The sequence below is a fragment of the Bacillus sp. NMCN1 genome (assembly GCF_002998085.1).
Classification (GTDB): Bacteria; Bacillota; Bacilli; order Bacillales; family Bacillaceae; genus Bacillus.
The window spans coordinates 634,386-692,056 of the sequence record NZ_PVQL01000002.1 but is presented as its reverse complement, the minus strand read 5'-3'; the positions used below and the strand labels follow the sequence as shown (position 1 = coordinate 692,056).

The window sequence follows — 57,671 nt, the reverse complement described above, 5'->3', positions numbered from 1 at the left end:
TATACAGTAACGATCGTTTTCAATCATTTGCTGAATTCCACGCACTTGTCCTTCCACTCGTTTCAATCGATTGATCAATTGATCTTTATCCTTCTCGGCTCTTGGCGAAACCATATGTCTTTCTTCATGTTCTGTCATGTGATCACCTTTTTTCTAATAAGACTTGTCTTTATTTAAATTAAAGCATATCTTCACCGGAAAAGGCAAAGATATGCTGACCACACTCTATAATGTGTGCCTTAGTTTGTTAATTGTTCAACATCCTGTAAAAGATTGACGGACTGCTGAAGCTGCTTGATCAACCCCTGCTGATCCTCAAGCATAGCGGCAACGTCTATTTTGTCCGCTTTCAATTGCTGTAAAAACGTTTGAATTTCCTCTGACAGCACTTTATTTTTTTCAATGATTTGCGCATGCAGGTCTTCTGCTATTTTTGGTGCTGTGATTTCATTAAATTCTTGAATGTCTGCCTTCAATGTTTCTAGCTGCTGGGTTAATTCTGCTTTTTTGGCGGCGTTTTTCACAGCTTCTTCTGCGAGCTGTGGAAAGCTCTCCGTAAATTGCTGAATGTCCGTCACATACTCATTTGCCTCTGTAACATATGTCGTTGTATCGCTTACTTGGTCAAGCAAACCGGAGCATCCACTTAATACAAGCGTTCCAGAAAATAACAAAGAGATCACATATTTTTTCAAGATCGATCATCCTTTCATCTGTGGTATTGAAAGCATCATTTGTCCCGATCCCCTATCACACAGATGCAATAAGACCTTAAAAAAAGCCAGACCTTTGCCTCATGTGTGATAGGCAAAGGTCTGGCTAACATGTTCATGCCGGAATGGCCGAGAAGCAATCGCTGCTTCTGTAATGACGACCAAACCGTAAAAGCTACTCCCCTTTAGGAAACCGTTCAAATGTTATGTTTATCATATCGAATGTCAGGACAACAGTCAATGAGAAGCCGGCGGCTGATCATGCTCTTCATACAGCATATAGTCCGCTCCAGTGGACGCATAAATCCGGTTCCGTCCTTGGCGTTTTGACATATATAAGGCCTGGTCCGCTTCAAATAGAAGAGTTTCTAATACATTGGAATCATAAGCTGTATGAGCAATTCCAAAGCTCGCTGTCACTTGCACTTTTTCCTCATCAGTCTCAAAGAAACTCGTCTCAAACGAATGTCTCATTCGCTCCGCGATATGACATGCCTCTTCAAATGAATGATGCGGCAAACAAATAGCAAACTCTTCTCCGCCATATCGTCCGAATAAATTGTCCATCTGTAAATGCTGCTGACAAATGGTGACAACATGACGCAGCGCCTCGTCTCCAATATGATGTCCGTGTGTGTCATTGATATGTTTAAAGAAATCAATATCAAATAGCATAACAGCCGTATCCTGCGCATCCTCTTCCAGGATCATCTGCGTGCGTTCAATAAAAGAAGAACGATTGAAGATATTCGTCAATCCATCAATATACGCACGACGCTCGAGCTCTTCCTGCAGCAAGCGCTGCTCTGTCACATCACTGATCACAATTTGCCTGCCCTCGATCTCTCCTCTTCTATTAAATAACGATGAAGCGGTCAGGTGATAATAGCTGGACTGATCCTCTTCCTTTTTCCACATTAAATCATATTGCGAATGATTCTCCGGAGAACGCAGCCACTGAATGAACGCGGTATCTTTAATGAACCCTGAGAAAATATCGTCAATTTTATAGCCAATCCCCTTTTTATTAGAAAGTGCTGGAATGATCGATGCAGCAGCGGGGTTGTAATCTATAAGTGTCCGGTATCGATCTAAAATGAGAACCCCCTCAGACATATGCTCAAACACGCGCTCCATTGCAATGGGAGAGAGCTTAAAGAGCTGGAACGACATAATCGCCCATAAGTAGAGCGCATTGGTTAAAAACATCACCACAGGGACTGGGTCAATATGAAGAGGCGTAACGCCTAATAAATAGATAAAAGATGTCATGATTGGTAGTAGCATTCCCACTAGCAGAATGAGGATCTGCTTTAAATATTCTTTTTTTGTGACACGTAAAAACCAAACCAGCATAAAAATAGCGAGCATCGAACAGCCAAATGTATAAACGCCTTGAATGATATACCAATAGCCAATCGTAAAGTCAGCCAATAAAAAACCGTCTACTGGATTCATCATGATGCTTCGATAAAAGAGTGAATGAAAAGAGTTGGTGAACACCATAATGGTGGTGAGAGTTGGAATCAATAAGATGAGAAGCACGCGGCGCTTTGTGAAATATTGATGGAACCCCGTAAATTGCAGCACAATCATTAGACTGAGCGGTGCGATAAACGGAAGACCTATGTATTGAAAACAAACCCAGAACATGATTTCTTCAGGGGTACGAGCCAATAATTCAAACGTGTGCCCAAAGATATAAATCGCAGTTGCTCCAGACATGTACATAAACAATTGACAGCCAATATACCGGTGGCGGTTCGCATAAGCAATGATTGATAATATCACGGACAGAATGCCAGAAACACTCATGATCACAATAAAATGTAAAACAATCGAATCCATGTAAACGCCCCAATTTCAGTTATTTAGAACTAGTCTAATCTTACTATATATGAGGAAGTCATAAATGGGAAGATGTGATTTTGAATTGGTTGGAGGTTTTTTTAAAGTAACGGGCGTTTTCTGTTCGTGAGGCCTTATATTTCCGCTACTTTTTGCTTAATTTGAGGGAGAAATATGTTGCGCTCGGAGAAATATCTGTACAATGTGGGAATCGGGGATCAATGAAGAGGAGGCTTGCAAGGTATTTGACTTTTTTGATTATGATGGCGGGGCTATTTATGCTGGTTCTTTTAGAGAAGCCATTTGAGAAAAGAAGATCCGGATTGATATTTTTGGTCAGTTATTTACTGCTGATTGCAGTTTATGTGATTCAAACAACGTTTGTGGAGATAATGCCGGATGGGCTTTTGATGATGATGGCGGTGATTGTGGTTTGTCCTTTATTTGTTCGGTTGGTGACGTCTTCTTTGAGGAAACATTCTTGAAAACTATAAAAAAATTGGATCTAGATTAATATTTTATAAATTAAAAAATAAAGTTAAATAAACGGCAAACGGCTAAAGGTCAAAGCCAAGTGTAACTGGTCAATAGAGTTAGATTCTATGGAATAACATTACAAAAAATAAGCAAGCATGGAGCTTGCTTATTTTCATCATCACTTTTTAGTAAATAACTTATCAATAATGTTAATAGCAATAAGACAAATAGGAAATGCAATGATAATGTACAGAAAATTTTTAGGTACAAACATATTGTAATAATAGAAAAATACACTGATAAACAGAATCATAACAGCATACTTCATGAAACTCTTCACAAAATTCCTCCTAATAAATATCCACCCAACCATTATTAGGGCGTTTATCCCTTTTATCCAATTGCTTAGCAATTTGAGTTCCAATATCCAAATAATTCAGAGCAATTGCGACAGCAACACCAATAGACACCGCTAATTTTTTAGCCCCCCACGCCTTTAATCTACTTGTCACAGTTTTAGTGAATATTCTTTTAGCTTCTGCTTTGCCTTTTTTAATAATAAATGATTGTATAACACCTACACCACCCCCCACAGCAAAACCAATCACAGCATTGAAAACTGCCCCTGCAAACCTAACACTTACACCGACCTTTATACCCGACGATTTCTTCTTCTTAGCAGCTTGAATTTCTTTAACCCCAAAGGAAGAAACAAATAGATCTTTAGCAAATGCAAAATCCCCATTATTTACTAGAGCTGAATCATTTATTTCTTCCACTAACTCTTCTTGTGCTGCTGACAAATCATTATATGTATCAGACTCTTTATCGAAGAAATTTGTTAATTCTTTTTTAAATATTTCCTTCTCACTAACATTTGAAAGCTCTGTTTGTTCTTCTACTATTTTATCAAAAAGCTTTCTTTCATCTTTCGTCATTTCATCAATTGACGGCATATTTCTAACCTCTTCTTCAAGGTCGAATTCATCCGATAAAACTTCCTTACTCAGTTGAACATCATTTGAATTAAGACCCTCTACCGTTTCGTCTACTAAAACTCCCTCTAAAACAGGCTGTTTCTCATTATCTGACTCTGCAAAACTAGTTAGAGTCGATAATGAACTAATCGTAAAAATAATTACTGTCAAAATTGAAACCCTCTTAAAAAATGCATTCATCGTCACCTTTACAAATACCTCCTACAAAAGTTAATTTTAAACATTTAAATTTCATTTTAACATAAACGTTATAAAAAAACAGGATAATATTCTCTAGATAAGTATATCATTAAAAAAAGAGGAACGATTATTCAATTCTTAATACCTATAAAATTATACTATCATATAAAAAAGACGCTAAAAAATAGCGTCTTTTTTATGCTTAAAAATTATTAATAACATCCTTTTGTGCTAACCAATCGTTTAGAACACTCTTGTTGCTAATAAGTTGCCAGTCCCGCACCAAGGGCTTTCAAACCCTTGATACGACTGCATTCTAAAAGTTTTGATGGAGACGGTGGGAGTCGAACCCACGTCCAGAGACATCGATTACTTAAGCGTCTACGAGCGTAGTCAACATATTTCGTGTTCGCTCATCCGCATGCCTGCTGACGGGCGCTTGGAGAGCTAGTCTGATGGATCTCTTCTTACGTCCTCAGACGGAAACGTAAGCGTAGCCTACTTCATTGGGCTCCTCACAGACACATAGGCGATGTCAGGAAGAGCTCGCTGCACTTATTAGGCAGCTAGTGCTAAGTTTTGGTTAAAACTTTTAGTTTTGCCAGTTACATTTAGTGCGTGTTAACGAGATCGCCTCTCGGCTCGCAGCTCAAGCTCGAACCGCCCCTGTCGAATCCGTAACGTCCCCTTGTAAAAGGGATATACGGGATGGAAACGTTCAGCTTAACTGCTTCCGTATATAACTATTATAACAATCTCATCGCTTGAAACAACTGGTGGTTTCTGTAAAAAAAGCGATGATTGTTTACTGTATAACATATTGTAGCATAATGCTTCCGCTCTCAGCAAGCCATCTGCATCAGGCTAGAATTGCTTTTGACGATCACGGAAGGCACGGTCGATTTCACGCTTTGCATCTTTTTTCTTCAGATCTTCACGTTTATCGTATTTCTTTTTCCCTTTACCGATTCCGATCAATACTTTGGCAAAGCCATTTTTTAAATATAGTTTAAGGGGAACAAGTGAGTAGCCCTCTTCCTTTGTCGCACCAATCAATTTGCTGATTTGCTTGCGATGAAGCAGCAGCTTTCTCGTTCTCAGCGGATCATGGTTATAACGGTTCCCCTGCTCGTATGGGCTCACGTGCATGTTGTGAAGAAACACTTCTCCTCGCTCAATTTTGGCAAAGGAATCTTTTAAATTCACTTTTCCTGCACGAATCGATTTGATCTCAGTTCCTTGTAACACAAGGCCAGCTTCATACGTTTCTTCTATAAAATAGTCATGATTTGCTTTTTTGTTTTGGGAAACAACCTTTCCCTCTCCCTTTGGCATTGGCGTACACCCTCCTTTTGACACAAACACGGTCCAAATCGTACGGATTATTTTATCAAACAATCCAGCTTTAGACAACGCTGACGCTATGTGGTCAAAAAGCAAATAGAGCGTGATGCCCTATTTGCTTTTTTAGCACATTACTTTTTCTTTTTACGCTTTTGTTTTGGTGCGTTATCAAATACGCGTTTTTTCTTTTTCTTCTTCTTACGGCCTGTGAACCAGTCACTTCCGCCTTTATCCTCTTTGGCTTTATCCCCAGAGGCATTTTGGCCTCCGCTCCCTTTTTTCGCTGGTGAATCTGTCCGTTTTTTGAACTTAAAATCTTTTGGCGATTTACGGCGGGTGCCTTTCATGCCAACGATTTCAAAATCAATGGAGTGCTCATCTTTATTAACACTAACCACTTTGACAGTGATTTCGTCACCGATGCGATATACATTTCCTGTGCGTTCACCGATCATGGCAAAGTGCTGTTCATCAAAGCGATAGTAGTCGTCTGTCATGTAGCTGACATGGACAAGACCTTCAATTGTATTCGGCAGTTCAACAAATAGTCCGAAGTTTGTCACGGAACTTATCATGCCATCAAACTCTTCACCGATTTTATCAAGCATAAATTCTGCCTTCTTGAGGTCATCTGTTTCACGCTCTGCATCGACTGAACGGCGCTCCATTGTAGACGCATGATCTGCGATTTCAGGCAGCAGCTGGCCCCACTTTTCTAGGGTTGCTTCGTCTGTCTTTTTCTGAATCAAATACGTGCGAATCAATCTATGCACGATTAAATCCGGATAACGGCGGATCGGTGATGTAAAGTGCGTATAGAATTCCGTTGATAACCCAAAATGGCCGATGCTTTCTGGATCATACTTCGCCTGTTTCATAGAACGGAGCATCACGGTTTGTATCACAACTTCTTCTGGTTGATCCCTCACAGCATCAAGTACACTTTGAAGTGCACGCGGGTGGATGTTTGTCGACGTTCCTTTCACAATGTAACCAAACGTTGTCACGAACTCTAAAAAGCGCTGAAGCTTCTCAGGATTTGGTTCTTCGTGAATTCGGTAAATGAACGGAACATTCAACCAGTGGAAATGCTCTGCAACCGTTTCGTTTGCAACAAGCATGAATTCTTCAATTAATTTCTCTGCGACAGAACGCTCACGAACGACAACGTCTTTCGCCGCTCCTTCATCATCTACAAGCACTTTTGCTTCCTTGAAGTCAAAGTCTACTGCCCCGCGCTCCATCCGTTTGTCGCGAAGAATCTCTGCAAGCTTCTCCATCTCTTGGAACATTGGCACAAGCGGCTCATATTTGTCTAAAAGCTCTTCGTCTTGGTCGACTAAAATCTTATTCACATCAGAATAGGTCATTCTTTCCGTCGTTTTGATCACACTTTGGAAAATCTCGTGTTTGACGACCTTCCCATTTCGATCGATGACCATTTCACAAGACAGTGTGAGACGATCGACCTTCGGATTCAATGAGCAAATACCGTTTGACAGGCGGTGCGGGATCATCGGAATGACGCGGTCTACGAGATACACACTCGTTCCACGCTCATAAGCTTCCTGATCAATCGGGGAGTTCTCTGTGACATAATGAGAGACATCTGCGATATGCACCCCTAGCTTATATTTGCCATCATCCAGCTTTTGCACCGTAACGGCATCATCTAAGTCCTTCGCATCTGCTCCGTCAATTGTTACAATCGTTTCGTTGCGCAGATCACGTCTGCCTTCCAGGTCTTTTTCATCAATCGTTTCAGGTGTGTCTACTGCCTGCTGAAGCGCTTCTTCTGGGAACTCACCTGGCAGGCCGTGTTTATGAATGATCGATAGAATATCAATGCCAGGATCATTTTTATGACCGAGGATTTCAGTCACTTCGCCCTCTGCACTCATTCTTCCTTCTGGGTAGCTTGTCAGCGTCACGACCACTTTATGACCTTCGACTGCTCCATTTTTAGCGGATTTCGGGATGAAGATATCGGTTGTGATTTTTTTATCATCAGGAATGACAAAGCCATAGCTTTTCGTTTCTGTGTAGGTACCGACAACCGTTTGAGTATTACGCTCCAGAATTCGGATGACGGTTCCTTCTTTTTTTGTGCCGTTTGATTTGTGGCTGACACGAACCATGACCGTATCGCCATTCATCGCTGTGCCTAGCTCATTAGGCGGAATAAAAATATCATCCTGTCCAAACTCTTCTGGTGTCACAAATGCAAATCCTTTTGCATGAGCAGACAGCTTTCCTTTTACCAAATTCATTTTTTCTGGTACACCGTAACGATCGCTGCGCGTGCGAACGATGAGTCCTTGATCTTCCAGCATCACAAGTGCTTTGACGAGCTCTTTATAATCATCAGGATTGGTAATCTCCATCATCACTTCCAGCTCTTGAACGGTTAACGGTTTATAAGCTTCATCTTTCATAAAAGCGAGTAATTCATTCATAAATTCTTCTTTTTGCACACTCTAACCCCCTATATATTTAAATTGACCAATCAAGTGATTCTAAGAATGCATATACATCCTGATGAACCTTCTCACGCTCTTTATCAAGCGTGATCACATGGCCTGATTCTTCATACCATTTCAAATGCTTTTCATCTGTCTCTACTTCGTTATAAATGATATTTGCACTGTCTGTATTAATCATATGATCGTGACGTGCCTGAACAACAAAAGTAGGTGAATAAATCATGTCGACATTGTTTCTGACATCTGCAATCAGTTCTTGCAGGCTCCTCAGTGTATCCATTGGCGTTTTCTTGAACTCTTCCATTTCCTGTTCAATCTGCTCCTCTGACTTACCCTCGAATTTCTTATAGTTACGGGCATATTCTAGTACACCCTGGTACATGACTTCTTCACTTTTTATGTACATAGGTGCACACATAGGTACAATTCCCTTTACAGGTACAGTGTAACCTAATTTCAATGAAAAAACTCCTCCGAGGGATAGTCCGCAAGCCGCAATTTCCTCATAGCCTTCATCTTTTAAGAATTGATAGCCTTCTTCTACATCCTTCCACCAGTCATCCGGACCAGAATGGACAAGCTCTTCTGGCGGCACACCGTGTCCTTTATATTGAGGTGCATGACACGTATACCCTCTTTCGTTCAAATAACGGCCTAGCATTCGAACATCGGCTGTATTCCCAGTAAAACCGTGAAGAAGAAGCACCGCCTTTTCTCCACCTTTAAACGTAAATGGTTTTGGTGTAACAACTTTCATGATGTGACTTCCTTTCCTTCCGATATGGTTTATATTTTCCACTTGTATGTATGAAACAAACACAAAAGAGTGCTGATAATAAAAAAAGGTCTGAAAAAAGATCAGACCTTCTGTTACTCGCGCCTTACACGCCTAAATATGCCAATGCAAGTGTTAAGATAAAGAAAAGCACTGACAAAATAACCGTTAATCGGTGAAGTATCAAGTCAAGGCCTCTCGCTTTTTGCTTACCGAAAAGCTGCTCGGCTCCACCTGAAATAGCGCCTGACAGTCCAGCACTTTTACTTGATTGTAACAATACAACGATGATAAGTGCGATACTGACAATTACGAGTAATGTGATAATAAATGCGTGCATGAAAACACCTCCAGACAAACTGGTACACATAACTTTATTTTACATGAAAACAAGGTGCATGTCACGAAACATCAAAATAAAGATTCCCTCTATATTGTCGACTTTATTCGTTATTTTGATTCAATTTCATTCCAAAGAGTAGTATGCAGCATTTTTTATAGGCAATTTTAGGTTAAAAATACGTTTTTAACGGGTTGCTTCTTCTTTCAATAGCTGTTTTAATTCTACTAACAAACGTTCAGCTCCTTCAGGACTCAGCATCACTTTCCCATTTCCATAGCTTTTGTTGTACTTCGTCACTTGTCCAGTTAACAGGCAGCTCTTATCCGCATCATATTTTTTAAGCATAATGGTTTGATCTTCAATGAAAATTTCTAACAGCTGCTCTTCTTTAATATTGAGTACCTTGCGCATTTCTGAAGGCAGAACAATTCTGCCTAGTGAATCAATGTGTCTGACCATCCCAGTTCTTTTCAATGACATTGCCTCCTTGATATTTTCATTCATTGACTTTTGTCAACATTTTCATAGTAAAATAGATCTTCAAATTTTTTATCAAAGTAATGAATCATTTTGCCAATGACAAGCTGGCCTGGTTTCCGATGACCATTTAATACCCTGCTGAGTGTGGCAGGAGAAATGCCAATTTCATCAGCGAGCTGATTTAAAGACATATCGTTTTCGATCATATACTGCATGACAAAAGCCCGCCTGATCTGAATCTTTTCGACCATCATTACAACCTCCTATGGAATCAATATGTACAACGTGCAGGTGCTTACATGAAACAGATCTATTAACTTAAGTCAACACTTTTGCCCCTCTGCTATTTCCTTTGGTCAATGATCATACTAAAATAAGTCATATACTGAAATGTGAGGTTCGATGTCATGAATCACTTTGGTGAACAATTACGCATTTTAAGAGAAAATAGAAAAATGTCTGTCAATCAACTCGCCATGTATTCAGGTGTAAGCGCTGCTGGTATTTCTCGTATTGAAAATGGAAAGCGTGGTGTGCCGAAGCCTTTAACCATAAAAAAATTAGCACACGCCTTGAAGGTGCCTTATGAGGATTTAATGCTGCTTGCCGGTCATATTGAACAGGAACAAGTTCATGAAATGAAACCAAAATATGAATCCATGTTGAAAATCTATCAAACGGCGCTTCAAAAGGATGTAGAACATCTTCCCATTTTTGACGGGGACCTATGGGAAAGGCTCTCCGCACAAGACATCAGCCAGCTGAATGAATACTTTCTCACGCTCATCAACCAAAAAAATGCGAACAAATAGCGGGGCATAACCCTAAGATACATTCACTATTAACTAATGTCAATATTTTCATGGTATACTTGTTGCCAATAGTCAACAAATCGAGTAAAATAGACATATCTAATCTATAACCATGTGAGGTTTTGCCTTGATGAACTTTGGTGCATATTTAAGAGCATTACGTGAGGAAAAGAAGCTGTCAGTGAACCAATTAGCGATGTATTCAGAGGTCAGTGCTGCTGGTATTTCTCGTATTGAAAATGGGAAACGCGGCATTCCGAAGCCTCCTACGATTAAAAAACTAGCCGGTGCATTAAAGGTGCCTTATGAGGAAATGATGCAGGCTGCGCGCTATATTGAGGAAGCTTCTTCTGTCCATCAGTTGAAGGAAGAGGAAATGGCATTATCCAAAATAAAGGAAGCCGCAGCGCAATATGAACTTGGTGATCTCGAAATATTTGATGGAGACATTTGGTCAACTCTTTCGAAAAAAGAAATAGAGGATCTTAACCGCTATCTGTTATTTATGTTAAACAGCCGTTCGTCATCATAAATTGTTTTGAGCATTGACAAGCTTTTGAGCTGATTTATGACAGATTTACGGTATAATGGGTTCAGATTGGAGTGAAGAAAGATGAATCAATCTGACATGTGCCCGCGGTTTGAAAAAGCAGTTGAGTTATTGAGTAAACGCTGGGTTGCACTGATTGTTTTTCAGCTTCTCTCAGGTCCGCAGCGCTTTAGTGAAATTGAGGCTGCTTTGACAAATTTAAGCGGAAGAGTATTATCTGAGAGATTAAAAGAGCTGGAATCAGCAGGTATTGTAAAACGGGAGGTTTTTGCTGAAACGCCCGTGCGCATAGAGTATTCTTTAACTGATATGGGGCGTTCCCTTGCACCCGTTTTTGAGGAAATTTCGAAGTGGTCCTCTGAATGGATCACGCTTGAATCATAAAATACCCGCATGTGAACCGCCTGATCATCATAAAACAACCTCCCTTACAGATGTAAGGGAGGTTTTGTCTTTTCAACCGCTTAAGCAGATGTAATGTTTTTTTCAACTAATGCTTTTCTTTCTTTTTTCTTGTTAGTTGGGCTTAAATAGCGTTCGAGCCAGCCCATGACTAGGTCAGCGATAATGGCCATGAGCGCAGTTGGAATAGCACCTGCTAAAATGATGGCTGTTCCGTTTGTGGCGTTTGATCCTCTGATGATGATATCACCAAGACCTCCCGCACCCACAAATGTCCCAATCGCTGTAATGCCAATGGCGATGACAAGGGCAGTTCTTAAACCAGCCATAATGACCGATAAAGCAAGCGGTAATTCAACCATTCTCAGCACTTGCCATTTCGTCATGCCCATCGCTTTACCCGATTCTAAATAAGCATGTTCAATGCTGACAATCCCTGTATACGTGTTGCGGATGATCGGCAGAAGCGAATACAGAAAGAGTGATAGGATGACTGTATTTGCGCCAAGTCCTAATACAAGCATCAGCACGGAAAGCATCGCTAACGCTGGTATGGTTTGTATAACATTGGTAATGGCGAAGATCCAATTGCTCAGCTTACGGTAATGCGCCACAAAGATGCCTGCTGGAATTCCGACTATCGCCGCAAACAGCACCCCATACGCTGACATGAGAAAATGCCGATAAAATTCTTCTAACACATATGAACCGTTCTGCTGATAATACGTCCATAATTGCTGCAGTGTGTCCATCAGCCATGACACCTCCCCATCTTACTCAAAGTAATTGTGCTTTTTTAGGAAATTTTTCGCAACGGTGGCTGGTTCTTGAAGCTCCCCGTCGACTTGATAGTTAAGCTCTTGCATTTGCTCTGTATTGATTTTTCCGATCAGCCTTTTGATCACCTTATCAAGCCCTGGGTTCTCTTTTAAGACTTTTTCCGGGACAACTGGCGATGCATCATATGGCGGGAAAAACCGCTTATCATCTTTTAAGATTTTGAGGTCATAGGCTTTGATTCGTCCATCTGTTGAATAGGCAAGCACAATATCCATTTTTTCATTTTTTAATGCATCGTAGACTAAACCAATCTGCATTGGATACGTGCTTCCAAATTCAATTCCGTATGTTTTCACGAACCCTTCATAACCGTCGCCTTTCTTTTTGAGCCAAATATTATCGACACCAAACCGGTAATTCTTCGCATTCTTTTTCAAGTCTGAGACCGTTTCTAACTTGTTTTCCTTCGCCATCTTTTGCGTCACGGCAAAAGCATACGTATTATCAAAGCCATAGGAATCAAACCATTTGTAATCATAGCGTTTCTTAAATTCTTTTTGGACGATCTCCAACGCACGCTCAGGGTCTTTTTCCGCATCCATTCCAAGCGTACTCGTCAAATCTGTCCCTGTATATCTTGTCGCAGAAATGTCGATATCTCCGTTTTCCATTGCTTTCTGCTGTACGGTATTGGAGCCTAGGTTTTTCACAATGGTTGTCTTTTTATCTGTGTAATGTTCGATGATATCGCTAACCATGTAGGCCATAATTTCTGATTCGGTAAAGTTTTGTGCTCCAATTCGCAGCGTATTGCCTGAGGAGCCGGCTAGTCCAGGAAGTGAACAGCCGCTTATCAATAGCAAGCATCCGGCAAGCAGTGCACTGATCCATTTTGTTTTTCGATTCTTCACATAAGCCAACTCCTTATGAAACTTCCTTCAATCCTTTTAAGCCTTCTGGTGTTACCTTTTTCTCCAGCTTCATCAATGAAAAGTCGATGATGACCGCTAAAATGGTGACTGGGATGGCACCTGCAATAATGTATTCCGGCTGGTATAGCTGAAGTCCAATCAAAATGTAGTCACCAAGACCGCCTCCACCGATAAAAGCAGCAAGTGTTGTCCAGCCAATTAAATAAATCGTTGACGTTCGGACACCTGCCATAATGATCGGTACAGCAAGCGGAAGTTCCACAAGACGAATTTGTTCCCATGTGGTCATGCCGATCCCTTTACCGGATTCAAGCAAGTTTTTGTTCACCCCTTGGACGCCGGCATACGTATTTCTCAAAATAGGCAATACCGAATAGAAAAAGAGGGCAACGATTGCAGGTATTTTCCCAACCCCCAAAATAGGAATAAAAAATGCAAGAATCGCTAAACTAGGGAGTGTTTGAAAGATATTCACGACACCGATGACAAAACCTGCGCCTCGTTTCATTCGTGTGAGAACGACGCCTAAAGGAACGGCAACGATAATTCCTAGCACGACAGCAATTAAGGAAATATATAAATGCTCCCACATTTTTGTGAGGAGTTCCCCACCATTTTTCTCTAGAAAATCGATGATTTGATCCATGTGTCCACCTCCCTTAGTTCATTTCAATGGCAGACGCCGGCATATCGTCTCCCCAAATGGAGTCGTACACAACATCTACAAGACTTGCCCGTGTCACAATGCCTTTTAAATGCCCTTTGGCATCCACAACCGGTACATATTTAATACCGCGTATTAAGATTTTCCGAACGGTGTCTCTTAGAAGTGCGCCTTCTTGTACGGTATAGAACTCTGTATTTAAGATCTCACCAACGAAAGCCGCTTTTCTGCGGTTCGCATCAATTGTTTCAATATCGATATAGCCTTTTAGCACATGATGTTCATCTACTACAAGCAAGGAATCGACCCGCTTTTCTCTCATGATGTAGATGGCATCAGTCAACGTCTGTTCGACTGTAATGGTGACTGGTGACGTGTTCATCATTTGTTCTACACGTTCCATATTCGGATTTGATTGAAGCAGACGTTCTTTTCCGATGAATTCTTCTACGAACTCGTTGGCGGGGTTACGCAAAATATCTTCAGGTGTGCCTACTTGGACAATCTCTCCATCTTTTAAAATCACAATTCGGTCAGCTAGTTTAATGGCTTCATCCATGTCATGTGTGACGAATACGATGGTTTTATTTAACGTTTTTTGCAGTTTCTTAAATTCTTCCTGCAATGTATCTCGTGTAATTGGATCAAGTGCACCAAATGGTTCATCCATAAGGATCAGAGGGGGTTCTGCTGCCAGTGCGCGAAGAACTCCGATGCGCTGCTGCTGTCCTCCACTGAGTTCATGAGGATAACGCTCTAAAAATTCCGGGCCCATGTCGACGAGCTTCAGCAGTTCGCGTGCTCGTTCTTTCCGTTTTTCTTCCGGCCATTTTAAGAGCTTCGGCACAAGTGAGATGTTTTGCGCGATGGTCATATGGGGGAACAGTCCAATTTGCTGAATCACATAACCGATTTCTCTTCTTAATTGAACTGGATCTTTTTTCATAATATTTTCTCCCTCGATGAAAATGTTTCCTGAGGAAGGTTCGATGAGTCGGTTGATCATCTTCATGGTTGTGGTCTTACCACAGCCACTCGGTCCAATAAAACAAATAAATTCTCCTTTTGCTATTTCTAAATCAATATTTTTGACAGCTTTTTTTCCGCCTTTATACGTCTTAGATACATTCTCTAGTTTCAGCAAATGAGACACCTCCAATTAGTTGGATCTATATATTCAGAAAATTTACACCTTATTAATTATAGTGCAAACTTTATAAAATAAAAAGTTTATGATGTGTTTGTATTGCATAACATTTATATAAAATTTTCAGTTAACGCTCTAATATCTAGAGATTTCTCCTTTTTCCTTCAAATTACTAGCAATTACTCAATATTTATTGTTTTCGGCAACAAACAGGTATATGATATATTGTGTTACAAATTGTCAGTCGTGAAGGGATGAAGCGGGGAGTGGACAAGCAAGCGCTAGGCGCCATTCAAAAAGCACAGGATCATTATATTGAAAAAGCTGCAGAGAACATGAATGCCTTTGGTCTTTCTTCTACAGTGGGTAGAGTGCTTGGTATCATTCACATGAACCGTAAACCAATGACGCTGGAAGAGCTATCAGAGGCGACCGGCATGAGCAAAACGAGGATGAGTCAAGTCGTTCGAGAAATGCTCGATTTGAATATTGCGGAAAAGGTTTATGAAAAAGGAATACGTAAAGATCTTTATGACGTTGAGCAAGATCAATACCAAACGTTTATTTCATTGTTTGCAGCCAATTGGACACGAGTTGTCAGCAAAAACCGTAAAGCACATAAGAAAACGTGCAAGGAATTGCAAGAGCTGCTTGCACAGGACGACTTACCAGAAGAAACAGAGGATAAAATCAATCTGCTTCTTTCAGAAATCAAGGAAAGTCTTGATTACTATGATTGGATTAGCCGTTTAATTGAATTCTTTGAAAGTGAAGAAGTATTTAAGCATGTGCCGAAACCTTAAAAAAAGCTGTTTTATTTTACATCATTGTAGAAAAAACAGCTTTTTTATATACACTTATGACATAAAATAAACATCGGAAACATCCCTTTTAAGCCTGCGCCGATCATCTCAACTGCCACTACAGCAAGAATTAATCCCATCAAACGCGTCACGACATTCATCTCTGTTTTCCCCATTTTTCGCATAATAAAACTTGAATAATGAAAGGCATAATACGTCATGGCAAGAACGATGACAATGCCGATTAGAATCGCAAACATGTGGAGCATCCCTTGACTTCCTGGGGTTAAACTCATTACTGTAGCAATTGTACCGGGACCAGCGATGATCGGGATCGCCAGCGGCGTAACGGAGATATCTGACTTCTCTTTGCTTTCTGCCTTTTCCTCCGAATGAGGATTTTGGACGTGTGATTCTTTTGCATTCAGCAAATTGTAAGCGATCCCAAAAATAAAAATACCGCCAGCTATGCGGAGTGCATGAATATCGATCCCAAACAATTTGAAAATGAGCCTGCCTGCTAATAGAAAGGCAATCAAAATAATAAAAGAGACCACGATGGCTTTTTTTGCTGTCTGAGCGCGCTCTTTCTCTGTATAGCCCTCAGTTAAGGTGATGAAAAGAGGTACGTTTCCAATGGGGTTTGATACAGCAAATAATGAGACGACAACATGAATCATAAAGGAAATCAACAGACACCCTCCTTTTTTCATAGTGTCTGCCATTCTGATGTGAATATTCCCTTGTGATGTTAAAACCTGTATATCTTTAACCGATGATAATAGAGGTTTAAAGAAAGGGATTCACACATGAAGAAAACAATGACGATCATTCTTCTGGCTGTAGCAGTTTTAGGCGTAGTTGGCTGGATTGTTTGGCAGCAGTAGACCATCAAAAAAGCAGAGGGAAAACATCAGCAAGAAAGCAAAACGAACGATCTGAAGCTTTCGCAGTTAACATCAGATCAAACGGATATGAAGAATGAAAACGATGAACAAAAAAAGCAAATAGCCACCATCACAAAAAAGCTCAAAAAAGAAAAGAAAGCCTATGAAAAAGAGGTCAAACAGCGTAAAGCGCTTGAGGTGAAAGTCGGCCAGCTTCAAAAAGAGCTGGCAGCAGCAAAAAATGCTGCTCAAGCGAATAAGCAGACCGCACAGACTACTAGGAAAACAACTGTCAAAAAAGACCCGAATGTCACTCATCACCCTCCCTCACAGTGGGTACAGGACCAATATGATTAGGGCGTTAAACAAGGGTATATGAAAGAATAGAAAGGATGAAATAATGTGATACAGATTCGGCCATTATCTCATGATCAATCTCTCCCTATGGATCTTTTACTATTAGCTGATCCTTCAAAGGAAAAGGTTCTCGCGTATGTGCAATCCGGTTCTTGTTATGCCGCCTTTCATGAACAGGAAGTGATTGGTGTCTATGTGCTATCACCGCTATCTCAGCATACAGTCGAAATCATGAATGTTGCCGTGAAGGAGTCATGGCAAGGAAAGGGAATTGGAAAGCAGCTGATCCGCCATGCGATCGCTGAAGCGAAAGCCGCTGGTTTTCATACGATTGAAATCGGCACAGGCAACTCGAGTATTCAACAGCTCGCACTTTATCAAAAATGCGGCTTCCGCCTGACTTCAATCGATCGCGATTTCTTCCTTAAGCATTATGATGAACCGATTTATGAAAATGGGATTCAGTGTATGGATATGGTACGGCTTTCCCTCACGTTTCAAGCAGACTGACTTTTTGTTCAGCCTGCTTTTTTTATGCTCTTCGCTTTTTCACAGCATGAATCACATATTGAATGAAAAAGTAAAGCACAGCGCCAGCTAAAAAGCAGACAACACATCCAAAAAGCGTCGCCTCTGAGCTGAATTGATACTCTTCAATTTTCATGATATAAAATGGCATGCCAAACAGCGTCGGACTTGATTCAACATGATTGACCTCTAGCAGCAGTAAAAAGACAGGGGTCATAAACACAACAAATATATACAGCATCGCAAGTGTTAAGCCGCTAGAAAACGAATGAAATACTTTGATCATCTCTTTCTCTCCTTCATCTCTTTTAAACTGGCTGTGATATTTTTCCCGTCTGGGCAAGCTGGATGCAGCATCACAGTGTTCAGTAAAGAAAAAAACAGCAGCTGATGACTCACCGGATGCTTCCACATCAAAATAAGCACAATCGAGCAGAGCACCGGAAACAGTGGACCCGCAAGTGCCACCATCAGATTAAAGCTCGGCCGGGCAAATGTCTCATGGACGATCGCCACATGCTTCCAATCAATCGTTACCACAAAATCAAAGAGCGGCCTTTTTTCAATTTTGTTGCACACCATAACCATCAGCATATGACCGAGTTCATGAATGAGCACAACCGCTAGTAAACTAATGACAAGCCCCATCATCGCAATATCGGCCTTTTTAACATCACAGCATATATACAACTGAAAAAGGCAAGTGAACCAAGCAGATATGCGGTGGCGAGAAGAGACTCATGAGATGACAGCCACTCTAATAAAAGCATATCGATGAAGCTGAATACAGCAATCATCATCACGATGACAAACAGTTTATTAAAATCACTGATCTTCACGACAAACCCTGTACAGGTTGCCATGGCGGTAATTAATAAAATGGACAAACTCGCCAAGCCATGACCTTCACTTTCAATACCGATCACCAAATAAGCAAGCCCGATATACACAAAATAAATCAGTAAATTGATTGTGTAATAAAATAAAATTCTTGACAATATATACGCGCCCTTTGATGTATTTAACATAAAGATGGCCCGTTGATTGATATGATATTCTCTGCCAATCATCAGCGGAAGCATGATCAATATTTCCTTTAACGCAAACTGCACAATGAAGGCATACAGCCAGCCAGTTTCTGCCGGAGTAAAAACAAATGGGAGCCCCATCGTCAAACAAATGAGAAAGAGAAACAAAATGCCCTGTTCTTTAAAAACAGCTGAGCGGCTGAAATAGACCAATTCCTGCCGCAGATGCGTCAGAAAGGAAGAGTGCGTTCTCATTTTCTGGTAAGAAAACGACTTCACCTCTGTTTTTAGCTGCAAAAACATTTGATGAACATAGCAAGCTGCTAAACCCTTCACCCATAGCCATCCAGCGCTTAGAAGGATTACCAGAAACATCAGATAGACAGCCGGCCATACAAGAATCATCTCCACTGCTTTTTGAAAAAGAAGAAATATGAGTACATGAAGCGTCCCAAAGCCAATCGTTTGCAGCAGCAAATGCTCTTTTGTTTTTGATACAAAATGGCTCACGCCGATCCGCATCAGCATCCAAGAAGTGAGCGTAGAAAGCGCCAATATGCCGCATGTGATGCAAACAACGATGATCCAATACAGAGATGGGGTTACACCCGTGATCAAAAGACCTAATACAATCGGTAAAAAAAGCAGTCCAGCCATGAGGAAGCAAAAAAGCACTGGAAAGAAATACACACAAAGGACAAATGGTACACTTTGTATCGCACTGTTCAAAAAGTAGAATTGATATTCTTGGCGCTTCAATTTATTGCGTGATAAGACAATGCCTGCCCCTAATAGTAAGAGCGACATTTTGACAAATTGGAGGTATAGCGCAGCTGGCTCGTTTTCACCTGCCTGCATGAAAAAGCGCAGGCTGATGACGACGTATATCGCATAGATCAGCAAGAGAAAAACGGCAGCTGCGAGAAGCTGCAAAGGATACTTATTTCCAAGCTGCTTTCCTTTCGTTGTCAGCATGCCCCACTCTATTTTATGAAGAACGTGTCGTGTCCAAATCATTGAGTAACCTCTCCACCTGCATATAGTAATCTCGATTCACTTCTTTATAAATCTCTTCAAGTGCCTGATGAGGAAATGTCTGAGTCGTTTCTTGGCGAGACATATTCAGCTTGACGTCACCATTTCTTAAGATCATGAGATGATCATATAATGTATCACTAAAGCTCAAATGATGAGTTGATATAAGGATGCCAGCGCCTTGATCTCTCAACTTCATGAGCACCTTTTTTAAGATGATCATCATATCTGGATCAAGTCCGTTCGTTGGCTCGTCGAACACATAATAATCACATGGTCTGAGGAGCTGCGAAATGATCTGTGTTTTCTTTTGATTGCCATGGGACAGCTGAGCGATTGGCTGATCCATATACGGACTCAGCTCAAACAAATCGGTGAATGTCTCTTCACGTGTGACATCTTGCTCATTTGACAGTTGAAGTAATTGAAAGTATTCCCTCGGTGTTAAATAATCGAACAACGCATGATCGTCAGGAATATAGGAAACATGTTTTTTCAAAAGGGAAATATGAGCTGAGGTTTGAAGGTTCAGCTGTTCACCATGTAAGGAAACGTATCCAGTAAATGGCGTCAGCCCAAACATAGCTTGAATCATCGTTGTCTTTCCTGCACCATTATGCCCTAAAAGAAGCATCGTCCGGCCTTTCTCCACGTTCATTTGAATATTACGGAGAGAGAAGGTGCGGCTATACGTTTTTTCTTGTAATTGTAATGTCAGCATCATATCCCTCCGTTTGTTTCAGATGGAACAGATGACCTTGCATCTGTTCTCATCCCTGTTAGAACCCGCATTGGATTTTAACGTACATGCCTAATAATTTGAACTCTCCTAAAAATTTGGAGCCCTTTCCAAAGGTCTTACATGCCCAAATCAATGCACCAAGTGAAATAATACCCAATATAGCGGCAAGGACATAAATCCAAAATGCGTTTTTCTGTACATTCTTAGAAGTTAGAATTCGTTGCTTCCTTTCATCATATGCCGCCAGTAGGTGAAGGACATACATATACACACCTACTGGAAAACGAAGGCTAAAAGGATTCAGCATCTCATCACCCCCTAATATATGTAAAATGATACCACCTCCTTACAGAAAACATAAGTTCATTTCAGATCATATTTTTAGTCGATTTTTCATGATCTATTGCTTATAAATGGTGGAGCTTCGCACTTTCCCTCTGACTGAAGGACGACTTTTTACAAAAATAGGATGTGACTATTGAAACAGCTGCGGGATTTCTTTCAACACAAAAAAACGCTACGTCCCGCTCTCATGAAAGAGCGGGACGCAGCGCGTAGCTGACATTATTTATTCAAGTTATAGAATGTTGCAATGCCGTGATACTGTGCTGTTTCAGCCAATTGATCTTCGATGCGAAGTAATTGGTTGTATTTCGCCACACGGTCCGTACGAGACGGAGCACCTGTTTTGATTTGTCCAGCATTTGTTGCAACAGCGATGTCTGCAATTGTGCTGTCTTCTGTTTCACCAGAGCGGTGAGAGATGACTGCTGTGTATCCTGCGCGTTTTGCCATTTCGATTGCATCAAATGTTTCAGTTAATGTACCGATTTGGTTTACTTTGATCAGGATAGAGTTACCGACACCATTTTTAATACCTTCAGAAAGCTTCTTCGTGTTTGTAACGAATAAGTCATCTCCTACTAGCTGAACCTTGCTGCCAAGGCGCTCAGTTAATAGTTTGTGACCTTCCCAGTCGTTTTCATCAAGGCCATCTTCGATAGAGATGATTGGGTATTTCGATACCATATCTTCATACCAGTCAACCATTTCAGCAGATGTTTTCACAACACCTTCGCCTGATAAATGATATTTACCGTCTTCTTTGTTGTAGAACTCAGAAGATGCAGCATCCATTGCAAGTTTCACTTCTTCACCTGGTTTGAAACCAGCTTTTTCAATCGCTTCTACGATTGTTTGAAGTGCTTCTTCGTTAGAACCAAGGTTTGGAGCGAATCCGCCTTCGTCACCTACAGCTGTGTTTAAGCCTTTTGCACTTAATACAGATTTCAGGCTATGGAAGATTTGTGCGCCCATGCGAAGTGCTTCACGGAAGTTCGGTGCACCTACAGGCATAATCATGAATTCTTGAATGTCTACGTTGTTATCCGCATGCTCCCCGCCGTTGACGATGTTCATCATTGGTACTGGAAGCGTTTTGGAGTTGAATCCACCAAGGTATTGATAAAGTGGAATTTGTAAGAAATCAGCAGCCGCACGTGCTACAGCGATAGATACGCCAAGGATTGCGTTTGCGCCTAATTTCCCTTTGTTTTCTGTTCCATCAAGTTCGATTAACATTTTGTCAATCGCTACTTGTTCTGTTACATCAAAGCCTAAAAGCTCTGGTGCAATAATTTCGTTTACGTTGTTTACAGCTGTCAGAACACCTTTTCCAAGGTAACGGTCTTTGTCTCCGTCACGTAGTTCTACTGCTTCATATTCACCAGTAGAAGCACCACTTGGTACTAGTGCACGGCCAAAGCCGCCAGATTCTGTGTAAACTTCTACTTCAACTGTTGGGTTACCGCGAGAGTCTAATACTTCGCGTGCATATACGTCAACAATGTATGGCATTGTTATTTCTCTCCTTTTGAATCAATTTGTTATTTCTGAATCAATGATGTTCCTGTCATTTCTTTTGGTTTTTCAAGACCAAGTAAGTCTAAAAGCGTTGGAGATAGATCGGCTAAAATGCCGCCTTCTCTAAGCGTTGCACCTTTTTTCGTCACGATCACTGGAACAGGGTTTGTCGTATGTGCAGTATGCGGCTTTCCTTCTTCGGTAATCAGCACGTCTGCGTTACCGTGGTCTGCCGTGATGATGGCATGTCCGCCTTTTGCCAGGATTGCGTCGACTACAGCTCCTAAGCACTCATCTACTGCTTCAATGGCTTTGATTGTTGGCTCGAGCATACCTGAATGACCAACCATATCCGGGTTAGCAAAGTTCAGGATGATCGCATCATGCTTGTCGGCATTGATGTCTGCAACAAGTGCATCCTTTACCTCGTAAGCGCTCATTTCTGGCTTGAGGTCATAGGTTGCCACATCTGGTGAATTGATTAAGATGCGGTCTTCACCAGGAAATTCTTCTTCACGTCCACCGCTCATAAAGAACGTCACATGAGGATATTTCTCTGTTTCAGCAATCCGCAGCTGTTTCAATCCATTTTGAGAAAGCACTTCTCCTACTGTGTTATCCAAATTCACTGGTTTGAAGGCGACATAGCCATCAACCGTTTCACTGAAGTGTGTGAAGCAGACGAAGTGTAAATCCTTCGGATGTGCTTCCCCGCGGTCAAACGAGCGAAAATCTTCATTTGTGAAAGTGTTTGAAATTTGGATCGCACGGTCTGGACGGAAGTTATAGAAAATCACAGAATCGCCGTCGTTTACTTTTGCAACTGGCTCACCATTTTCTCTCGTAATGACAGATGGAATAACGAATTCATCGTAGATTCCATTTTCATAGGAGTCATCAACGACATCATAGATGTTTTGATAACTTGGGCCTTCACCATAAGCCATTGCGCGGTACGCTTTCTCCACACGATCCCAGCGTTTGTCACGGTCCATTGAGTAATAGCGTCCAGAAAGTGTTGCCACTTCACCGACACCGATTTCTTTGATTTGTTCTTCAAGCTGTTTTAAATACACTTTGGCTGTCTTCTGACCAACATCACGTCCGTCTAAGAAGCCATGAATGTATACCTTTGTTAATCCTTCTTTTTTCGCCAGCTTCAGCAGGGCAAAGAGATGCTGAATGTGGCTATGCACACCGCCGTCTGACAAGAGACCGAATAAATGAAGGGCCTTGTCGTTCTCTTTTGCATAAGTCATTGCATCTAGGAACGTTTCGTTTTTCTCAAATTCCCCTTCACGAATGGCAACATTCACTCTTGTTAAGCTTTGATACACAATGCGTCCTGCACCGATGTTCAAATGCCCAACTTCAGAGTTTCCCATTTGACCTTGTGGGAGACCTACTGCCTCACCTGAAGCCGTTAAGGTTTGATGTGGGAATTCGTTCCAGTAGCGGTCGAAGTTCGGTTTCTTTGCTTGGGCAACAGCGTTACCGACTGTTTCGCCTCTTAAACCGAATCCATCTAAGATGATTAATGCAGCTGGTTTCTTACTCATATTGACCTTCCTCCAATAATTGAACGAAAGACTGAGGTTCTAAGCTTGCGCCGCCTACCAAAGCACCGTCAATATCGGATTCTGCCATATATTCTTTAATATTCGCCGGCTTCACGCTTCCGCCATATTGAATGCGAAGGCTGTCTGCCGCTTCTTGACCATATTCGCTTGCAACTGTTTGACGGATATGCGCACAAACGTCATTTGCATCTTTCGCAGTAGAAGATTTCCCTGTACCGATAGCCCAGATTGGCTCATATGCAATGACAGATTCAGCGACTTGCTGAGTCGTTAAACCAGCTAGTGCTTTCTTCACTTGATCAGCGACAAGTTCATTTGTTTTGCCAGCTTCACGCTCTTCAAGCGTTTCACCTACACAGATAATTGGAACAATGCCATGCTTGAATGCAGCATGTGCTTTTTTGTTCACTGTTTCATCTGTTTCAGCGAAGAATTCGCGGCGCTCTGAATGACCGATCACTGAGTAGCCGATGCCAAGATCTTTTAGCGCAGCAGGGCTGATTTCACCAGTGAATGCACCATTTTCTTCAAAGTGCATGTTTTGTGCACCAATTTTAAGGTCTGTTCCGTTAGAAAGGCTGTTTAGCTTTTCAAGGAAAAGAGCTGGTGCACAGACAATGGATTCCACTTTGTCAGGAGATGGAATGGATGACTTGACTTCTTCAACGAAGCTGACCGCTTCGCCAAGTGTTTTGTTCATTTTCCAGTTCCCAGCTATAATTGGTTTTCTCATGATTGACACTTCCTTATAGCAGTTTTGGTCTTATTTATCGTTTAATGCAGTAACACCTGGAAGCTCTTTGCCTTCCATAAATTCAAGTGAAGCGCCGCCGCCTGTAGAAATATGGCTCATCTGATCGGCAAGACCAAATTTCTCAACTGCTGCTGCTGAATCTCCACCGCCAATGACAGAATATGTATCTTTTGCTTCTGCCAGTGCTTCTGCGATTGCTTTTGTTCCTTTTGCGAATGCGTCGATTTCAAATACACCCATTGGTCCGTTCCAAACAACAAGTTTGCTGTTTTTAATGACGTCAGCGTACTTGCCTATTGTCTCTGTACCAATATCAAGCGCTTCTAGATCACTTGGAATTTCAGAGATTGGCACAATGCTTGTATTCGCATCATTAGAAAAGTCGTCGGCTACCAGAACATCAGTTGGAATCAGGAAGTTCACGCCTTTTTCTTTTGCACGGTCCATAAAGGATTTCGCTAAATCGACTTTGTCTTCTTCTAATAAAGATTTTCCTACTTCGTGGCCAAGTGCTTTCACAAATGTGTAAGCAAGTCCGCCGCCAATAATAAGGTTGTCCACTTTATCCAGAAGACTTTCAATCACACCGATTTTATCCTTTACTTTTGCGCCACCGATAATCGCTGTAAATGGGCGATCAGGGTTTGAAATGGCTTTTCCTAGAACCTCAAGCTCTTTTTGCATGAGGAAGCCCGAAACAGCCGGAAGATATGCTGCAATACCAGCAGTGGATGCATGTGCACGGTGTGCAGCACCGAACGCATCATTGACATACACATCGGCTAAATCAGCAAATGCTTTTGATAATTCAGGATCGTTCTTTTCTTCACCAGGATAGAAACGAACGTTTTCAAGCACTAGCACATCTCCTTCTTTTAAGTCAGAGATTTGCTTTTTCACGTTGTCGCCGTAAGCTTCATCCGCTTTTTTCACTTCTTGTCCAAGAAGCTCTTGCAGACGTTTTGCCACAGGTGTCAGACGCAGTTCTTCAGTAACTTGACCCTTCGGACGACCCAAATGACTAGCTAGTAGTACCTTTGCGCCTTGTCCTGTTAAATACTCAATCGTTGGTAATGCTGCGCGAATACGAGTATCATCCGTCACTTCTCCGTCTTTCATTGGAACGTTAAAATCTACGCGGCAGAACACAACTTTACCTTTTACGTCAATGTCTTTTACTGATTTCTTATTCATGCTCGTCAGGAGATCCTCCTTTATTCTGGTTTCCTTACGCATTGGACAAGTCTCTCTTTATCCTTTTCCCATTTTGCCCTCATCAAAACGAGAAATCGTGCAGAACGGATAAAAACAGAGAAAGGGAAAGGGATGCTTCCCCTTCCCTTGTCCGTCTTCATTATATCGTGTCTCTAGGAAAGAACCAAGTGAGTTCCTTCAGTGTGAGAAATTAAAGACCTTGTTTTGCAATGTAAGCTGCAAGGTCAACAACGCGGTGAGAATATCCACTCTCGTTATCGTACCAAGAAATAACTTTCACCATGCTACCTTCCATCACCATTGTAGAAAGAGCATCAATTGTTGAAGAGTTTGCATTACCATTGTAGTCACCAGATACTAATGGCTCTTCGCTGTAGCCAAGGATTCCATTAAGTTCTCCTTCAGCTGCTTCTTTAAGTGCTGCATTTACATCTTCAGCTGTTACATCTTGGTTTAATTCAGCCACAAGGTCAACTAAAGAAACGTTAGGTGTTGGAACACGCATAGCGCCACCGTTTAATTTACCTTTAAGTTCAGGCAATACAAGTGAAACAGCTTTCGCAGCACCTGTTGAAGTTGGGATGATGTTTTCCGCAGCTGCACGAGCACGACGGTAGTCTTTGTGCGGAAGATCAAGAATTTGCTGGTCATTTGTGTATGAGTGAACAGTTGTCATCATACCGCGTTTGATACCAAATTTATCGTTAAGTACTTTTGCAAATGGAGCTAAGCAGTTCGTTGTACAAGATGCATTAGAGATGACATCGTGGCTAGCTGCATCGTATTTGTCTTCGTTTACACCCATAACGATTGTGATATCTTCTTCGTTAGCAGGAGCAGAGATGATGACTTTTTTAGCGCCAGCTTCTAAGTGTTTTGCAGCGTCTGCACGTTTTGTGAAGAATCCAGTAGATTCAACAACGATTTCTACGCCTTGTTTACCCCAGCTTAATTTCGCAGGGTCACGCTCAGCTGATACTTCGATTGTTTTACCGTTCACTACTAAGTTTGTACCGTCTACAGAAACCTCTGCATCTAGTTTTCCGTGAACAGAGTCATATTGTAAAAGGTGTGCAAGCATGTTAGCGTCTGTTAGATCGTTAACCGCTACTACCTCAACTTCAGGATTGTTTAATGCTGCACGAAATACGTTACGTCCAATACGTCCAAATCCGTTAATACCGACTTTTACTGCCATGATGTTTCCTCCTTTTATAGGTCACAATGTTTTATATTGAGGGATCAATTGACTCCCTTAATAACTCTTTTGCGGCTCCTTCGTCTGTGACGAGAACCGTTCGGCGGGGTTTTTTGAAATAAGCTTCAATGGCCCCTGCCTTTGATGATCCACCTGCAACAGCAATGATGTGTGGAATGCTTTCTAAATCATCTAGCTGCATGCCGACGGAGTGAACTTTGTGGACGACCTCACCATCACGATTAAAGTAATAGCCAAAGGCCTCTGTCACTGCGTCATGCTCATCAATCTTTTTTAAATCTTCAGCTGGTGTGTTTCGTCTCATCGCCATTGTTTTTGCTTCACCGATCCCATGAATGAGCATCGTGGATGATTTAATCGTTTGAAGCACTTCTTTGACTGACGGCTCTTCAATAATGGAAGAGTAAGCACCTTCTGACAGCTGCCCTGGAACAAACAGCAATTTGTAAGTACCGGAAGCTTTTTCAGCCATGTGGGCACAAATGGTGTTTGCCTGATTTTTTACATTCTCCCCAAGACCGCCTCTCGCAGGGACAAACATCGTATCGCGGTTTTTGGCATCAGGGGTCATCATTTCGGCAACGGCTTCCATCGTCGTTCCGCCAGTGACGGCGACGATATTATTTCCAGTAAACCTTTTTTTCATACATTGGACAGCAGCTCTTCCCATTTCTTGCTTCACCCACGGGGATTCGTCACTGTCACCAGAAACGATGATGACTTCTTCCAGACCTAACTTTCTCTTTAATGTATTTTCCAGAAAGGTTAAACCTAAAACGTCCTTCATCATTCCTTCAAGCATATCAAGCAAAGCATGGCCTTCACTCGTCAGCATCATACCGCTCGTTTTGACATCCAGCAGATTTTGTTCTTTTAAAAACTGAACTTCAGCTCTTAAGATGCGCTCACTGAGACCAAGACTCGTCGCAAGGCTTCTGCGGCCGATTGGTTCAGCTAACCTGATGTACTGCAAAATGTCGTAGCGTTTTTGCATAACGATGAGAAGATCTGGCAATAATTTTTTTTGAGCTTCCAATAAACGATTCATGGCTAACGACCCTTTCTTTTCACGTTGGACTAAAAATGTCCCACTGTGACAAAAAACGTCCCGCCACAGCCAAAAAAAATCAACCCCTGCTTTCTTTAATTATTTTAACAGGATCATCTTGCATTTTCAACTCTTACAAACACATTTAGACAAAAAATAGACACATTTCCACCGATAACCTGCTTGTCATCAAGGTTCTTGCTATGATATTTCTTTTCAAAATATTTATTCTCTTCTATATTCAATGAATTCACCATTGAAAATGTGCATGCGTGTAGATCCGCATGCACATTTTGTTGATATCGTTGATCTTTTATGTTTTTGGGATGGTTCCTTCCTCTTCGGCGAAACGCTTTGCCTCTTCCTTCGGTTTGATTTTGAGATAATAAATGATGTAGCAGGCAGCCATGAACGGAACGCCGCAATAAAGGCCAATCCGCTGATCCTCAATAAAGAATAAGCTGATGAGCACGATGCCAAATGCGATGAAGCCTGCTAGTGGCACAAATGGATAGAGCGGTGTACGGAAAACAAGATCCTTTACATCTCCACCCGCTTGTATGAATTGTTTTCTAAAGAAATACTGAGACAAACAAATGGACATCCACACCACAACTAAAACCATTCCAGAAATCGAAATGAGCCACACATACACCGTTTTTGGTGCCACAACACTTGTGAGCAGGGACAAAGCGGATACACCCATTGTCACCAATAATGCATTGATCGGGATTTTACGCTTGGACAGCTTTTTCGTAAAAACAGGTCCTTTCCCGTCCTTTGAAAGCGACCAAAGCATACGTGATGATGCATATAATCCAGAGTTTGCTACAGATAAGACAGCCGTGATGATAATAAAATTCATGATATCTGCAGCATATGGGATGCCGACCTTGTCCAGCACGACCACAAACGGACTGTCGACAGCGCCTGCTGTCTGCCATGGAAGAAGTGCTGCCAGAACCGCAATTGATAAAACGAAAAAGACCATCGTTCTCCAAATAATATTACGTATCGATCGAGGCAATGTTTTTTCAGGGCTTTCACTCTCACCTGCTGCAATCCCTACAAGCTCTGTTCCTTGGAAGGAGAAATTGACCGTGACCATGGTTAATAAAATAGCAAAAACACCATTAGGAAATAGTCCGCCATGATCCGTTAAATGACGAAATAAAGGGGCTGGTTCTCCGCCTTTTAGATGAATCATTCCGAAAATTGCGCCAATTCCGATGATAATAAACAATAGAATGGCTGCAACCTTAATGGCTGAAAACCAAAACTCCGTTTCAGCGAAGCTGCGAGCTGAGATGGCATTCACGGCAAATAATATCACGCTAAATACTAGACACCAAAGCCAAACCGGGATATCCGGGAACCACCTTTGGAGCAATATGCCTGCTGACGTAAACTCCAGTCCAATCGTACACGCCCAGCTAAACCAATACAGCCAGCCGATCATAAAGCCTGTGGACGGGCCTATATATTTGGTTGCATATTCCTGAAAGGAACCGGCTGTCGGCATCGCCACTGCTAATTCTCCAAGACACAGCATGACCAAATACATTAACAGTCCGCCAATGATAAACGATAGAATGGCTCCCCCAGGTCCTGCCTGATGGATAATGAGTCCTGACCCAAGGAAAAGGCCCGTACCGATGACGCCGCCTAAGGCAATCATAAAGAGATGTCTGCTTTTCATGGAACGCTCTAGTTCATTATGCTGTTCTTGTATCAAATCCACTTCCCCCACTTTCCCTCTTCTATTCATCATCCTTTGACAAAATTCGCTGTTCGTTAAAAAAGAAAGGGAGAAAGTGAAGGTTCCTCCCCCTTTGCCATTTAGGCTTGAAATAGCGCTTCAATATGACCAATCGCCCAGTCTAAATCTTCTTTTGAAATGGTCAGCGGCGGTGCAAAACGGATGACTGTCTCATGGGTTTCCTTACATAACAATCCTGCTTGCTTTAGCTTCTCACAATAAGGTCTAGCTGCCTCTGTCAGCTCCATGCCTATAAACAGTCCGCGGCCGCGCACTTCCTTAATCACAGGGCTTTGAATGCGTGACAGTTTGTCTTTGAAGTATTCGCCAAGCTCTATGGAGCGGGCTGCAAGCTTTTCGTCGATTAAAACATCCAGTGCAGCAAGCGACACCGCACACGCAAGAGGATTTCCTCCGAAGGTAGACCCATGAGAACCAGGGTTAAACACGCCTAATATATCGCGGTTTGCTACGACACACGAGATTGGAAAGACGCCGCCGCCTAAAGCTTTCCCGAGGATCAGCATATCTGGCTCAATGTCTTCCCAGTCACACGCAAACATCTTACCTGTTCGTGCTAACCCCACTTGAATCTCATCCGCAATAAACAGCACATTTTCTTTCTCACAAAGCGCCTTTGCTTCTTTCAAGAAGCCTTCTGGCGGCATGACAATCCCCGCTTCTCCTTGAATCGGCTCAATGAGGAAAGCCGCTGTTTGTGGTGTGATGGCTTCACGTAACGCTTCAATATCTCCATAAGGAATCAGTTTAATTCCGGGAAGCATTGGACCGAAACCTCTTTGGTATTCTGCTTCAGAGGAAAGAGACACAGCTGTCATCGTTCTCCCATGGAAATTGCCGACACATGCAATGATTTCTGCACGATTCTCTTCAATTCCCTTGATATCATAGCCCCAGCGTCTCGCTGTTTTTACAGCGGTTTCTACAGCCTCAGCACCAGTATTCATTGGCAGTGCCATGTCTTTATTCGTCAGTTTGCAAATTTTTTCATACCAAGGGCCAAGCTGATCATTATGAAAGGCTCTCGACGTGAGTGTTACACGGTCTGCCTGTTTTTTGAGCGCTTCAATAATGCGGGGATGGCGATGTCCTTGGTTCACTGCGGAATACGCACTCAGCATATCCATATATCGATTGCCTTCAGGGTCTGTCACCCACACTCCCTCAGCCTCTGAAATCACAATTGGCAGGGGATGATAGTTTGCCGCTCCATATTGTTCTGTTTGTTGAATCAATTCATTTGTCTGTGTCATCATCTATTCCTCCTTCTGTATGGTAGCTTCTTTCAATTGGGTTCATCTTCATTCATATGTTATGCAAGGATCGTGCCAACTTTCTGACCGCTTGATCACGAGGGTTTATCTCATTCTTCACGCAAAGTTTCTTTGCATATGCCAAATTTTTTAGAGGAAACCGCAAAATTTTTCATGTAAAATAGAGGTAACGTCAGGAGGTGGCGCAAGTGAAAAAAGATCTGCATGCCGCAAAGCTTGAAAATGAGATTGATTTATATAAACAAATGCTCGATTTAATTGATGTCGGGGTTCATGCAATTGATGAGAATGGACATACGATTGTTTATAATAAAAAAATGATGGAGATTGAGTCTTTAAAACGCTCTGATGTTCTCCATAAAAATGTACTCGACTTCTTCGCCTTTCAAGATGAGATGCACAGTACACTTGTCCAAGCGTTGCGTACCGGGAAACAAACCGTTCATGCCAAGCAGACGTATCATAATTACAACGGAAAAGAAATCACAACGATTAACCATACATACCCGCTCGTTCGTGACGGTCTCATTCAAGGGGCAGTTGAAATTTCAAATGATGTGACCAAGCTGGAACGGCTGATTCATCACAATATGAAGAAAAAAGGAAGCACACGCTTTACCTTTGATTCCATTATTGGACAAAGCCCTGCATTTTTAGAGGTGATTGAACATGCGAAACGAGCGACACGCACCTCTTCCTATGTGCTCATTGTTGGCGAAACAGGGACTGGAAAAGAGCTGTTTGCTCAAAGTATTCATAACGGCAGCAGCCGGTCATCTGGACCATTTATTACCCAAAATTGTGCGGCACTACCTGATAATCTGATTGAAAGTCTGCTCTTTGGTACACAAAAAGGGGCTTTTACGGGGGCAGCTGATCAGCCTGGTTTATTTGAGCAGGCGCAAGGAGGAACATTGCTTTTAGATGAGATCAACTCATTAAACCCTCATCTTCAAGCAAAGCTGCTGCGCGTCTTACAGGAGAAACGCGTGAGAAGGCTAGGCAGCACAAAAGAAATCGCTGTTGATGTGAGAGTCATTGCCAATATGAATGAGGACCCTGTGGATGCGATTGCAGGTGGACGCATGCGCAAGGATTTATTTTATCGGCTCGGTATTGTCACCTTATTTATCCCGCCGCTTTCTGAGCGAAAAGAGGACATTCCTACGTTTGTGAATCATTTTATTCAAAAATATAATGAGCTGTTTCAAATGAAGGTGAAGGCGGCTGACGAAGAGGTACTTGCCCTATTCCAAGCGTATCATTGGCCAGGCAATGTAAGAGAACTGGAGCATGTGATTGAGGCGGGAATGAATATGATGATGGATGAAGACTACTTAAGCATGCATCACCTTCCCTATCATTTTAGATTTAAGCACGGCGAAGTCCGTCCTAAGGCGCAATTGCAAACGAATCCTCTGCAGCAAACCGCAGCTGCTGACACCTTTGTCTATACAAGCCCAGAACATACGACTGATTTCCAAACCCAAATGGAGCGATTCGAAAAACAATACATCGTCCATTACTTAGAAAAAATGGACGATAATATTTCACAGACTGCAAAGTTATTGGGCATGAGCAGGCAAAGTCTGCAATATCGAATGAAAAAGCTACATATTTCTCGTCAATAATAGAGCTGTGCCATCATTCGGCACAGCTTATTGTGTATCTGACTGTTCTGCTGGTTCTTGCAGCACATCACCTAGCAGATTTTCTACATTTTTCAAATGCGTAAGCATCGCTTTCTCTGCTTCTTCTGGCTGCCTTGCCATGACGGCTTTGTAAATTTGTTCATGTTCTTCGTAAAGCTGCCGAATGGAGGATTTCGTTGAAAAAAACACGACTTTTCTCGTTTCCCGCATCGTTTCTACTAACAAGGTTGAGACTTGATTCATTAACACCTTTAATATATCATTCCTCGAGGCTTTGGCTAAGGCGAGATGGAAGGTGAGATCTGCCTCTTCACCAATTTCTTCATGTGCTTCTGCCAGCTTCATTTGTTCGAGTGCATCACGCAGCTGATGAAGGTCATCGTCCGTCCGAAGCAGCGCCGCCTTTTTGACAGCACCTGTTTCAATAATGGTTCTCACTTCAAGGAGCTGCCTGACATCATGCTGCTTCATTAAAAATGCATGAGAGAAAGAAAATGAGAGCTGTTCAGGATCGAACTGCTTCACATACGTGCCTTCCCCTTGCTTCATCTCTATTAATCCGATCGCTTTGAGAGCAGACAGCGCCTCTCTTACAGCGGAACGGCTGACTTGAAAGTTTTCTGAGAGCGCTTGAACCGAATCTAATTTTTCTCCCGGAAGAAGCTCACCTGTACGAATGGATTCGATGAATGCATCCGCAATTTCTTCATATATTTTTTTGGTTTTGATTTGTTTATATTTCAATAGGTCTCACCTCATCACTGTTGTCTATCCTTATCGGCTCATGCCCTATCTTATACTTTACCCCAAAATTTCCGTTCACACGTCTCCCCGATTTAATTTTCAAAAAATCTTCTGTGTGCCTTGCTTTCAACAAAAAAGAAGCACCTGCCATGTTTCTGGCAAGTACTTCTTTAATCATAGCGCTTCCGCAGTGTCGATGATGGAAGATTCATTTGTTCACGATATTTCGCAATGGTTCTGCGCGACACACGGATGCCGAAGGTTTGCTGAAGCTGCGTCATCATTTGCTGATCTGAATACGGTTTTTTCTTATTTTCCGTTTGGATCAGCTCTGCGATGTACGTCTTGACTGTGTAGCTGGACGCCTCTTCCAGCGAAGGTCCTTCTAGCTTTGCTTGGAAAAATTGTTTCATTTCCATGAGGCCATAAGGGGTTTGCACCATTTTTCCTTTCACCGTTCGGCTGACTGTTGACTCATGCACTTGCAATATATCTGCGATCCGCTTCATCGTAAGCGGTTTCATTTTATGTTTCCCTGTAAGGAAAAAATCTGTCTGGTGTAAGATAATCTCACGAACGACATGGGTCATCGTTTGTTTTCTTTGCTTCAGCGCTTGAACAAGCCAATTGTACTGCTGCTCTTTTTCCTTTAGATACACATATGCTTCATGCCGCTTCTGGTCTTGAATCATGGCGAAGTATCCTTCATTCATTTCAACGTCTGGAAAAGCGCGCTGATTCAGCTCAAATGTGATGTGGTCCTGCACGACAGTAATCGTCACATCTGGCTCTATATACACATGGTCTTCTTCGTGTGAGAAATGTATGCCTGGTCTTGGTTCAAGCTGCGACACCTCATCTTGTACCGCTTGGAGTGTTTTCATTGAAACGCCTGTTTTCGCCGCGATTTCTTTCCAAGCCTTTCTTGCAAAGAGAAAGAAGTGCTCATCGATGATCAGCTCGGCTTCATACCAGCGCTCCTTTTTTCTTCTCAGCTGAAGCAGGATGCATTCTTGCAAAGATCTTGCGCCAATACCGGCAGGCTCTAGCGATTGAAGCTGGTGAAGGACGGCTTCTACTTCTTCAGCTGGCACCTCTAAGACAGCTGCCATTTCGTCAACCGGTTCATTTAAATAGCCATTGGAATCAATGGACTCGATCATAAAGTGGAAGATCCTTTGATTCTTTTCACTTAAATTCAAATCAATGGCTTGTTTCTTTAAATACATTTGCAGGCTTTCTTTTTGATGCGTTCGATACGGCTCTGTCATTCGGTCTTGTGATTTTTTATGATAAACTGGTTGATAGCTGTCCGTGTCTTTCCGCTCAATCAGAGGGTTCTCAAGCGCTAACTGGTCAAGATACTCGCCAAGCTCAGCGCTATTCAGCTGGAGCAATGTAATGGCCTGCCTGAGTTCTTGTGTGAGCACCTGCTTTAATACTTGTTCTTGTTGCAGATTAAGGCTCATTGTCTCCCCTCCCTCTCATCATTTTACATGAAGATTGACGGACCGTATATACGAAATAGGAGTGATTCCCATGTCTGAACTTTTTTCCGTTCCATACTTTGTTGACAACTTGAAGCAGCACATCGCCATGAATCAAAATGAAGACAAGATTCATGCCATGAATGCCTATTACCGCTCAGTGGTGTCCACGCTTGTACAAGATCAGCTGACCAAAAACGCTGTTGTTTTGAAGCGAATTCAGCATCTTGATGAAGCGTATCAAAAGGTGAAAAAAGAAAGCGAATGAATGAAAAAGAGCACCCTTTGTCATGATGGCAAAGGGTGTTTTTCATTTGCGAAAAGCTTCTGATCCAGCCTTGATTTGTACATCATCAAAAAGCCAGACCGTCCTACAGTATAGATGATAAAGGCAAACCATAGTCCGTGATTGTGCCAAATAGGCGTGACCGCTGCTTGAACAATGATAAACAAGATCATCGCAAACAGCATCGAATTTCTGACAGGGGCAATTTCTGTCGCACCTGTAAATACACCGTATATGACTAAACCGAAACAAGCGGCAAACGGATAGAGAACGAGCCAGTCTGCATAGCCTAATGTCACATCAAGAAGCCGGGGGAGATTTGTAAACAAGCCCAAGATCGGCTCTTTTAAGAGAAAATAAACCGACGCAATAACGCATGCCATGACAAGTGCCCACTGCCTCGAAAGAGTTATAGTTCTTTCATAAAGGGTGCGGTCATTTGCACCAACTGATCTGCCCACAAGGATGCTGGATGCATTGGCGAAACCATCGAACAAATAAGCCATGATGTAGTGAATTTGAAATAAGATGGCATTGGCCGCCAGCATCTCTGTTCCAAAAGAAGCACCTTTTGCTGTAAACATGTTAATCACCACGAGCAGACAAATCGTCCGAATAAACAAATCTTTATTCACATGAAACATTTTCTGCACTGCCTGTGTATTCATGATTTTCTTAATAGAAGGCATCTGGAACCCGTTTTTTGAATGCTTCATGATGATCCATGCGCCTAGCACAAAAGCGGTTAATTCAGATATCAATGTCGCAGCCGCCACCCCTTTGACTGCAAATGAAAACACATGAACAAGCAGAAGGGCAAGGAGCATATTCATGACATTGATCAAGATTTGTAAAGAGAGGGCTTCTTTCATTTTTGCCATCCCCATCAGCCAGCCCAATATCACATAATTCATCAAGGTAAACGGGGCACCCCAAATACGAATATGAAAATAATCTGCTGCAAATTGCCGGACATCCGCAGCGGGAGAGATCACTAGAAAAGCAGAATGAATAATTGGCCATTGCAGGGCAATAAAACAAAGGCCAACAATGATGGCGATTAAAAACGGTCTAAGAAAAGCAAGTACGCCCTGTTCCTCACTTTGCGCCCCATTTGCCTGAGCGGCAAAAGCAGATGTACTCACCCGCAAAAATCCAAAGAGCCAATATAGTGTACTGAAAATGAGACTGCCAACCGCGACGCCTCCAATATAAGCGGGATTGGCAAGCTGACCGACAACTGCTGTATCAACAGCTCCAAGTAATGGAGTGGTCATCGTTGAGATGGTTAAAGGAATGGCCAAAGCTAAATACGCTCGATGGTTCACGATGCCACCTGCCTTTCATGAAAAATAGCCTCTTTAAAAGAGGCGTTGATTGTTGACAAAGGGCTAAAATAAAGATCATTTTAGCCCTTTGTCTTCTTTTCAGCGTGACATGAATACCTTTGCAGCCCTAGGAAGGACGAGTACCGGAGCGGAGCGAATTTGACATTCGTGAGCACCGGCGCGCAGACCTGCGGGCGAATGCGAGGGTTTGCCTACACGTTGAGCCTCTTTTAAAAGAGGCGATGATGAAATGAGAATTTACCGAACCGGTCTGCCAATCGTTCGGGACAAAGGATGATCAGCGAGCATTGCATCTCTCATCTTCTGCACCGCTTTCTCTTCTGATGAAAAGAAATCATCCTTTGATCGAAATTGAGCAACAAGTTCACCTTGATCCAATATCGCCAATTGATCACTTAAGTGATAGGCTGCCGTCATATCATGTGTAATAAATAAGTAAGCGACACCCAGTTCCTTCTTTAATTCTACTAATAAATCTAAAATGACAGCCTGTGTGACCATGTCTAAGCTGCTGACGGATTCATCCAGTACGACGAGCTTTGGCTGCAACAATAAGGCTCTTGCGATGTTGATCCTTTGCAGCTGGCCGCCGCTGAATTGATGCGGATATTTAGACAAGTCCTTTTCACTGAGCCCGACTCTTTCCAGCCAATGGATCAGCACGTTTTTGCGTTCTTTTCGGCTCATGGTTTCATAGTTTTCAAGCGGCTCGGATAAAATTTGTTCGACTGTCCACCTTGGATTCACCGCCGAGTATGAATCTTGAAACACCGCTTGTACATGCCGGCGATAATGATTACGTGTTCGCTGATCTACACAGTATATATCCTGCCCTTCAAAAAGGACCTGACCGGCTTTTGGCTTCTCTAGACCAAGTATGATGCGGCCTAGTGTACTTTTCCCTGCGCCGCTTTGCCCCAGCAATCCGAGGCACATGCCTTCTTCAATGATTAAATTGAGGCCGCTTAAGACTTGGTCTGCGCCTTTTTTTCTCATCAGAAACGACCGGCTGTTGTATGAATGACTAACTGCTTTCACTTCTAATAAATGCAAGGGCCTTCTCACCTCAAATCGGGCAAACAGCTGGGATGGATGGACGAGCTGCTAATAGTTTCTTTGTATAATCATGCTTGGGGTTTTCAAAAAGCTCAAGGACTTCTGCCTTTTCAACCATTTCTCCTTGTCTCATGACAACAACCTGATCTGCCATTTCTGCAATGACGCCAAGATCGTGAGTAATGAGCAAAATGGCAGTCCCATACTCATGACGAATTTGGTTCAGATGCTCAAGCACCAGCTTCTGAGTGTGTACATCTAAAGCAGTTGTTGGTTCATCTGCTATGAGAAGAGGCGGGTGCATACAGGCAGCCATGGCAATCATGACACGCTGCAGCATGCCGCCGCTTAATTCAAAGGGATACTTGTTTAACAGCTTGTCTGGCTGCGGCAGATTCATCTGTGCTAACGCATCCATTGCCTTCACTTGTGCCTGCCTTTTACTGACAGCGGTATGCCGGCGGATGGTTTCAATCAGCTGATGACCGATCGTCCATACCGGCGTAAAGCTGTTCATTGGATTTTGCATAATATATGAGATGTCTTTGCCTCGAATAGAGCGAATATCCTTTTCACTCATACCGATCAATTCTCGTCCTTGTAATGTGATGCTACCAGTGACATCCGTTGTTTTCGGGTCAAGCATATGTAAGATCGACATACTTGTCACCGTTTTCCCGCAGCCGCTTTCACCTATTAATCCAACGATTTGACCACGCCCTACTTCAAACGATACGTCCTGAATAAGCGAGGTTGTCCCATGAGGCGTTTTCGTCTGTACATGCAGGTTCTCTATTTGTAAAATGGACTCTTGCACATTGATCATTCCTTTATACACGGCGTTTGATACCATATTTCTCTGAAAGGGCTTCTCCTAGTAAATTAAAGAGGACGACGACAGCCATGATCACAAGACCTGGGTACAGCATCAACTGAGGATTCGTTTGAATATACGACTTCCCTTCATGTATCATCGCTCCCCATTCAGGCATAGGAGGCTGAACGCCTAATCCGAGAAAGGACATCGCAGAAATGTCCATAATCGCCCAGCCCATTTCGAGTGTGCCAATGACCGCGAGTGGCGGCAGGACATTTGGAATCATATGCTTTCTCATGATGTTCCAATGGGATGTCCCGCTGATTTTCGCAGCGGCAATAAAGTTCTGTTCTTTTAAACTTAGCACCATTCCTCGAAAGACGCGAGCATAGTATACCCATTGCACAAGCATCAAGGCAAGCACTACTTGAGAAAGTCCAGGACCGAAGATACCGACTAATCCAAGGATCAGCACCAGGTTCGGGAATGCCATGATCCCGTCGCAGATTCTCATCAAGACGTGATCGATCCAGCCGCCTTTATAACCTGACAACAAACCAACGATTAGCCCAATGAATAAAGAAGAGAGAAAGATTAATAACGCACAGCCTAGTGAAACACGTGCACCATATAAAATTCGAGATAAATTGCATCGGCCTAATTGATCTGTCCCAAGAGGATACTCCCACGAAGACCCCTTTAGCTTCATCGCTAGATTGACAGCCGCCGGATCATGTGGAGCGATCCACGGTGCACATACGGTCACAATCAGTAATAGACCAAGGAGCACCACGCAGATCGAGATCAGCTTTTGATGAGAGAAGAGATATTTTCCTTTTGTCATCATGACTGGCGGCCTTCCTTTCTGGAAATACGAGGGTCAATGATCAGCTGGAGCAAGTCCACAATCAAGCTGCTCAAAATAAAGATACATGCTGCCATGAGGACATAGAACTGGATGACCGGCAGATCCCGGTTGAAGATTGCTTCAATAAAGAAGCGCCCAAACCCCGGCCATGAAAAAACTGCCTCTACGATTATGGTTCCTGTCAGCAGCTTGCCAAGATTCACCCCAAGACCTGTCAGCATTGGTGATATCGCGATTCTCAATACATGCTTGAACATAATCGACCGTTCCTTTAATCCTCTGATTCTCGCATATTGAACAAACGGCTCTTGAAGCGCCTCACTCACACTTGATCGTAATAGCCTTGTATACATAGCAATTAAAGGGACTGCCAGTGTAATCGACGGCAGGATGAGATGCTCCCATGTTCCAACCCCTTCAACCGGTAGAAGATCGAGCTTCACTGAAAAAAAGAAGATGAGCAAATACCCCAAGACAAACGTCGGGATAGATGCTCCTAAGAAAGAAATGAGCCGGCTCACATGATCAACGACGCCATTTTTCCTCATGCCGCTGAAAAAGCCATTGAGCACAGGCTGGTTCGACATATACGACTTGCCAAAATCAAGGTGAATGACTTTTTCAATGGTGTGAAGATACTGCATATAAAACGGTTGGTCCAAACCAAATTCACTTCGTTTTTGCGCTAATACTTCATCCGTAGGCTGGATATGAGCCGCTGCTAAATATGCCTCAGCCGGGTCCACTGGCGAAAGGTGAATCATGCCAGTGGTGAAAAGTGTGGCTAATAAAAATACAGGGATGATTGATAGCATTCTTCTGATGATATAGCGGCCCATTTCCTTACCTTCCTTCTGTTACTTCAGCTTTATGCCTGTGAATGGATGTTCATCTCGATTAGCAGGGAATTCAAAGTCCTTCACAGATTTTTGATAAACAGCTGTCTTTTTAAAATAAGAGATTGGCACAATCGCCCCTTGATCCTGCAATGAAGATAAGACAGACGAATAAAGTGCTTTTCGTTTTGTTTCATTCGTTGTTAATGGAATTTCGCTCATTTCTTTGATCAGCTTGTCCTTATTTGGATAGGCTGAGATGGCTTCTTTGAATCCAAAACCATCTGATGAGACGACGTTCATAAATGTATGCGGATCATAAGGCGCTCCGTAGTTGCTAAAGAAGTTCATATCAAACTTGTTGGCTTTAAAGCGCTGCACCTGTGTTGCCAGTTCCACACCTTCAAGTTTGACGCCAACGCCAATGGCACCCCATTCTGCTTGCAGCGTCTCAGCCATCGCTTTTTGAATCGATTCTGCTGAATCATACATCATACTAAATTCAAGCGCTTTTCCATCTTTTTCACGAACGGTTTTTCCTTTTGGAAGTGTCCAGCCGGCTTCATCCAGCAATGCTTTCGCTTTGTCTACATCATATTGGAAAGACTTCACCTTAACATCAGATGTGTAAGGCATGTTGGTCGGCAAAATGTGATCTGCTTCATCCTCTAAGCCAGAGGTGACACCTTCGACCATTGATTTCTTATTCATAGCATATTGAAGGGCGTGACGCACTTTCTCATCTGACAGCTGATCCACTTTTGTGTTCATGACAAGCTGTCTCGTTGCAACAGGCTCTGACATTTTTGTTTCATACTTGCCGCTCGCCTCTAGCTGTTTGTAAGCATCAAGGCTAATGGTTCCTTCTCCGTAAAGAACATCTACATCGCCTTTTTCAAATGCCATGACTCTCGTTTCCGCATCTGGGATCACCTTGACTTTGATTTCTTTGACCTTTGGTTTTTCTCCCCAATAATGATCATTTCGTTCGAAAATGGCATAGTCATCTTTTTGGTATGTTTTTAATACCCAAGGGCCTGTCCCCACTGGTTTTTCAATTCCTTTTGACGTATCTCCGTTTTTAGGGAAGCCAGCTTCGCCTAAGAAACGAACCGGGCGGACAACTGCTAATTCTTGAACAGTTGGATAATATGGCTCTGTTAATGTGAGTTTAAACGTTTTCTTGTCTACTGCCTCTGTCTTTTTGATTTTTTTTATAACACCTAACCAGCTATGTATATCCTTGTTTTTTAAGATGGAATCAAAGTTCTTTTTCACAATGTTTGCATTAAACTCAGATCCATCTGAAAATGTCACATTGTCTCTTAGATGGAACGTATACACCTTGCCATCCTTTGAAACATCCCATGATTTCGCTAATTCAGGTTTTAGCTTTCCATTCTTTTGGTAGCTCACCAATGGCTCATAAATCATTGATTGCGCAAACAATTGTGATGGGTTGTATACGTGCGGATTCATTTCGCCAATATCTCTCGGCCAAGCCATCGTGATCATGTCAGGATGATCCTTGTTTCCATCTGCTCCATTGTTTGCTTGAGAGCAGCCTACTAATAAAAAGATAAGCAGGAAAGGTATGACTGTATTTATTTTAATTTTCGGAAAAAAATGACTCCAAATAGACATAAGATATTCCTCCTAATTGATGCTGATAATCATTTTCATTTTAAGGAGGAAGGACCCCTTTGTCAATATCATATTTAAAACGAATTGACAATACATATACCTATTTATTCCATTAATTGATGAATTTGATAAAAAGAGAGGCAGGCTGCTTACGAGTGAGCAGCCTGTGAAGAGGTGAATGTTTTTTCTCGCAGGGCATGACGAAGTGTGTCAATGATACGATCCTGTTCCGCATTTGTCATACTTGTTCCAGAGGGGAGACAGAGCCCTGTTTCAAATAACAACTCAGATACGGGAGTGCCTTTCGCCGCTGAATAAAAGGGGCAATCACGAAAAAGCGGCTGCTGGTGCAGAGGCTTCCATACACGCCTTGCTTCCATCTGTTCTTTTTCTAGTGCAGCAATGATGTCCACTGGAGACGTTTGCTTATCACGATCAATGGTCAATGTCGTCAGCCAGCGGTTGGACTTGGTGTCTTGATATTCTGGCATTAAATAAAGACCCTCTACTTCAGATAACGCTTCCTGATAACGCTTGAAAATGCGGCGCTTTTGTTCAACACGCTCGTCCAATATTTCCATCTGAGCAATCCCGACGCCTGCTAGCAGGTTGCTCATGCGATAGTTGTATCCTATCTCTTGATGCTCATAATGCTTGGCGCGCTCTCTTGACTGTGAAGCGAGAAAGCGGCAGCGTTCGATCGCAGCTTCATCATCACTCACAAGCATTCCGCCACCTGACGTTGTAATGATTTTATTTCCATTAAACGAATAGACGCCGAATTTGCCCATTGAGCCGCTTTTTTTTCCTTTATATAGAGCACCTAACGATTCAGCGGCATCCTCAATGACTGGCACATCATATGCTTCACACAACGCCATGATCTCGTCCATTTTTGCACTTTGTCCATATAAATGCACGACAATGACAGCGCGGGGTCTTTTTCCAAGACGTTTTGATTCCACAAATGCCTTCTCTAAGGCAAGCGGGCACATATTCCATGTATCCCTTTCAGAATCAATAAAAACGGGCGTCGCTTGTTCATATAAAATCGGATTTGCAGTTGCAACAAATGTGAGGGTTGAACAAAAGACAACGTCCCCTTTTTGAACACCAATAAGCTTTAAGGCGAGGTGAATCGCTGCTGTACCAGAAGATAAAGCCGCTCCTGCATTCACTCCTGCATAGACCGCGACTGCCTGCTCAAATTCATTCACAAGAGGTCCAAGCGGCGCAATCCAGTTGCTCTTGAAGGCTTCCTCTATTTTCAGATACTCTTTTCCGCTCATATGCGGAGGCGATAAGTAAATTCGTTTCCTTTCTTGCATCATTTCCCACCCTCTCTCCGATCTTTTATTTCTATTGCAGGAATGCCTACAGCGACTTTTTGATTGCGTATATCTCTTGTTACTGCGGCTCCTGCGCCAATGATTGTCCAGCTTCCGATTGATGTCCCAGGTATCACCACAGCACCTGCCCCAATATGGGCACCCATTCGTACAGACACACAGCCAGTCAACACTGCTCCTGGTGACAGATGCACAAACGATTCGAGTATACAGTCATGCTCTACGATAGATCCTGTGTTGATAATCGCATGTTCACCGATTGCTGCATCTGCTTGAACCACTGCCCTTGCCATCACGACAGTTCCCCTTCCAATCACCGCTGATGGACTTATGACCGCCTCTGGATGGATGAGTGTGGCAAACGCCGTGCTTTCAAATGAGAGACGTTCTTTTACTAGCTGTCTGCTCTCATTTTGTCCGATAGCAATCAGCCATTTCATATGAGGCATCGTCTCTCTCAGCTGTTGACTCATAGAAATCGGTCCATACAAAATACTGCTTTGAGTCGCAGCCTCTTCAAATTGATCATCTAATACGGCACATAATGAGTAATCGGGATGGGCAACAATCATATCCTGAATGACTTTGCTATGCCCGCCAGCCCCAATTAAACCTATGGGTTGCTCTTTACATATCGGTTCCTTTGAATTTTTCAGCTGTGGCATGATGCGGCTGCTGTACCCCCTCTGTTTTGATGACTTTCAGCAAGGTCATCCATAAAATTTTCATATCAAGCCAAAACGTTTGATGCTCGACATACCAGAGGTCATAGATGAATTTCTCCTCCCAGGAGATCGTGTTCCTTCCATTCACCTGTGCCCATCCAGTGATGCCAGGCTTTACAAGATGACGCCTTGCTTGCTCCTCTGTATACATCGGCAGATACTCCATCAAAAGCGGTCTTGGCCCAACAAGACTGAGCTCTCCTTTTAGGACATTAACTAACTGCGGTAATTCATCAAGACTGAGCTTGCGAATCAAGGCGCCGGTTTTTGTTAATCGAAGATGATCTGGCAGGAGCCCCCCGTGCTCGTCGCGTTCATCGGTCATCGTCCGAAATTTATATAGCATAAATGGCCGGCCATACAGACCAGGCCGCTTCTGCCGAAACAACACAGGCGTCCCAATTTTCCACCGAATCAGTCCATAAATCAGAAGAAAAAGAAGACTGCCTGCGATGAGCAGCGTCAATGCTACCATCACATCTATCATTCTTTTCATCATTACACCTCCTTATCTCACTAGCGGGAAACAGCTTGTTTTACCTTACGCACCAGCTGCTGCCGCTCTCGTTTTGTTCCTGCAAATTGATACAAGTAGCCCATATAGAGAATGAAACAAAGACCACCAATACAAAACAACTCCCACCATGAAGTCACGTCATAAACCGCCTGAATCCCTGTACAGACGCCCCAAATCATGAGCGCTCCTGCAAGAGGAACCATCGTATGTTTGTAAAAGATGGTGCGTTTCTGATTCGTGATGTGGGCCGTATAAAATGGCAGAAAGACGATATTTTTCATTAATAAGACAATCGCTCCTGCTGATGCAATGCCGTATAAACCAAGCTGAAGCGTATGAGTCAATCCATAGGCAAAAAGCACATTGGAGACACCTAATATGAGCGTGACCACCGCTGGAACCTTCAATCGATTAAAAGCGGTCGGCACATACGTCAGCGGTAAAAACATCAAGGTCAAGCATAAATAAGCAGCATGAATCATGAGAAGCCATTTCAGCTCTTCAAAGGCAGGTCCAAGCCATAAAAGCATGAGCGGACCGGCAAGTCCCCCTAGCAGAGCGGCTGGAAACGCGACAAATAATCCGCTCCACTTAATGGCACTGGCTGCATATTGGATGAGACCTTCTTTGTCTTGATTCGAGTAAAATTTTGTGATCGTTGGGGCAAACACAACCGCCAATGTCCCTGCTAGTGTGCGCAATAATAATGGAAATTGTAAAATCGCCGCATACTGCCCCGTCGCTTCCGCTCCAATGAGCAGGTTGGTCATCAATAAATCAATCTGTAAAAATAGCAAAATCCCCATTTGCTCAAATGAATGCCAGACCCCTGATCGAACAAGTGTGAGACTAGAAGATAGTGAGACGTGCCGCCACTTAAACGAAAACCAAGGGATGAGTTTTTTAAAATAATAGATACCGATTCCCATAGCGGCCAAGCTTCCTATGACGGCCGCAAGCGGAATATGCCAGATGGCTGGTGCCGTCCATGTAAACAGCATCACAATCATAAGTGCCCTCAAAAACATCTGAATGGCCTGACCAACACTTGATACATATAACTTATTCGCATAAAACGGCGCAGCCCCAATGCCGGACATGACAAAATTGAGCATAAATAAAAGACCCCCTAATATAAAGGCGGTCTGTGTGTCTTTTGCGAGATGAACAGGCACATGAAGCCACTCTACCAGCTGGCGAGACATGAACAGACAAAACAGAAAAAGACTGATCGATAAAAAAATGGAACTGACGAAATAAGATGAGAGATAGCGCTGCGCCTTCTCCATTTCTCCTTTATGAGCCGCCACAGAAAAAAAGCGCACCACAACAGCACTTAATGAAGCCGTAATAACAGATAAATAGTTGATCATATTTTGCGTCAGATGGATTAAGCCGAATGCTTCAACTCCAAGTGTATGAACGATGTACGGTGTTAAACAAACAGACATGAGCATCATCAAGACAAACGTCATGAAGTTTGCACTGGCATTGTAAAGAAACGCTCGATTCATTTTGTTTTCACGCAGCGTTTAAAAGCCTTCATCCAGCTTCCTCTCCCTTTTGTCCGCTTGTTTTCATCAACTGATGAATCGCCTCTTTCACAGCCGCCTCATTCGGTTCTTTTAATAGCGTCAAAAACGGAAGATGAGCCACCCATTCATACCCTTCCATCACCTTATGATCAAACGACCTGAGGACAACACATGGTGTATGCGTAATCGCACAAAAGATCATGCCATGAAGCCGGTCTGTCACGACGACCTGCGCCTTTCTTAACTCTGTCCATAAGGCAGATAATTCATCTAAGCGAGTCATTCGATCAACTCGTTTGCCAATTGTCGTTGTGATCAAACCGACTTGATCATACGTCTCTTGAATATGCTGCTGCACCTGCTGCCGAATCTCCTTAGTGAGATAGGCTTCCTTATCCTCTCGCAGACAAAGCAGTACCCCTTTACGCTCTTGCTCCTTTGATGATTCATCTAATGTCAGCACCATATCAGGCTGTTTCCATACATCTTGATCAGGAAAATGCTGCTTCATCCAAGTATAGGTTGTTTGATCTCTTGCCATGAGAAGCAGCCTTGGATGATGTTTGTATGTCTGAATGGCACGGCGTTCCTCTCTTTTTCCTCTCTTTGTTTCTGTAAAATGGGCAGTGGCCGGCAATTGAATCACTGGATAGGACTTGAAGGTCTTCATGATAAATTGTCTCGTCCATTCTTCATACCGGTATAAGTCCCCCATATTGCCCCCACCGAGGATACAGACGATGTCTTCCGGGTGACGCATACGCTTTAACGGACGAGCGAGGCGATAGATCTCTTTCATGTCCACTTCCATGATGTCGTAGGCGGGAAAGTGCTCTTTTAAAAAACAATAACTCGCATAGGCAATCGCATGATCCCCTAAATTATCATGCCCTGGCAGTAGCGTGAGAATGATTTTCTTCTGATGACTCAGCTCTGGCATGCTTTGGCGGCTCAGTCGATATTCAAGCGGATATTTAACCTTTAAGAGCAGCCACTCTGCGGCGTGCGCCTTCAATTGCTGCAATGTCAATCTCATCACCCCTATTTCCTTGTTTGATATTCGATCCATTTTTGATAGCTTGAAGCGGCCGCAGAAAGCGGATAAACCAACCGGCACTTAGCAAGGAATAAAATCATTCGCTTTCGAACGGTCAGCTTCGATCGTTCCACTTGTTTGATGGCATGCTGAAAAGCCTCGTGTGTCACCATTTCCCGTATGTGATCAAGCTTTTCTCGAATAGAGAGGGCATTTTGGCTCTTCCATTCGTTGAGCATACAATGAAGGGTATGATTGACAATAAAAAAATCAAGTGCCTTCTCATACAGAGAGATGTCATCATATTCTGTCAAAAACAAGCGTTGCGCATGATAAAAGGTCAGTCCATGATGAAAATACTGCTTCTGATATCGCTGCACAATGGATGACAGATGAACCCTGTAGTAATAAAGAGGTTCATGAACAAAGGCAATGCTGCGTGATAAAGAAATACAGCGCAGCGTCACATATTGATCTTCTATGTTCTCAAGTTCCCCCCGCAGTGGAAATCGAATGTCGTGTTCTTTGATAAAGGCACGCCGATACAGCTTATTCCATGAAAACCCCGTGATGTCTCCGTGTAATAACGCTTCGATTAAACTCGTTTTTTCGGCTGATCGCTCGGCTAACAGAGTCGTTGGTATCGTTCGCTTTGACTGTTCAAATTGAATCCAGTACTCACTGATAACTAGATCTGCGCCGGTCATTTCAGCTTTTTCATACAAGGCTTCGCAGTAATGAGGCGCGAGAATATCATCTGAATCAATAAAGGCAATATACGTCCCTTTTGCTTCTTCGATGCCCCGGTTCCTCACAGCGCCTAACCCTTTATTGGTTTGATGAATGACCCGAAAGCGCTGATCTTTCGCAGCAAACGCCTCAAGACATTCTCCGCTGTGATCCGTCGATCCATCATTCACGAGGATGACCTCTATATCTGAAAAACTTTGATCTGCAATTGATTGAAGGCATTGCTCCACATATTGACTCGTATTGTAGACTGCGACCAATAGACTGATAGCTGGCATTACAGCATGCCCCACCTTTCTCAAAATCTACTTTGTAAATATCGTCCTGTACGGTAAAACAGATGAATCGAACGGCATCAGCATGATGCTGTACAGAATATAGCAAACAGCAATCCCTACATAGATAAAGACATTAGACCGCTGATCAAAAATACGTGTGAAATATGGCAGTAAAATGAGCTGATACAAGCCAAAATAAATATGAAATCTTGCATAAATGACATCCTTTGTGGCGAGGATGCCAAACAAGAAACCGAGCAAGCAAAAATTCACAACGTAATCACTCTCAGGCGTCAGCTCACGAAGTCGTTTTCGATAAAGGAAAGCTAGTAAAAGCGGCAAAACCAACACACCGATTTTTGTCACATTCATTCCATTCGTATTCGTTGTGAGCCATTCCTCGTAATGCCCATATGAACTGCCTTGCAGCATCACGACAAACACGGAAACAAAACGGTCATAAAGAGCGGTTAATCCTAAGAAAATCATGCATAAGACCAGCATCATCCAAGACCACGATTTTGTTCTCACGATAAAATACACAGGAATCATGATGAGAGCCGATGAATGAAACAATGAACATACAAGGACGAGCGGAAAATACAATTTCCACTGACCATTAATCACAAGACGGATGGCATAAAAAAGAACCGCCGCCACCATATACTGACGCATGCCATTAAACGATGCGTAATAATGAAAGGTGCCGAGAAAAAGCAGCATACTCAGCTCAAAGGGACGGCCATATTGAATGAGCGTCTTGATGATAAAAAAATAGGTGATCGCCCCAACCGAGATATACATGATTTGCGGATCGCGGGACAGTTGATTGAGCATCCATAAAATAAACGTAAATCCTGGGTCAGTGGCTGCCTTGTCCACACCAATTCCGAATATATGCCAAGGCTTTTCATAATTGACGGAGAACTCATACATCTGTCCATATGTGACAAAATCAGTTCCTACTTTGTACCGAATACCAGCGACAATACAAAGAAACAAAAACGGAAATAACACCAGAATCTTGTTAGGCCGCCATCCGCTTTGAATGGTATCATCACGCCTGCCGTAAAAAGCGGCAAAGCTCGACCATAAATAGACCATGATCATGTTCACCAAATAAACCGCCATCTGCCATTCCTTCCTTACAGTCCATATCCATTCATCACACGTGTGATGTTCTGTTTGACATCAAATCCTCTTTGTTCAAGCTGGGACGTAATGGGCTCTTGAAGCGGCGGTTCTGCATAATACGCTTCAAGCACTGACTTCATCCATTCATGCGCTGAATCTCGCAGCGACATTCTTTTCACAAGCCCGCAGCCTAAATCCACTTCCTCTGTAATATGATCTGAAATCACACAAGGCAATCCAGATGCCTGTGCTTCCACTAAAACAAGCGGTAATCCTTCAAACAAAGAGGGCATCACAAATACATCAAATGCTTTCATATATTGCGGAACGTCTGATACGACGCCTGTAAAGACAATGTCGTCTATCAAGCCTGCCTTCTCCGCATATGATTCAACCACCTGCCTCAGCGGTCCATCCCCTACAAGGACAAGTTGAAATGAGACTCCCTGCTTCTTTAAGGTCTGTGCCAGTTCCATAAAAAAAACGTGATTTTTTTGCTCATGAAACCGGCCAATATGACCAATGATCATGCTCTTTTCATGAAGACCCAGCTGCTTTTTGATCTTCACCTTTTCGTCTGGATCAGGCTGAAAGAAAAGGGATAAATCAATCCCATTCGGCAGCACCTCAACTTGTCCATTCTTCATTTTTTTCTGCCCAAATAAAAAGGAACCGGCATCCTCACCGCATGCAACAAGCTGTGTAGAAAATGCAAAGATTAGCTGGCGAAATCCTTTGAGCATCATATGGTCAATCCAGTTTGGCGACTGTTTCCAAGCTGTATTATGAGAATGACAAATGCGCACCTTCACACCCGCCAGTTTCGCAGCAAGTGCGGAGAAGCCTGTTTGAAAATCCGTATGTGCATGCACTGCCTGATACGGTCCTGTTCGCTTGATTGTCTTTGTCATTGTTTTCACAAATGCCAAAGGAGAGGACGCCCCAATACTTGGGACGTAAAAGATGCGTCCCCCGAGTCTCTGAATTTCCTCATCATAATCACAGACATCCTTTCGGTGGGTAATGAAGTCAAATTGAAGGACATTTCTATCGAGTGAACGATAGATGTTCATGATCATCGTTTCAGCCCCGCCGCGGTTCATCCCGCCCACAACATGGAGTACACGCTTTGGCTCATTCATCTCGAATCGTCCTCCTTTTCAACAAAGACGCCTCCAGCTTCCGCTGGTGATAAAATTTCATGATCTTCGGTGATAAGCAGGCGCGGACCACCGGCTTTAGTGCAAACAAATAATGAACCGGCGACAATTTTAATAACCAGCATGCTTTTAAAACGAGCCAGGCATTATCTATCGAATATTGAAACTTACGGCGCTGAAAGGCCGCTTCATCCTCTCTCACAAGGTATAACGGCTCTTGTAAATTAAAGCCCTTCTTCCCCGCCGCAAAAAAACGGATCCATAGATCGATATCCTCCATCCGCCTTGTTGTTTTCACAGAGCGATACCCATTTAACGCCTTGTATGCAACAGCCCTCATCATAATGGTTCCATGACAAAAAGGAGTCCCTCTTGCCAGCACTTTCCGATCAGGCTCTGACATCAGTGCTCGTACACCTTTTGTACCCAATTCATCAAACACGGTCATCGCCGTACCGACCACATCATATTCAGGATGTGTTTCTAGAAAATGAACCTGTTTTTCTAAACGAACAGGCACTGATATATCGTCGCCATCCTGCCTTGCAATCAAGTCTCCCCTCGCTACAGTCAGGCAGCGATTCAGACTGGCAGCTAGCCTTTGATTATGCTTATTGCGGATAAGGCGAATTCTTTCAGGGTCTCGTTTTGTATAAGACAACACCTTCTCATAGGTGCTGTCTGTTGATGCGTCATCACATATGATGAGCTCCCAGTTGTCATATGTTTGATGAAGAATGGATTCAATACTTTCTTCTACTGTGTCTTGGCAATTGTAAACGCCCATGATGATAGACACCTTTGGCTTACGCATGCTCACATCACCTTCTCTGCTTGATCCATATAGGTTGTATAAATTTCTTCCATAGCACTCACCGTCTGCTCCTGTGCAAATGCATGCGCTAAGGAGCGTCCTGCTTTTCCCATGAGGGGCAGCTGATCCCTTTTGTGATAGAGCTGGTGCAAATATTCAGCCAAATCATTCACATCATGCGGTTTGACTAAAAAACCATTCACGCCATGTCTGATCAGCTCACAGTGTCCTCTATTCTCTGTTGCAATGACCGGTTTTTCCGCAGACATCGCTTCAAGCAGATTCATGCCGAGCCCTTCTCTCAGACTAGTCGACACACATACATCACTCAAATGCATCCATTCCTCAATTTGTTTGCAAAAACCAGCAAAGTGGACATGCTTTTCAAGATCGAGCCCGCAAACCAGCTTTTCATACATCGGCTTCATTGCCCCTTCCCCGGCAAACACGATCTTCACATTTGGTATTTTCCTATATAGCTGTGCACATGCTTTGATGAGCATCCCTTGGTTTTTATTCGCATTTAATTCGCCAGCACTCAGCACAATAAAATCTTCCGAGGAAAAGCCATAGACTGCACGAAGACGCTGCTTCTCTTTTTCATTAACTGGGGCAAATCGGTTCATATCCACCCCCATACCGGGAACATAATAGACAGATGCCCGCTCTTTTGATAGACGATCTGCTCTTTTAAAATCCTCTCCATTAATGGTGATCAGAGCGTCTGTATGGCGGGCGAGCCATCGCTCAATTGGATAATAGAGCAACCAGTTTTGAAGCGGCGCCCCCTGCCAAAAGTGAAAGCCATGTGCTGTGTAAAGAACCTTCGTCCCTTTTTTGCGCGTGCTTTTGGCTGCGAGTCTGCCAATGACACTTCCCATTGGTGTGTGGCAATGGATAAAGTCGTAGTGCTCTTTCGCTAACAGCTTCTTCAGCTCCACATATGCAAACCGGTTGTGTACATGAAAAGGAGAGCGCTGAATCGGAATCGAGTGCGCTTGATCCACATAGGGCAGCTCCAGCTGACCATTTGCCGCTGTATGCACTTCCCATCCTTGTTCCTGAAACCAGCGGAAATACGGAAGATGAAATGCCTTAAAATGATAGTCAACCGTTGCGCAAAACAAGACTTTTTTCTTCATCGGCAAGCGCTTCCTCCTCTCTGGTCCTCTGTTCAGACAACAAATCATACGATTCGATGGCAGCAAACAATGCTTCTCTCATTTGCTCTTCACTCATCATGTCAAATTCATGGATAAAGCGGTTCAGCACATATGGATCCCCATCCAGCGCATGGCCGATATGAATTTTTGGAAATATTTGTTCCTGTGATTTTTCATGCTGATTAAGTAATTCCTCATACATTTTCTCTCCAGGACGAATGCCTGAGAACGTAATCGGAATCTGGTCTGTGGTGTAGCCTGAGAGGTGAATGAGGTTTTCTGCGAGGTCAACAATTTTCACTGGCTCCCCCATATCTAACACAAAAATCTGTCTTCCTTCTGCCAGTGCACCCGCCTGAATGACAAGCCTTGATGCTTCTGGAATGGTCATAAAATATCTTGTCATGGCTGGGTGCGTGACCGTCACCGGCCCGCCTTGTTCGATCTGTTTCTTAAAAATTGGAATGACGCTTCCCCTGCTTCCGAGTACATTTCCAAATCGAACCGCGACAAATTTTGTGTCACTGCTTGCCCCCATTTGCATGATCAGCATTTCAGCAAATCGCTTTGTGGCGCCCATTACATTGGCAGGATTGACCGCTTTGTCAGAGGAAATGAGGACGAATGTTTCAATGCCATGCTCATGTGCAGCTTCTGCGACATTTTTTGTCCCGATAATATTATTTTTCACTGCTTCTTTTGGACTGATCTCCATGAGCGGAACGTGCTTATGTGCCGCGGCATGATAAATCATATCCGGCTGAAACTGACCCACGATTTCACTCATTTTCTGTTTATCTTGGATATCCGCAATTTGTGGATAGAGATTGATGCTGTCCCCATAAATTTCTTTCAGCTCTAGTAAAATAGAATGAATGCTGAATTCTCCATGTCCCACAAGAACAATCGCTTGAGGAGCAAACACACAAATTTGACGACAGATCTCTGACCCAATCGATCCGCCTGCCCCTGTGACCATGATCGTTTTCCCCTTTAAATGGACAGATAGACGGCTTGAATCTAATTGAATCGGTTCTCTACCTAATAAATCCTCTGGCTGTACATCCCGTAATTGATTCAGCGCATGGGTTCCTTTTAAAATCTGCTCCATCTCCGGCATGATCTGCGTTTTGACCCCAGTCGCTACGCATTCTTTATAAAGCCCTTTTAAGGTATGGCTGCTTTTGGACGGAATGGCGATGATGATCTTTTGAATATCCATCATCACAACAGCTGTTTGAATCTGTTCTTTTCCCCCTAGAACAGGCAGTCCCATGATTTCAAGCCTATGCTTCGTCTTGTCATCATCTATGAAGGCGACTGGTTCAATATGTACATCACTCGATTGCTGAAGCTGACGAACGATGATGGTCCCGGCTGATCCGGCGCCAATGATTAAGGCCCGCTCCTTTTCTACCTGCAGCCGCTTTGCCCCATCATGAAATAGTCGAGAGGCCATTCTAGATGCCCCGATGAACAAGACATGGAAAAGCCAAACGATGAACAAAAACCGAAAAGGCCATGTCTGCACGAAAAGGTAGAGCATTGCCATCGAAAATAAAAAAGAACATACAAAGGTCTTCATTAAAGAAAATAGCTCTCTTACCCCTGTATAGGCCCATACTTGCTTGTACACGTGAAAAATATACGAAAACAAATGGTGCCCAATGAGCAGACTGAGCGAAGAAATGACGAGCATTTCAAATGTATAAACAGTTAACGCCGCTTCTTGGACAAATTGAAAGCCAAAAAAGACAGCCACTAAGATGAGATATGAATCTAGTGCCACGATGATTGATAATCTTTGGGCGTAAGTCAACGCTCCTCCCCCTTTTTCAACATCACTATTCTTACGTAAAATGGGCATCAAACCCGTCCTCACAACCCACTACCGATGACGAGCATCTAAGGCATTTGTCATGCCCACAGCGGGATCGAGTGCCTCCATTGTTAAAGATCAGGAGACATCACCTATCAATCTTGTTAATACATATACAGCCTTCCCTTTTTCTCTTTCTTGCCATTTAGCATAGCCCCAAGCAGTTTACCTGTTGTCCCTTCTAACACTTCTTTTGATTTCTTCACAGCAGCTATCTTTGTTTTGCCGCTTAAGACAACAAGAATGCTCCCATCTGTCCGGTTCGCCAGGATCTTTGCATCGGCTACTGGTAGAAGCGGCGTAGAATCAACAATCACCATGTCATATTGCTGTTCAATCTCATAAAACAGCTGCTTCATGACAGAAGAGGAGAGCAGCTCAGCTGGATTCGGCGGAATGGTTCCGCTCGGAAGCATATCTAAATGCTCAATGGGTGTAGGTAAAATCGCTTCCTCCAAGGTGCAGTTATTTAATAGCACATTGGTCAAGCCCTTGTGATGACTCAGGTCAAAATATTCATGAACAGCCGGCTTTCGTAAATCAGCATCCATCAGCAGCACCCTCTTTTTCTGCTGTGCAAAAACAGCTGCTAGGTTTGCAGCCGTAAATGATTTCCCTTCCTTCGGCAAGGAGGATGTCACCAATATGGATTTCAGCCTTGTTTGGATTGATGTGAATTCAATGTTCGTTCGGATTGTACGGAATTGTTCTGCAATGACAGAGTGAGGATTTAATACAGAAATACAGGATAAATCTCTCTTTTCTCTTTTCTTCCTCTTAAAAATCAATGTTCTGTCCTCCCGTTATGACGGACTGCTTGTCTTTTTTTGCCCTCCTGTCTGCCTGCATCTGATAGACGCTGCCGAGCGACGGCAATCCGATCTCTTCTCTTATTTGATGTGTTCGTTTTACAGTATCATCGAGTAGATTCATTAAGAAAATGAGTGTAGTCCCCCCTAATAAAGAGGCGCCTAGTGCCAGAACGATATGAACGAATTTTCTTGAATTCATGAGAATCGTATTGGACAGCTTGGCTTCAGACAAAACATTAATGCGATCCATATTCATGGTTTTTTTGATTTCTTCTTGCAGCACCTCTGTTGCGGTATTCGCAATAGCGACTGCCTTTGCGCGATCCTCATCTTGTACAGAAATATTGATGACCTCAGACTCATTTTCTGTACTTGTGGCGATTTTGTGTTTTAATCCTTCAGCTGATTCTGTGAGATTGAGTATTTCTTTTACTTTTTCAATGACGATCGGACTTTTCAATAGAACTTGAAAGGTACGTGTATATTGAAGGTTCATCTGAATATCGTTTAAGTTCGCTTGTGCGTCATTGCTGCGTTTATGAACAAGAATTTGAGTGGTTGCCTGATATACAGGAGTCGAGACATAGAACTGATAGCAGGCTGAAATGCCAGTTACGATCAGGACAATCAGGATCAGAAGGGCCATTTTCTCTTTAATGACAGAAAACAGCTGCTTAAAACCTATATTCTCATTCATAGATACCTCCCGATTTCATCATAAAAAGGTTATATATGGTTTCTTTTTGTTAATGATTGGATTATAAAAGATAATACCCGCAAAGAAAAATGTCATAATAGGTCTTATAGTTCTTTTTAAAGAACGAAATCGTTCGTTTTCTTTTGTTTACTTCCTGTTTCTTACGTTTTTGAATTTTATAAAGAACAATTTATTTCTTATAATGAACAAAAAGGTCGCAGTACGATCCGCCAGGGAGAAGGGAGATCATTAATCGAATGATAGGAAAGGTGATACGCATTTACCGAAAGAGGAAAGGATACTCCATTCAGCAGCTGGCTGAAGATGCCCATGTTTCTAAGTCGTATTTGAGTAAAATTGAGCGTGGTGTCCACAGAAATCCATCTGTCCAGTTTTTAAAAAAGGTATCCTCTTCGTTAGAAATTGATTTACAAGAGCTGATTGATGCAGAGACGATGATGTTTCATTACGCTGAGAGTGGTGAACACGAATGGCGGGAGCATATCGTCAATGCCGTCCAATCCGGCATGCCGAAAGAAGAACTCTATCAGCTGCTCCAAACGTACCGAAAGGAGCAGGAAGAAAAGACGTTACATGTCACTCATAGAAAGCTGACTGAATCGAATATATCAGAGTGGAAGCGTCTGATGAGTGAGGCGAAGGCTATCGGCTTAAGTATTGAGGAAGTAAAAGCATTCCTCGCCAACATGGGAGAACGACGGGTGTAAGCCTTTCAGGAAGAGTCAAATTGCGGGGAGAGGCGTTTGACGCTTCGTTGAAAAAGAGCCTTTTATCATGAAAAGGCTCTTTTTTCTCTTATTCTGCTTTTTTTGTTCGTGCTTTTTTCGTTATATCATTGTTTTTCCAATAGGCCCAGAGTGATGTAATCCCAAGAAAGGCTAACGTGATGAATTGCTGAATACCTTCTTCATCAATAGGAATTGGGCTTTTTCCCGCAGCGGTTAGAGCACTGTTGACAAGCGCGAGCAAAAGCAACACCAGCCTTGCGATTGTACCTGCACTAATTTTTTGAACCTCCAACTGTAACCCTCCCTTTCTTCCCCTTCACGGGCGGTACTGCTCGTTCTCTCTCATATGTATGCAAAAACCGAATGAATAGAAGAGCAGATCAAAAAAAGAGACATCATTCCCATATAAGGAATGATGCCTGATTTCATTTTATTTTGATGTAGAGAACATCTCTTTTGCTTCATCCAATGCCATTTTATTGCCTAGTGCTGAGTAATCGAGCCATGGCTGATCGGCAATCGGATAGACTTGATTTTTCTTCACGGCTTTTAGCCCCTTCCAAATCGGAGTCTTTTCTAATTGCTTGAATGCCTGCTGCGCTTTATCATCACGATTCACGACGACAAAGATAGCATCTGCATCATAGTCAGGAAGAACCTCTTGAGAAATCACTTCAAATGGCCGCTTGCTGTCCAGTTTCTTCACACCATCGACAGGTGTCAGGCCTAAATCCTCATACAAAATAGGACCCATTGGGCGCTTCATGCTAAATACTCGAAGCTCCTTTGCCGTCACACGGATCGCCATTACTTTTCCGTTTCCAATTTTTTGTTTGATAAGCGCTTTGACTTCTTTGGCTTCTTGATTGTAATCCTGAATATATTGATCGGCTTCTTTTTCTTTATTGACGAGCTTGCCGATTTTTTTCAAATGATCACGCCACGTGCCATCATTTAAATTAAACACTTCCGTTTTGGCGATTTTCTTATATTTCGTTAAATCTTGTCCAGCTAGTTCTTCATCGACATAAATGACATCTGGTTTTAATGCAAGCAGCGACTCCATATCGGGATCGGCTGCGATGCCCAGTTTCTTCGTACCACTCAGCTGCTTTTTCGCATGTGGAAGGAAATCTTTTAAGTCCCCTCCTACAACAGATCCTGCCGGCTTGATACCGAGTGCTAATAAGTCATTGGTTAAATGGATAGACAAGGAAGCAATTTTCGGTGTTCCATGATCATTTTGAGTTGTTGTATTCTTTGTTTCCTGTTGACCACAAGCGGCAAGCATAA

61 protein-coding genes and 1 other RNA gene (2 of these 62 cut by a window edge) are annotated in these 57,671 nt (G+C 42.8%); 10 read left to right on the top strand and 52 right to left on the bottom strand.

The annotated features are described in order from the left end of the window. The 3 genes from C6W21_RS13325 to C6W21_RS13315 all read right to left on the bottom strand — a co-directional run. Positions 1-138, bottom strand: the beginning of a protein-coding gene (locus tag C6W21_RS13325; RefSeq protein WP_106050747.1) for a metal-sensing transcriptional repressor. The gene continues 168 nt to the left of window position 1, outside the view; only the first 138 of its 306 coding nucleotides appear in the window; its start codon is at positions 136-138; its stop codon lies off the left edge, out of view. A 101-nt stretch (positions 139-239) separates the two neighbouring features. After that, entirely contained in the window at positions 240-695 is a 456-nt protein-coding gene (locus tag C6W21_RS13320) for a DUF6376 family protein (RefSeq protein ID WP_106056448.1), read from the bottom strand. A 255-nt stretch (positions 696-950) separates the two neighbouring features. Next, on the bottom strand, positions 951-2,561 hold the full coding sequence (locus C6W21_RS13315; RefSeq protein ID WP_106056446.1) for a histidine kinase N-terminal 7TM domain-containing diguanylate cyclase: 1,611 nt from the start codon (positions 2,559-2,561) through the stop codon (positions 951-953). A 245-nt stretch (positions 2,562-2,806) separates the two neighbouring features. On the opposite strand from C6W21_RS13315, the gene C6W21_RS13310 reads away from it, so the two are divergent. Further along, the gene (locus tag C6W21_RS13310) at positions 2,807-3,046 is read left to right on the top strand and encodes a hypothetical protein (RefSeq protein WP_106050744.1); all 240 of its coding nucleotides are present in this window, start codon (positions 2,807-2,809) and stop codon (positions 3,044-3,046) included. A gap of 342 nt (positions 3,047-3,388) precedes the next feature. Here C6W21_RS13310 and C6W21_RS13305 read toward each other — a convergent pair whose 3' ends face one another. From C6W21_RS13305 to C6W21_RS13270, 8 genes are all read right to left on the bottom strand, one after another. Continuing rightward, entirely contained in the window at positions 3,389-4,222 is an 834-nt protein-coding gene (locus C6W21_RS13305; RefSeq protein WP_106050743.1) for a hypothetical protein, read from the bottom strand. Between the two features lie 320 nt (positions 4,223-4,542). Further along, positions 4,543-4,904, bottom strand: a transfer-messenger RNA (tmRNA) gene (ssrA, locus tag C6W21_RS13300). 176 nt (positions 4,905-5,080) lie between these two features. Next, entirely contained in the window at positions 5,081-5,551 is a 471-nt protein-coding gene (gene smpB, locus C6W21_RS13295) for an SsrA-binding protein SmpB (protein ID WP_003213153.1), read from the bottom strand. 140 nt (positions 5,552-5,691) lie between these two features. Then, on the bottom strand, positions 5,692-8,034 hold the full coding sequence (gene rnr, locus C6W21_RS13290; RefSeq protein ID WP_106050742.1) for a ribonuclease R: 2,343 nt from the start codon (positions 8,032-8,034) through the stop codon (positions 5,692-5,694). A gap of 19 nt (positions 8,035-8,053) precedes the next feature. Next, the gene (locus C6W21_RS13285) at positions 8,054-8,800 is read right to left on the bottom strand and encodes an alpha/beta hydrolase (RefSeq protein WP_106050741.1); all 747 of its coding nucleotides are present in this window, start codon (positions 8,798-8,800) and stop codon (positions 8,054-8,056) included. A 124-nt stretch (positions 8,801-8,924) separates the two neighbouring features. Next, positions 8,925-9,158 (bottom strand): preprotein translocase subunit SecG, encoded by a 234-nt coding sequence (gene secG, locus C6W21_RS13280; protein ID WP_106050740.1) that lies wholly within the window; start codon positions 9,156-9,158, stop codon positions 8,925-8,927. A gap of 186 nt (positions 9,159-9,344) precedes the next feature. Beyond that, a complete protein-coding gene (locus C6W21_RS13275) occupies positions 9,345-9,635 on the bottom strand; it encodes an AbrB/MazE/SpoVT family DNA-binding domain-containing protein (RefSeq protein WP_003213714.1) in 291 nt (96 codons plus the stop codon). 26 nt (positions 9,636-9,661) lie between these two features. Then, positions 9,662-9,895, bottom strand: coding sequence for a helix-turn-helix domain-containing protein (locus tag C6W21_RS13270; RefSeq protein ID WP_024719830.1), 234 nt, complete (start codon positions 9,893-9,895; stop codon positions 9,662-9,664). Positions 9,896-10,048: 153 nt separating this feature from the next. On the opposite strand from C6W21_RS13270, the gene C6W21_RS13265 reads away from it, so the two are divergent. From C6W21_RS13265 to catR, 3 genes are all read left to right on the top strand, one after another. After that, positions 10,049-10,453: a helix-turn-helix domain-containing protein gene (locus tag C6W21_RS13265; protein ID WP_106050739.1), complete on the top strand. Its 405-nt coding sequence runs from the start codon at positions 10,049-10,051 to the stop codon at positions 10,451-10,453. Positions 10,454-10,583: 130 nt separating this feature from the next. Next, positions 10,584-10,985, top strand: coding sequence for a helix-turn-helix domain-containing protein (locus tag C6W21_RS13260; protein ID WP_106056444.1), 402 nt, complete (start codon positions 10,584-10,586; stop codon positions 10,983-10,985). Between the two features lie 81 nt (positions 10,986-11,066). Next, positions 11,067-11,387, top strand: a complete 321-nt coding sequence (catR, locus tag C6W21_RS13255) for a catDE operon transcriptional regulator CatR (protein ID WP_106050738.1) — start codon at positions 11,067-11,069, stop codon at positions 11,385-11,387. 80 nt (positions 11,388-11,467) lie between these two features. On the opposite strand, the gene C6W21_RS13250 is transcribed toward catR, so the two are convergent. The 4 genes from C6W21_RS13250 to C6W21_RS13235 are packed head-to-tail and all read right to left on the bottom strand — an operon-like array spanning position 11,468 to position 14,925. Further along, complete coding sequence (locus C6W21_RS13250) at positions 11,468-12,157, bottom strand: ABC transporter permease (RefSeq protein ID WP_106056442.1); 690 nt, start codon at positions 12,155-12,157, stop codon at positions 11,468-11,470. A 21-nt stretch (positions 12,158-12,178) separates the two neighbouring features. Further along, positions 12,179-13,096 carry an osmoprotectant ABC transporter substrate-binding protein gene (locus C6W21_RS13245; protein ID WP_106056440.1) on the bottom strand — a complete coding sequence of 306 codons (918 nt, stop codon included), beginning with the start codon at positions 13,094-13,096 and terminating at the stop codon, positions 12,179-12,181. A gap of 13 nt (positions 13,097-13,109) precedes the next feature. Beyond that, a complete protein-coding gene (locus C6W21_RS13240; RefSeq protein ID WP_060698329.1) occupies positions 13,110-13,763 on the bottom strand; it encodes an ABC transporter permease in 654 nt (217 codons plus the stop codon). A gap of 13 nt (positions 13,764-13,776) precedes the next feature. Then, entirely contained in the window at positions 13,777-14,925 is a 1,149-nt protein-coding gene (locus tag C6W21_RS13235; protein ID WP_106056438.1) for a betaine/proline/choline family ABC transporter ATP-binding protein, read from the bottom strand. A 269-nt stretch (positions 14,926-15,194) separates the two neighbouring features. Between C6W21_RS13235 and C6W21_RS13230 the strand changes: the two genes are divergently transcribed. Beyond that, positions 15,195-15,731, top strand: coding sequence for a GbsR/MarR family transcriptional regulator (locus tag C6W21_RS13230; RefSeq protein WP_106050979.1), 537 nt, complete (start codon positions 15,195-15,197; stop codon positions 15,729-15,731). A gap of 44 nt (positions 15,732-15,775) precedes the next feature. Here C6W21_RS13230 and C6W21_RS13225 read toward each other — a convergent pair whose 3' ends face one another. After that, positions 15,776-16,423: a MarC family protein gene (locus C6W21_RS13225; RefSeq protein ID WP_106056436.1), complete on the bottom strand. Its 648-nt coding sequence runs from the start codon at positions 16,421-16,423 to the stop codon at positions 15,776-15,778. A 282-nt stretch (positions 16,424-16,705) separates the two neighbouring features. Between C6W21_RS13225 and C6W21_RS19270 the strand changes: the two genes are divergently transcribed. After that, positions 16,706-16,975, top strand: coding sequence for a hypothetical protein (locus C6W21_RS19270; RefSeq protein WP_223260986.1), 270 nt, complete (start codon positions 16,706-16,708; stop codon positions 16,973-16,975). A gap of 45 nt (positions 16,976-17,020) precedes the next feature. Beyond that, a complete protein-coding gene (locus C6W21_RS13215) occupies positions 17,021-17,485 on the top strand; it encodes a GNAT family N-acetyltransferase (RefSeq protein ID WP_106050733.1) in 465 nt (154 codons plus the stop codon). A 22-nt stretch (positions 17,486-17,507) separates the two neighbouring features. Here C6W21_RS13215 and C6W21_RS13210 read toward each other — a convergent pair whose 3' ends face one another. The 13 genes from C6W21_RS13210 to C6W21_RS13150 all read right to left on the bottom strand — a co-directional run bounded on the left by C6W21_RS13210 (position 17,508) and on the right by C6W21_RS13150 (position 31,020). Further along, on the bottom strand, positions 17,508-17,789 hold the full coding sequence (locus C6W21_RS13210) for a hypothetical protein (RefSeq protein ID WP_106050732.1): 282 nt from the start codon (positions 17,787-17,789) through the stop codon (positions 17,508-17,510). Continuing rightward, complete coding sequence (locus C6W21_RS13205; protein ID WP_106050731.1) at positions 17,786-18,154, bottom strand: hypothetical protein; 369 nt, start codon at positions 18,152-18,154, stop codon at positions 17,786-17,788. Before C6W21_RS13205 ends, C6W21_RS13210 begins: the two co-directional genes overlap by 4 nt. Further along, the gene (locus tag C6W21_RS13200) at positions 18,151-19,548 is read right to left on the bottom strand and encodes a hypothetical protein (RefSeq protein WP_106056434.1); all 1,398 of its coding nucleotides are present in this window, start codon (positions 19,546-19,548) and stop codon (positions 18,151-18,153) included. Before C6W21_RS13200 ends, C6W21_RS13205 begins: the two co-directional genes overlap by 4 nt. Continuing rightward, a complete protein-coding gene (locus C6W21_RS13195; RefSeq protein ID WP_106056432.1) occupies positions 19,520-20,287 on the bottom strand; it encodes an ATP-binding cassette domain-containing protein in 768 nt (255 codons plus the stop codon). The genes C6W21_RS13200 and C6W21_RS13195 overlap by 29 nt, the downstream gene beginning before the upstream one ends. 58 nt (positions 20,288-20,345) lie before the next feature. Then, positions 20,346-20,615 (bottom strand): hypothetical protein, encoded by a 270-nt coding sequence (locus C6W21_RS13190; RefSeq protein ID WP_034660022.1) that lies wholly within the window; start codon positions 20,613-20,615, stop codon positions 20,346-20,348. Between the two features lie 257 nt (positions 20,616-20,872). Then, positions 20,873-22,165 (bottom strand): phosphopyruvate hydratase, encoded by a 1,293-nt coding sequence (gene eno / locus C6W21_RS13185; protein ID WP_003212752.1) that lies wholly within the window; start codon positions 22,163-22,165, stop codon positions 20,873-20,875. Between the two features lie 29 nt (positions 22,166-22,194). Continuing rightward, complete coding sequence (gene gpmI, locus C6W21_RS13180) at positions 22,195-23,730, bottom strand: 2,3-bisphosphoglycerate-independent phosphoglycerate mutase (protein WP_106030511.1); 1,536 nt, start codon at positions 23,728-23,730, stop codon at positions 22,195-22,197. Beyond that, positions 23,723-24,484 carry a triose-phosphate isomerase gene (tpiA, locus tag C6W21_RS13175; RefSeq protein ID WP_003213530.1) on the bottom strand — a complete coding sequence of 254 codons (762 nt, stop codon included), beginning with the start codon at positions 24,482-24,484 and terminating at the stop codon, positions 23,723-23,725. Before tpiA ends, gpmI begins: the two co-directional genes overlap by 8 nt. Before the next feature lie 30 nt (positions 24,485-24,514). Then, positions 24,515-25,699 (bottom strand): phosphoglycerate kinase, encoded by a 1,185-nt coding sequence (locus C6W21_RS13170; RefSeq protein ID WP_106050727.1) that lies wholly within the window; start codon positions 25,697-25,699, stop codon positions 24,515-24,517. A 211-nt stretch (positions 25,700-25,910) separates the two neighbouring features. Further along, positions 25,911-26,918, bottom strand: coding sequence for a type I glyceraldehyde-3-phosphate dehydrogenase (gene gap, locus C6W21_RS13165; RefSeq protein ID WP_012011304.1), 1,008 nt, complete (start codon positions 26,916-26,918; stop codon positions 25,911-25,913). 31 nt (positions 26,919-26,949) lie between these two features. Continuing rightward, complete coding sequence (locus tag C6W21_RS13160) at positions 26,950-27,987, bottom strand: sugar-binding transcriptional regulator (protein WP_106050726.1); 1,038 nt, start codon at positions 27,985-27,987, stop codon at positions 26,950-26,952. 313 nt (positions 27,988-28,300) lie between these two features. Next, positions 28,301-29,755 carry an amino acid permease gene (locus C6W21_RS13155; RefSeq protein WP_223249585.1) on the bottom strand — a complete coding sequence of 485 codons (1,455 nt, stop codon included), beginning with the start codon at positions 29,753-29,755 and terminating at the stop codon, positions 28,301-28,303. Positions 29,756-29,826: 71 nt separating this feature from the next. After that, positions 29,827-31,020, bottom strand: a complete 1,194-nt coding sequence (locus tag C6W21_RS13150; RefSeq protein WP_106056430.1) for an ornithine--oxo-acid transaminase — start codon at positions 31,018-31,020, stop codon at positions 29,827-29,829. Positions 31,021-31,229: 209 nt separating this feature from the next. Between C6W21_RS13150 and C6W21_RS13145 the strand changes: the two genes are divergently transcribed. Continuing rightward, entirely contained in the window at positions 31,230-32,672 is a 1,443-nt protein-coding gene (locus C6W21_RS13145; protein ID WP_106050724.1) for a sigma-54 interaction domain-containing protein, read from the top strand. A gap of 27 nt (positions 32,673-32,699) precedes the next feature. Here C6W21_RS13145 and C6W21_RS13140 read toward each other — a convergent pair whose 3' ends face one another. Further along, the gene (locus C6W21_RS13140; RefSeq protein ID WP_106050723.1) at positions 32,700-33,437 is read right to left on the bottom strand and encodes a FadR/GntR family transcriptional regulator; all 738 of its coding nucleotides are present in this window, start codon (positions 33,435-33,437) and stop codon (positions 32,700-32,702) included. Positions 33,438-33,607: 170 nt separating this feature from the next. Then, positions 33,608-34,906, bottom strand: a complete 1,299-nt coding sequence (gene rpoN / locus C6W21_RS13130) for an RNA polymerase factor sigma-54 (protein ID WP_106050721.1) — start codon at positions 34,904-34,906, stop codon at positions 33,608-33,610. Between the two features lie 70 nt (positions 34,907-34,976). Here rpoN and yvfG point away from each other — a divergent pair, with 70 nt between their 5' ends. Beyond that, positions 34,977-35,192, top strand: coding sequence for a protein YvfG (gene yvfG, locus C6W21_RS13125; RefSeq protein ID WP_003213121.1), 216 nt, complete (start codon positions 34,977-34,979; stop codon positions 35,190-35,192). A gap of 20 nt (positions 35,193-35,212) precedes the next feature. Here the strand turns inward: yvfG and C6W21_RS13120 are convergent, their stop codons facing one another. From C6W21_RS13120 to C6W21_RS13025, 19 genes are all read right to left on the bottom strand, one after another. Next, positions 35,213-36,538 carry an MATE family efflux transporter gene (locus tag C6W21_RS13120; protein ID WP_106050720.1) on the bottom strand — a complete coding sequence of 442 codons (1,326 nt, stop codon included), beginning with the start codon at positions 36,536-36,538 and terminating at the stop codon, positions 35,213-35,215. Positions 36,539-36,796: 258 nt separating this feature from the next. Beyond that, a complete protein-coding gene (nikE, locus tag C6W21_RS13110) occupies positions 36,797-37,612 on the bottom strand; it encodes a nickel import ATP-binding protein NikE (RefSeq protein WP_106050719.1) in 816 nt (271 codons plus the stop codon). Between the two features lie 13 nt (positions 37,613-37,625). Beyond that, on the bottom strand, positions 37,626-38,441 hold the full coding sequence (locus tag C6W21_RS13105) for an ABC transporter ATP-binding protein (RefSeq protein WP_189318201.1): 816 nt from the start codon (positions 38,439-38,441) through the stop codon (positions 37,626-37,628). A 4-nt stretch (positions 38,442-38,445) separates the two neighbouring features. Further along, complete coding sequence (nikC, locus tag C6W21_RS13100; RefSeq protein WP_106056428.1) at positions 38,446-39,279, bottom strand: nickel ABC transporter permease subunit NikC; 834 nt, start codon at positions 39,277-39,279, stop codon at positions 38,446-38,448. Then, positions 39,276-40,139 carry an ABC transporter permease subunit gene (locus C6W21_RS13095; protein ID WP_106056426.1) on the bottom strand — a complete coding sequence of 288 codons (864 nt, stop codon included), beginning with the start codon at positions 40,137-40,139 and terminating at the stop codon, positions 39,276-39,278. The genes nikC and C6W21_RS13095 overlap by 4 nt, the downstream gene beginning before the upstream one ends. A gap of 18 nt (positions 40,140-40,157) precedes the next feature. Further along, positions 40,158-41,780 carry a nickel ABC transporter substrate-binding protein gene (gene nikA / locus C6W21_RS13090; RefSeq protein ID WP_106050716.1) on the bottom strand — a complete coding sequence of 541 codons (1,623 nt, stop codon included), beginning with the start codon at positions 41,778-41,780 and terminating at the stop codon, positions 40,158-40,160. Between the two features lie 149 nt (positions 41,781-41,929). After that, positions 41,930-43,108, bottom strand: a complete 1,179-nt coding sequence (locus tag C6W21_RS13085) for a DegT/DnrJ/EryC1/StrS family aminotransferase (RefSeq protein WP_106056571.1) — start codon at positions 43,106-43,108, stop codon at positions 41,930-41,932. Further along, a complete protein-coding gene (locus tag C6W21_RS13080) occupies positions 43,108-43,794 on the bottom strand; it encodes an acetyltransferase (protein ID WP_106050715.1) in 687 nt (228 codons plus the stop codon). The genes C6W21_RS13085 and C6W21_RS13080 overlap by 1 nt, the downstream gene beginning before the upstream one ends. After that, entirely contained in the window at positions 43,757-44,350 is a 594-nt protein-coding gene (locus tag C6W21_RS13075) for a sugar transferase (RefSeq protein WP_317615079.1), read from the bottom strand. Before C6W21_RS13075 ends, C6W21_RS13080 begins: the two co-directional genes overlap by 38 nt. 20 nt (positions 44,351-44,370) lie before the next feature. After that, positions 44,371-45,885 carry an MATE family efflux transporter gene (locus C6W21_RS13070; RefSeq protein WP_106056424.1) on the bottom strand — a complete coding sequence of 505 codons (1,515 nt, stop codon included), beginning with the start codon at positions 45,883-45,885 and terminating at the stop codon, positions 44,371-44,373. Between the two features lie 28 nt (positions 45,886-45,913). Further along, positions 45,914-46,942 (bottom strand): polysaccharide pyruvyl transferase family protein, encoded by a 1,029-nt coding sequence (locus tag C6W21_RS13065; RefSeq protein ID WP_106056423.1) that lies wholly within the window; start codon positions 46,940-46,942, stop codon positions 45,914-45,916. A 5-nt stretch (positions 46,943-46,947) separates the two neighbouring features. After that, positions 46,948-47,970 (bottom strand): glycosyltransferase family 2 protein, encoded by a 1,023-nt coding sequence (locus tag C6W21_RS13060; protein WP_106056421.1) that lies wholly within the window; start codon positions 47,968-47,970, stop codon positions 46,948-46,950. Positions 47,971-47,997: 27 nt separating this feature from the next. Then, positions 47,998-49,101 (bottom strand): EpsG family protein, encoded by a 1,104-nt coding sequence (locus C6W21_RS13055; RefSeq protein WP_106050710.1) that lies wholly within the window; start codon positions 49,099-49,101, stop codon positions 47,998-48,000. A gap of 14 nt (positions 49,102-49,115) precedes the next feature. Next, complete coding sequence (locus C6W21_RS13050; protein WP_106056419.1) at positions 49,116-50,246, bottom strand: glycosyltransferase family 1 protein; 1,131 nt, start codon at positions 50,244-50,246, stop codon at positions 49,116-49,118. Continuing rightward, positions 50,239-51,078 carry a glycosyltransferase EpsE gene (gene epsE, locus C6W21_RS13045; protein ID WP_106056417.1) on the bottom strand — a complete coding sequence of 280 codons (840 nt, stop codon included), beginning with the start codon at positions 51,076-51,078 and terminating at the stop codon, positions 50,239-50,241. The genes C6W21_RS13050 and epsE overlap by 8 nt, the downstream gene beginning before the upstream one ends. Positions 51,079-51,080: 2 nt before the next feature. Next, positions 51,081-52,220: a glycosyltransferase family 4 protein gene (locus tag C6W21_RS13040; RefSeq protein ID WP_106056415.1), complete on the bottom strand. Its 1,140-nt coding sequence runs from the start codon at positions 52,218-52,220 to the stop codon at positions 51,081-51,083. Next, entirely contained in the window at positions 52,186-54,060 is a 1,875-nt protein-coding gene (locus C6W21_RS13035) for a polysaccharide biosynthesis protein (protein ID WP_106050706.1), read from the bottom strand. The genes C6W21_RS13040 and C6W21_RS13035 overlap by 35 nt, the downstream gene beginning before the upstream one ends. 164 nt (positions 54,061-54,224) lie before the next feature. Then, the gene (locus C6W21_RS13030) at positions 54,225-54,908 is read right to left on the bottom strand and encodes a CpsD/CapB family tyrosine-protein kinase (protein ID WP_106050705.1); all 684 of its coding nucleotides are present in this window, start codon (positions 54,906-54,908) and stop codon (positions 54,225-54,227) included. Further along, on the bottom strand, positions 54,898-55,629 hold the full coding sequence (locus C6W21_RS13025) for a YveK family protein (RefSeq protein ID WP_106050704.1): 732 nt from the start codon (positions 55,627-55,629) through the stop codon (positions 54,898-54,900). Before C6W21_RS13025 ends, C6W21_RS13030 begins: the two co-directional genes overlap by 11 nt. Before the next feature lie 257 nt (positions 55,630-55,886). Here C6W21_RS13025 and slrR point away from each other — a divergent pair, with 257 nt between their 5' ends. Continuing rightward, complete coding sequence (slrR, locus tag C6W21_RS13020) at positions 55,887-56,357, top strand: HTH-type transcriptional regulator SlrR (RefSeq protein WP_106050703.1); 471 nt, start codon at positions 55,887-55,889, stop codon at positions 56,355-56,357. A gap of 88 nt (positions 56,358-56,445) precedes the next feature. Here the strand turns inward: slrR and C6W21_RS13015 are convergent, their stop codons facing one another. Further along, positions 56,446-56,670: a phage holin gene (locus tag C6W21_RS13015; protein ID WP_012011330.1), complete on the bottom strand. Its 225-nt coding sequence runs from the start codon at positions 56,668-56,670 to the stop codon at positions 56,446-56,448. 138 nt (positions 56,671-56,808) lie between these two features. Beyond that, positions 56,809-57,671 carry the 3' portion of an iron-hydroxamate ABC transporter substrate-binding protein gene (locus tag C6W21_RS13010; RefSeq protein ID WP_189318200.1) on the bottom strand. The gene runs 43 nt beyond the window's last position, so only the last 863 of its 906 coding nucleotides appear in the window; its start codon lies off the right edge, out of view; the stop codon is at positions 56,809-56,811.

Excerpts from the sequence above, each read along its gene's own strand:
- C6W21_RS13315 (WP_106056446.1), bottom strand. The coding sequence starts at position 2,561 with ATGGATTCGATTGTTTTACATTTTATTGTGATCATGAGTGTTTCTGGC.
- smpB (WP_003213153.1), bottom strand. The coding sequence starts at position 5,551 with ATGCCAAAGGGAGAGGGAAAGGTTGTTTCCCAAAACAAAAAAGCAAAT.
- C6W21_RS13285 (WP_106050741.1), bottom strand. The coding sequence starts at position 8,800 with ATGAAAGTTGTTACACCAAAACCATTTACGTTTAAAGGTGGAGAAAAG.
- secG (WP_106050740.1), bottom strand. The coding sequence starts at position 9,158 with ATGCACGCATTTATTATCACATTACTCGTAATTGTCAGTATCGCACTT.
- C6W21_RS13270 (WP_024719830.1), bottom strand. The coding sequence starts at position 9,895 with ATGATGGTCGAAAAGATTCAGATCAGGCGGGCTTTTGTCATGCAGTAT.
- C6W21_RS13265 (WP_106050739.1), top strand. The coding sequence starts at position 10,049 with ATGAATCACTTTGGTGAACAATTACGCATTTTAAGAGAAAATAGAAAA.
- C6W21_RS13260 (WP_106056444.1), top strand. The coding sequence starts at position 10,584 with ATGAACTTTGGTGCATATTTAAGAGCATTACGTGAGGAAAAGAAGCTG.
- catR (WP_106050738.1), top strand. The coding sequence starts at position 11,067 with ATGAATCAATCTGACATGTGCCCGCGGTTTGAAAAAGCAGTTGAGTTA.
- C6W21_RS13250 (WP_106056442.1), bottom strand. The coding sequence starts at position 12,157 with ATGGACACACTGCAGCAATTATGGACGTATTATCAGCAGAACGGTTCA.
- C6W21_RS13240 (WP_060698329.1), bottom strand. The coding sequence starts at position 13,763 with ATGGATCAAATCATCGATTTTCTAGAGAAAAATGGTGGGGAACTCCTC.
- C6W21_RS19270 (WP_223260986.1), top strand. The coding sequence starts at position 16,706 with ATGAAGAATGAAAACGATGAACAAAAAAAGCAAATAGCCACCATCACA.
- C6W21_RS13210 (WP_106050732.1), bottom strand. The coding sequence starts at position 17,789 with ATGATCAAAGTATTTCATTCGTTTTCTAGCGGCTTAACACTTGCGATG.
- C6W21_RS13205 (WP_106050731.1), bottom strand. The coding sequence starts at position 18,154 with ATGATGGGGCTTGTCATTAGTTTACTAGCGGTTGTGCTCATTCATGAA.
- C6W21_RS13200 (WP_106056434.1), bottom strand. The coding sequence starts at position 19,548 with ATGATTTGGACACGACACGTTCTTCATAAAATAGAGTGGGGCATGCTG.
- C6W21_RS13195 (WP_106056432.1), bottom strand. The coding sequence starts at position 20,287 with ATGCTGACATTACAATTACAAGAAAAAACGTATAGCCGCACCTTCTCT.
- C6W21_RS13190 (WP_034660022.1), bottom strand. The coding sequence starts at position 20,615 with ATGCTGAATCCTTTTAGCCTTCGTTTTCCAGTAGGTGTGTATATGTAT.
- eno (WP_003212752.1), bottom strand. The coding sequence starts at position 22,165 with ATGCCATACATTGTTGACGTATATGCACGCGAAGTATTAGACTCTCGC.
- gpmI (WP_106030511.1), bottom strand. The coding sequence starts at position 23,730 with ATGAGTAAGAAACCAGCTGCATTAATCATCTTAGATGGATTCGGTTTA.
- tpiA (WP_003213530.1), bottom strand. The coding sequence starts at position 24,484 with ATGAGAAAACCAATTATAGCTGGGAACTGGAAAATGAACAAAACACTT.
- C6W21_RS13170 (WP_106050727.1), bottom strand. The coding sequence starts at position 25,699 with ATGAATAAGAAATCAGTAAAAGACATTGACGTAAAAGGTAAAGTTGTG.
- gap (WP_012011304.1), bottom strand. The coding sequence starts at position 26,918 with ATGGCAGTAAAAGTCGGTATTAACGGATTTGGACGTATTGGACGTAAC.
- C6W21_RS13160 (WP_106050726.1), bottom strand. The coding sequence starts at position 27,987 with ATGAATCGTTTATTGGAAGCTCAAAAAAAATTATTGCCAGATCTTCTC.
- C6W21_RS13155 (WP_223249585.1), bottom strand. The coding sequence starts at position 29,755 with ATGAATAGAAGAGGGAAAGTGGGGGAAGTGGATTTGATACAAGAACAG.
- C6W21_RS13150 (WP_106056430.1), bottom strand. The coding sequence starts at position 31,020 with ATGACACAGACAAATGAATTGATTCAACAAACAGAACAATATGGAGCG.
- rpoN (WP_106050721.1), bottom strand. The coding sequence starts at position 34,906 with ATGAGCCTTAATCTGCAACAAGAACAAGTATTAAAGCAGGTGCTCACA.
- yvfG (WP_003213121.1), top strand. The coding sequence starts at position 34,977 with ATGTCTGAACTTTTTTCCGTTCCATACTTTGTTGACAACTTGAAGCAG.
- C6W21_RS13105 (WP_189318201.1), bottom strand. The coding sequence starts at position 38,441 with ATGATCAATGTGCAAGAGTCCATTTTACAAATAGAGAACCTGCATGTA.
- nikC (WP_106056428.1), bottom strand. The coding sequence starts at position 39,279 with ATGATGACAAAAGGAAAATATCTCTTCTCTCATCAAAAGCTGATCTCG.
- C6W21_RS13095 (WP_106056426.1), bottom strand. The coding sequence starts at position 40,139 with ATGGGCCGCTATATCATCAGAAGAATGCTATCAATCATCCCTGTATTT.
- nikA (WP_106050716.1), bottom strand. The coding sequence starts at position 41,780 with ATGTCTATTTGGAGTCATTTTTTTCCGAAAATTAAAATAAATACAGTC.
- C6W21_RS13085 (WP_106056571.1), bottom strand. The coding sequence starts at position 43,108 with ATGCAAGAAAGGAAACGAATTTACTTATCGCCTCCGCATATGAGCGGA.
- C6W21_RS13080 (WP_106050715.1), bottom strand. The coding sequence starts at position 43,794 with ATGCCACAGCTGAAAAATTCAAAGGAACCGATATGTAAAGAGCAACCC.
- C6W21_RS13075 (WP_317615079.1), bottom strand. The coding sequence starts at position 44,350 with ATGAAAAGAATGATAGATGTGATGGTAGCATTGACGCTGCTCATCGCA.
- C6W21_RS13070 (WP_106056424.1), bottom strand. The coding sequence starts at position 45,885 with ATGAATCGAGCGTTTCTTTACAATGCCAGTGCAAACTTCATGACGTTT.
- C6W21_RS13065 (WP_106056423.1), bottom strand. The coding sequence starts at position 46,942 with ATGAGATTGACATTGCAGCAATTGAAGGCGCACGCCGCAGAGTGGCTG.
- C6W21_RS13060 (WP_106056421.1), bottom strand. The coding sequence starts at position 47,970 with ATGCCAGCTATCAGTCTATTGGTCGCAGTCTACAATACGAGTCAATAT.
- C6W21_RS13055 (WP_106050710.1), bottom strand. The coding sequence starts at position 49,101 with ATGGCGGTTTATTTGGTGAACATGATCATGGTCTATTTATGGTCGAGC.
- C6W21_RS13050 (WP_106056419.1), bottom strand. The coding sequence starts at position 50,246 with ATGAATGAGCCAAAGCGTGTACTCCATGTTGTGGGCGGGATGAACCGC.
- epsE (WP_106056417.1), bottom strand. The coding sequence starts at position 51,078 with ATGCGTAAGCCAAAGGTGTCTATCATCATGGGCGTTTACAATTGCCAA.
- C6W21_RS13040 (WP_106056415.1), bottom strand. The coding sequence starts at position 52,220 with ATGAAGAAAAAAGTCTTGTTTTGCGCAACGGTTGACTATCATTTTAAG.
- C6W21_RS13025 (WP_106050704.1), bottom strand. The coding sequence starts at position 55,629 with ATGAATGAGAATATAGGTTTTAAGCAGCTGTTTTCTGTCATTAAAGAG.
- slrR (WP_106050703.1), top strand. The coding sequence starts at position 55,887 with ATGATAGGAAAGGTGATACGCATTTACCGAAAGAGGAAAGGATACTCC.